At 61.9% G+C, this 57,671-nt stretch carries 43 protein-coding genes, 1 pseudogene and 1 riboswitch (1 of these 45 running past the window's edge); of the genes and pseudogenes, 11 read left to right on the top strand and 33 right to left on the bottom strand.

Translation table 11 applies throughout. From position 1 onward, the window contains the following. The 4 genes from NKI39_RS03010 to NKI39_RS02995 all read right to left on the bottom strand — a co-directional run. Positions 1-227: the 5' portion of a helix-turn-helix transcriptional regulator gene (locus tag NKI39_RS03010; RefSeq protein WP_352502580.1), read on the bottom strand. 64 nt of this gene lie to the left of the window's left edge; the window shows 227 of its 291 coding nt (coding positions 1-227); its start codon is at positions 225-227; its stop codon lies off the left edge, out of view. A 125-nt stretch (positions 228-352) separates the two neighbouring features. Next, positions 353-877, bottom strand: coding sequence for a DUF2285 domain-containing protein (locus NKI39_RS03005; RefSeq protein ID WP_352470697.1), 525 nt, complete (start codon positions 875-877; stop codon positions 353-355). A gap of 46 nt (positions 878-923) precedes the next feature. After that, a complete protein-coding gene (locus tag NKI39_RS03000; RefSeq protein WP_352452199.1) occupies positions 924-1,109 on the bottom strand; it encodes a transcriptional regulator domain-containing protein in 186 nt (61 codons plus the stop codon). Positions 1,110-1,277: 168 nt separating this feature from the next. Then, on the bottom strand, positions 1,278-1,556 hold the full coding sequence (locus NKI39_RS02995; protein ID WP_352612552.1) for a DNA -binding domain-containing protein: 279 nt from the start codon (positions 1,554-1,556) through the stop codon (positions 1,278-1,280). A 122-nt stretch (positions 1,557-1,678) separates the two neighbouring features. Between NKI39_RS02995 and NKI39_RS02990 the strand changes: the two genes are divergently transcribed. Beyond that, the gene (locus tag NKI39_RS02990) at positions 1,679-1,894 is read left to right on the top strand and encodes a helix-turn-helix domain-containing protein (RefSeq protein WP_023674290.1); all 216 of its coding nucleotides are present in this window, start codon (positions 1,679-1,681) and stop codon (positions 1,892-1,894) included. A 193-nt stretch (positions 1,895-2,087) separates the two neighbouring features. On the opposite strand, the gene NKI39_RS02985 is transcribed toward NKI39_RS02990, so the two are convergent. The 4 genes from NKI39_RS02985 to NKI39_RS02970 all read right to left on the bottom strand — a co-directional run bounded on the left by NKI39_RS02985 (position 2,088) and on the right by NKI39_RS02970 (position 5,871). Then, positions 2,088-2,417 carry a DUF736 domain-containing protein gene (locus tag NKI39_RS02985; RefSeq protein ID WP_352502581.1) on the bottom strand — a complete coding sequence of 110 codons (330 nt, stop codon included), beginning with the start codon at positions 2,415-2,417 and terminating at the stop codon, positions 2,088-2,090. An 848-nt stretch (positions 2,418-3,265) separates the two neighbouring features. After that, complete coding sequence (locus tag NKI39_RS02980; protein WP_352502582.1) at positions 3,266-4,201, bottom strand: SLOG family protein; 936 nt, start codon at positions 4,199-4,201, stop codon at positions 3,266-3,268. Positions 4,202-4,513: 312 nt separating this feature from the next. Continuing rightward, entirely contained in the window at positions 4,514-5,560 is a 1,047-nt protein-coding gene (locus NKI39_RS02975) for a DUF7146 domain-containing protein (RefSeq protein ID WP_352816902.1), read from the bottom strand. Beyond that, the gene (locus NKI39_RS02970) at positions 5,560-5,871 is read right to left on the bottom strand and encodes a hypothetical protein (RefSeq protein WP_352830635.1); all 312 of its coding nucleotides are present in this window, start codon (positions 5,869-5,871) and stop codon (positions 5,560-5,562) included. Before NKI39_RS02970 ends, NKI39_RS02975 begins: the two co-directional genes overlap by 1 nt. 763 nt (positions 5,872-6,634) lie before the next feature. On the opposite strand from NKI39_RS02970, the gene NKI39_RS02965 reads away from it, so the two are divergent. Next, entirely contained in the window at positions 6,635-7,048 is a 414-nt protein-coding gene (locus tag NKI39_RS02965; RefSeq protein ID WP_352470541.1) for an excisionase, read from the top strand. Between the two features lie 8 nt (positions 7,049-7,056). Beyond that, complete coding sequence (locus tag NKI39_RS02960) at positions 7,057-8,097, top strand: tyrosine-type recombinase/integrase (protein ID WP_352830634.1); 1,041 nt, start codon at positions 7,057-7,059, stop codon at positions 8,095-8,097. A 548-nt stretch (positions 8,098-8,645) separates the two neighbouring features. Here NKI39_RS02960 and NKI39_RS02955 read toward each other — a convergent pair. From NKI39_RS02955 to NKI39_RS02890, 14 genes are all read right to left on the bottom strand, one after another. Then, the gene (locus NKI39_RS02955; RefSeq protein ID WP_352470539.1) at positions 8,646-9,713 is read right to left on the bottom strand and encodes an ABC transporter ATP-binding protein; all 1,068 of its coding nucleotides are present in this window, start codon (positions 9,711-9,713) and stop codon (positions 8,646-8,648) included. Further along, complete coding sequence (locus NKI39_RS02950; RefSeq protein WP_352470538.1) at positions 9,713-10,501, bottom strand: ABC transporter permease; 789 nt, start codon at positions 10,499-10,501, stop codon at positions 9,713-9,715. The genes NKI39_RS02955 and NKI39_RS02950 overlap by 1 nt, the downstream gene beginning before the upstream one ends. After that, on the bottom strand, positions 10,501-11,370 hold the full coding sequence (locus tag NKI39_RS02945) for an ABC transporter permease (RefSeq protein WP_352470537.1): 870 nt from the start codon (positions 11,368-11,370) through the stop codon (positions 10,501-10,503). The genes NKI39_RS02950 and NKI39_RS02945 overlap by 1 nt, the downstream gene beginning before the upstream one ends. Before the next feature lie 68 nt (positions 11,371-11,438). Beyond that, positions 11,439-12,500, bottom strand: coding sequence for an ABC transporter substrate-binding protein (locus tag NKI39_RS02940; RefSeq protein ID WP_352470536.1), 1,062 nt, complete (start codon positions 12,498-12,500; stop codon positions 11,439-11,441). A gap of 39 nt (positions 12,501-12,539) precedes the next feature. After that, positions 12,540-13,526 (bottom strand): PfkB family carbohydrate kinase, encoded by a 987-nt coding sequence (locus NKI39_RS02935; protein ID WP_352502586.1) that lies wholly within the window; start codon positions 13,524-13,526, stop codon positions 12,540-12,542. Next, on the bottom strand, positions 13,523-14,557 hold the full coding sequence (locus tag NKI39_RS02930) for an ADP-ribosylglycohydrolase family protein (RefSeq protein WP_352502587.1): 1,035 nt from the start codon (positions 14,555-14,557) through the stop codon (positions 13,523-13,525). The genes NKI39_RS02935 and NKI39_RS02930 overlap by 4 nt, the downstream gene beginning before the upstream one ends. A 27-nt stretch (positions 14,558-14,584) precedes the next feature. Further along, positions 14,585-15,310 carry a GntR family transcriptional regulator gene (locus tag NKI39_RS02925; RefSeq protein ID WP_023679209.1) on the bottom strand — a complete coding sequence of 242 codons (726 nt, stop codon included), beginning with the start codon at positions 15,308-15,310 and terminating at the stop codon, positions 14,585-14,587. An 849-nt stretch (positions 15,311-16,159) separates the two neighbouring features. Next, positions 16,160-16,933 (bottom strand): hydroxymethylpyrimidine/phosphomethylpyrimidine kinase, encoded by a 774-nt coding sequence (locus tag NKI39_RS02920; protein WP_352502600.1) that lies wholly within the window; start codon positions 16,931-16,933, stop codon positions 16,160-16,162. Continuing rightward, entirely contained in the window at positions 16,924-17,529 is a 606-nt protein-coding gene (locus NKI39_RS02915) for a thiamine phosphate synthase (protein ID WP_352470532.1), read from the bottom strand. The genes NKI39_RS02920 and NKI39_RS02915 overlap by 10 nt, the downstream gene beginning before the upstream one ends. Further along, the gene (locus NKI39_RS02910) at positions 17,526-18,299 is read right to left on the bottom strand and encodes a thiazole synthase (RefSeq protein WP_352830632.1); all 774 of its coding nucleotides are present in this window, start codon (positions 18,297-18,299) and stop codon (positions 17,526-17,528) included. The genes NKI39_RS02915 and NKI39_RS02910 overlap by 4 nt, the downstream gene beginning before the upstream one ends. A gap of 1 nt (position 18,300) precedes the next feature. Beyond that, positions 18,301-18,498 (bottom strand): sulfur carrier protein ThiS, encoded by a 198-nt coding sequence (thiS, locus tag NKI39_RS02905; RefSeq protein WP_023679205.1) that lies wholly within the window; start codon positions 18,496-18,498, stop codon positions 18,301-18,303. Beyond that, complete coding sequence (thiO, locus tag NKI39_RS02900) at positions 18,467-19,468, bottom strand: glycine oxidase ThiO (RefSeq protein ID WP_352830631.1); 1,002 nt, start codon at positions 19,466-19,468, stop codon at positions 18,467-18,469. Before thiO ends, thiS begins: the two co-directional genes overlap by 32 nt. Beyond that, a complete protein-coding gene (thiC, locus tag NKI39_RS02895; RefSeq protein ID WP_352830630.1) occupies positions 19,465-21,300 on the bottom strand; it encodes a phosphomethylpyrimidine synthase ThiC in 1,836 nt (611 codons plus the stop codon). The genes thiO and thiC overlap by 4 nt, the downstream gene beginning before the upstream one ends. Before the next feature lie 104 nt (positions 21,301-21,404). Then, a riboswitch (TPP riboswitch) is annotated at positions 21,405-21,521 on the bottom strand. A gap of 181 nt (positions 21,522-21,702) precedes the next feature. Beyond that, positions 21,703-23,247: a Fic family protein gene (locus NKI39_RS02890; protein ID WP_352830628.1), complete on the bottom strand. Its 1,545-nt coding sequence runs from the start codon at positions 23,245-23,247 to the stop codon at positions 21,703-21,705. Positions 23,248-24,378: 1,131 nt separating this feature from the next. Here NKI39_RS02890 and NKI39_RS02885 point away from each other — a divergent pair. The 8 genes from NKI39_RS02885 (at position 24,379) to NKI39_RS02850 (ending at position 33,266) form a co-directional block, all read left to right on the top strand. Further along, positions 24,379-24,834 carry a YybH family protein gene (locus NKI39_RS02885; protein ID WP_352502912.1) on the top strand — a complete coding sequence of 152 codons (456 nt, stop codon included), beginning with the start codon at positions 24,379-24,381 and terminating at the stop codon, positions 24,832-24,834. A 527-nt stretch (positions 24,835-25,361) separates the two neighbouring features. Next, positions 25,362-27,359, top strand: a complete 1,998-nt coding sequence (locus NKI39_RS02880) for a conjugal transfer protein TraG (protein WP_352612568.1) — start codon at positions 25,362-25,364, stop codon at positions 27,357-27,359. Next, positions 27,343-27,798, top strand: coding sequence for a CopG family transcriptional regulator (locus NKI39_RS02875; RefSeq protein ID WP_352830626.1), 456 nt, complete (start codon positions 27,343-27,345; stop codon positions 27,796-27,798). The genes NKI39_RS02880 and NKI39_RS02875 overlap by 17 nt, the downstream gene beginning before the upstream one ends. 297 nt (positions 27,799-28,095) lie before the next feature. Continuing rightward, entirely contained in the window at positions 28,096-29,094 is a 999-nt protein-coding gene (locus tag NKI39_RS02870; RefSeq protein WP_352470523.1) for a LacI family DNA-binding transcriptional regulator, read from the top strand. After that, on the top strand, positions 29,091-30,608 hold the full coding sequence (locus NKI39_RS02865; protein ID WP_352502908.1) for a sugar ABC transporter ATP-binding protein: 1,518 nt from the start codon (positions 29,091-29,093) through the stop codon (positions 30,606-30,608). Before NKI39_RS02870 ends, NKI39_RS02865 begins: the two co-directional genes overlap by 4 nt. Then, the gene (locus NKI39_RS02860; RefSeq protein ID WP_352502907.1) at positions 30,608-31,663 is read left to right on the top strand and encodes an ABC transporter permease; all 1,056 of its coding nucleotides are present in this window, start codon (positions 30,608-30,610) and stop codon (positions 31,661-31,663) included. The genes NKI39_RS02865 and NKI39_RS02860 overlap by 1 nt, the downstream gene beginning before the upstream one ends. A gap of 73 nt (positions 31,664-31,736) precedes the next feature. Further along, positions 31,737-32,726 (top strand): substrate-binding domain-containing protein, encoded by a 990-nt coding sequence (locus NKI39_RS02855; protein WP_352470518.1) that lies wholly within the window; start codon positions 31,737-31,739, stop codon positions 32,724-32,726. A 366-nt stretch (positions 32,727-33,092) separates the two neighbouring features. Then, on the top strand, positions 33,093-33,266 hold the full coding sequence (locus tag NKI39_RS02850; RefSeq protein WP_352830624.1) for a hypothetical protein: 174 nt from the start codon (positions 33,093-33,095) through the stop codon (positions 33,264-33,266). 189 nt (positions 33,267-33,455) lie between these two features. Here the strand turns inward: NKI39_RS02850 and NKI39_RS02845 are convergent, their stop codons facing one another. From NKI39_RS02845 to NKI39_RS34270, 11 genes and pseudogenes are all read right to left on the bottom strand, one after another. Beyond that, on the bottom strand, positions 33,456-34,106 hold the full coding sequence (locus tag NKI39_RS02845) for a hypothetical protein (protein ID WP_352830623.1): 651 nt from the start codon (positions 34,104-34,106) through the stop codon (positions 33,456-33,458). A 32-nt stretch (positions 34,107-34,138) separates the two neighbouring features. Then, positions 34,139-40,600, bottom strand: a complete 6,462-nt coding sequence (locus NKI39_RS02840) for an RHS repeat-associated core domain-containing protein (protein WP_352830621.1) — start codon at positions 40,598-40,600, stop codon at positions 34,139-34,141. Between the two features lie 25 nt (positions 40,601-40,625). Next, the gene (locus NKI39_RS02835) at positions 40,626-43,463 is read right to left on the bottom strand and encodes a leucine-rich repeat domain-containing protein (protein ID WP_352685414.1); all 2,838 of its coding nucleotides are present in this window, start codon (positions 43,461-43,463) and stop codon (positions 40,626-40,628) included. Between the two features lie 65 nt (positions 43,464-43,528). After that, positions 43,529-45,646: an RICIN domain-containing protein gene (locus tag NKI39_RS02830; RefSeq protein ID WP_352830619.1), complete on the bottom strand. Its 2,118-nt coding sequence runs from the start codon at positions 45,644-45,646 to the stop codon at positions 43,529-43,531. Positions 45,647-45,665: 19 nt separating this feature from the next. Further along, positions 45,666-47,711 carry a hypothetical protein gene (locus NKI39_RS02825; RefSeq protein WP_352830618.1) on the bottom strand — a complete coding sequence of 682 codons (2,046 nt, stop codon included), beginning with the start codon at positions 47,709-47,711 and terminating at the stop codon, positions 45,666-45,668. Next, positions 47,708-49,048 (bottom strand): hypothetical protein, encoded by a 1,341-nt coding sequence (locus tag NKI39_RS02820; RefSeq protein WP_352830616.1) that lies wholly within the window; start codon positions 49,046-49,048, stop codon positions 47,708-47,710. The genes NKI39_RS02825 and NKI39_RS02820 overlap by 4 nt, the downstream gene beginning before the upstream one ends. Beyond that, on the bottom strand, positions 49,045-52,893 hold the full coding sequence (locus NKI39_RS02815; RefSeq protein WP_352830614.1) for a coiled-coil domain-containing protein: 3,849 nt from the start codon (positions 52,891-52,893) through the stop codon (positions 49,045-49,047). Before NKI39_RS02815 ends, NKI39_RS02820 begins: the two co-directional genes overlap by 4 nt. After that, the gene (locus NKI39_RS02810) at positions 52,890-54,218 is read right to left on the bottom strand and encodes a hypothetical protein (RefSeq protein ID WP_352502899.1); all 1,329 of its coding nucleotides are present in this window, start codon (positions 54,216-54,218) and stop codon (positions 52,890-52,892) included. Before NKI39_RS02810 ends, NKI39_RS02815 begins: the two co-directional genes overlap by 4 nt. After that, positions 54,215-55,324, bottom strand: a complete 1,110-nt coding sequence (locus NKI39_RS02805; RefSeq protein WP_352830917.1) for a hypothetical protein — start codon at positions 55,322-55,324, stop codon at positions 54,215-54,217. Before NKI39_RS02805 ends, NKI39_RS02810 begins: the two co-directional genes overlap by 4 nt. Positions 55,325-55,719: 395 nt before the next feature. Next, complete coding sequence (locus NKI39_RS02800; RefSeq protein WP_352502897.1) at positions 55,720-56,355, bottom strand: Lcl C-terminal domain-containing protein; 636 nt, start codon at positions 56,353-56,355, stop codon at positions 55,720-55,722. A 726-nt stretch (positions 56,356-57,081) separates the two neighbouring features. After that, a pseudogene (locus NKI39_RS34270) lies at positions 57,082-57,519 on the bottom strand (transposase); the annotation flags it as partial. Between the last annotated feature and the right edge of the window lie 152 nt (positions 57,520-57,671).

Below are 57,671 nucleotides of genomic sequence, written 5' to 3'. Positions count from 1 at the left end.
GGAACATAGGTCGCGTTGGCATCGCTGGTGGAGGTGCGTGCGCCCAGCTCTATCCAGGCGTGCAGGTCGTTGATGTCGTAGAGAACGCGCCCGCCGACCTTCCGGTATTTTGGGCCGGTGCCGTAGGTCCGGTGCTTTTCGAGGGTGCGGACGCAGAGCCCGACGATGGGTGCTGCCTCCTTCGTGCGCAAATACTTTTGGGGCGCGTCCGCGGGACCCTTCGACATCGCTCGATCTCCATTCGGTTCTGCTGTCGTCCTGGCCTGCCGGGACGCGCGAAGTGGACCATGATCGAAATGAGGAAAGGCGAGGGAGGGCAAAGATTGGGGGGCGCGTTTTTGCTACCCCTTTGCTATCCCGAAGAAGGACTTCGGCGGCCGGACTTTTCGCTGCGGTTGTGGGGATAGAAGAGAAGATCGCGATAGCCGCCGGCGACTAAAAAAGCTGCACGGCGTAAGATAGCTCGGACCTTGTGGCGGAGATGATGATCACGCCAATCTCGCGGCACAATCGGCTCTTGCGAAAACAGCACCTCCGCGAGCTGACGATAGGTTGCACCCATGCGGTGACCATCATGTGCGCGCAAATTGAGGATATGCCTGGTCTTGGTCTGTTGCGGCAGCGCGCCGTAAGATGAACTTCCTGCCCGGCCGTTCAGTGCGCGCCAGAACCGGCGCGCTGCATCGAGCCGCGTCTCGAATGCAGCGTCGAGCGGCAGAAGGGTAGCGTTGAATTCACCGGCGCGGTCATCAGCGACGAGATGACTTTTCCCAATTAAGGTAGACCAAATAATGTGAAGGCCTTCGTCCTGCGGCCAAACGCTGGCTCCGGCAAGGCTGGAAGGTCGAACTGTTTGATGGGATGTAGATACCCGCATGACCCGGAGCACGCGCGGCGAGGCCTGTTCCGTCCAGATGATATTGTCAGCTTTCGGAAGTCCGGCACCGGCAGTTTTGAAATCGCGCGCCCCAACGGGCGGCGAGATCGGGCTGACCGGCAGGTTCTCCAGAACCAGCGAGTTGCGATGCAAGCTGGCTGCACTCTGCCACGAATTCGTCATTCCGGATCAGATACTCGGCAGCGAATTCCGTAGCCTGGTAGCTGCACATGTGTGCATACGCCGCCGGATCGGTCCAATCGCCTTGCACTGTTCCTGTCCTCTCCGCGTACCCGGATGTGAGGCGTCGGCGTCAACATTCCCGGCGGATAAGGAAGTTGAATAGTTGGAGAGTCGGCAAACCATTATGCCGACTCAGCAAAGTGGAGCGCCGGCCGCGTCAGTGCGGAGCGCCGCCAGCGAGAAGATATCGGTAGCCGCTGGTCGTCATCCATCGCGCGCGGGCAAGATGGGTTTCCCAGGACCGGTACGCTCGTTCCGGCTCCTGCTCCGGGTCTATATGCAAGACGATCCTGGCCACCTCTCGCCAATCGGCATCTTCCGCCGCCGCGTCAAGCAGGCGAATGTAGGTGAGCAGACGCTCCTCGTCATAGCCGGTCAGGACCGAGGCATCCGGCGCAATGTCGGCGACGTCAGGATCGAGCAGCGGTTTAAGCATGGTATTTGACCATATTTCGATCGCGATCTCGAAGGAGCCGTCCTTTAGATCGAGCACCAATCATAGCGAATAGGAACGATCATTCCTAGAACGATAGTTCCCTTTCTGGTCCCTAATCCGCCATGAATCTCAAGGAGATCATGGCGGCCAACATGCGTCGCCTGCGCCATGACCAGAACGTGACGCAGGAGGAACTGGCCGCCCGCTCTGGACTGAGCATGCGTTACGTCGGATCGATCGAGCGCGCTCGGGTCTCGGCCAGCATCAGTGTTCTTGGGAGGATCGCAACTGCGCTGAATGTGGACCCATGCGAGTTGATCAGAAAATCGGCACCGTGAGTTGACGCGGGAAACACCTCGAATTTTCGATGATCGGCGAGGCGACATGCAGGAATGAAGTCTCCAGTCGCGAACACGACAGGTAGTCGCCCCAAAGTCCGACGGAGCTCGTTGGGCAGCGACTGCGCTCATCTTGCCGTGAAAAGGAGGACGGCCCCGCCCTGTTCGTCCGGGCGGAGCCTTGGTCGGGGCCTTACTCCGCGTTGCGGCGGCCGTTGGGGCGGGACCAGATAAGGCTGTAGTCTTCGCCTTGCTCATCGTTGAAGAGGTTGGCGTAGATCGGAGCCGTGAAGCTCGGATCGTCCACCTTCAGGCCGAGAAAGTCGCGGCCCTCATTGGAGCGCTTGGACCAAGCGGCGCCGATCTCGACCCGCCCGACGAAGACACGGTGACTGGGGGCGTTGTCGCCAGAGCGGTTGGCCTCGGGGACGATGCGGACGTTCTTGGCCTGGAGCGAGAGGGTGACGATTTCGCCGGTGAACTCGTTGTTGCCGGTCCTCTTGAAGCTTCCGATTATCGCCATGAGTTTTCTCCTTGAACTCTGTTTCGAGCCCGCACCATTGCGGCCTCAATGGCGATCGGCGGGCCGCAGGCGATCGACGCCGCATCGCTTGCGACCGCAGCGCCAGCGGAGGATGGCAGCCAAGCGACTTTGTTGTTTGGCGAGGAATGACGGCGCAGCTGGCAGGGGAAGAAAGTCGATTGGCGCCATTGCGGCTTAGGCGATCGAGGCGCAGCCGACCTTCGGCCAGATCAGCCCATTAGAGAGGCCGTTTGGAGCGGCCCACCAGATAGAGACATCAACGGAGAACCTGGCGATACCGTCGCTGGCGAAATCCTGGCTACGATGGTCACCGGCGTCGATGCTCCTCTGTACAGGCATCGCGAAGTCGCAAGCTGTTGTCAGCAACGCGCATAAGACACGCACGTGATGGTTCAAGTCACGGCTGACGTGCACCACCGGATATGCGCTATCTTTAGAACGGGTCGGAACCCCGTGGTGGATTCGAACTGTGCGTCGCGCGATGCCGTGTCAGCGACGACGCTAACAATGCGACGGGCAAAAAAAGCATCCTGCCCACGCCGGTTGTTCGGTGACTTCGCCCAGATCCAGGCCCTGTTCGGTTGAACGGGCGTCGTTATTCGCAGCTGTGATGCCAGCTGCGACGCAGCTGAACGTTGACGGCAAGCGTGACGGCGTCGCGCGCCTTTGCTAGGGCGCGGACTTGAGTATCGCAAAAAGACGGGCGGCGCAGGAAGCCGGAGATCGGGCATCCCGGGCCAAGCACTCCAGCGAGCTGCAAATACAGTACCCGCTGCCGGATCGCGGCCGTATCGTACAATCGAAAAAAGGGTAGCGGCGGGCAGCGCTTACGCGCCGCCTCCCTTGGGGCGGAAGTCGAGGACTGGGATGCCGAGCTTCTTTGCCTTGTCTGCAAGATTGTCCTGAATTCCGGTCCCGGGAAAGACGATGACGCCTATCGGCAGCGCCTCCAGCATTGCATCATTGCGCTTGAACGGGGCGGCTTTGGCATGCTTTGTCCATTCAGGGGCAAAGCCGATTTGGGGTACCTTGCGATGGTCTGCCCAACAGGAGGCGATCTTTTCGCCACCCTTCGGCGATTTCCCGTGCATCAATACCATGTCGGGATGCCTGGCGTGGACCTGGTCGAGCTTGGCCCAGATCAGCTGGTGGTCATTGAAGTCGAGCCCAGCGGTGAAGGCGATTTTCGGGCCAGGTGGCAGAAGGACTTCCTGCGAGGCGCGTTTCTTGGCGCTGAGAAAATCGCGGCTGTCGATCAGCGCAGAGGTCATGTTGCGATGGTTGACTATCGATCCGCTGCGCGGTCGCCAACTCGATCCGGTGTGGCGCTCGTAGTGCTCCGCGGCCTGATCACGCATCAGTTCGAAGGCGCTTTGGCGTTCGATCAGCGTCTGCCCTTCGGCCGTCAGGCGTTCCAGCTCGACGGATTTCACTTCGCTGCCGTCCTGCTCACGCTGGCTGCGGCGCTGCGCCTGCTCGTTGTGATCGAGTTCGCGCTCGATCCGATCTGCGGCGCGGTGAAAGATGTTGACGGTCGACCACAGAAGATCGTCGAGATCGGGCTCGAGGCGAGTGTCTTGCAGTGCCACGATGAGGGCGTCGAAGATGTCGGCGATCGCGCCGGCGACGCAGTGGCCCTCTGGAAGCGGTCGAGGATCAGGCTCATCCACGAAGGGACGGTAGCCATAGAGCTGGAGTTCGGTGAGGACGTGGTCGATGGGTGAAGACGAGTGCTGTGGTTCGTAGTCGTCATGCTCGCTCATTGGATGCTCCGCCGGTTGGACCGCGACCCTCACGGCCTTCATGGCGACGGAAGCCGGCGGACGGGACGGACCTGCACCCGCAGCGAAGCGAAGGGCCGGAGTGTCAGCGGAGGAGGGTGAAGGCCGGCTATTTTGCTTCGCGATGGAAAGCGCTCCCTTGAGGAGCGCGCCGGAAAATAGTCGGCCGGAGACATTGCGGGTCCGGGTCGTTTGCTGGCCGATCGCCCTCTCGAAGGCCCGCAGGCGTGGTTCTCTCCGACTTCAGGAGCATCCAGTGATGCAAGCGACAGCGGACAGGCTGTTCGTTCCGAGTTATCCCGCCACTGCCATGAAACGGGCGATGTCCTGCGGGGCGAGCTGAACACGGACTGCTGCTCGAACGGCATCCACGCCTAGCGTACAGAGATCTTCGTTGAGGTCCCCAAGTGCCGGCGAGAGCACGACCGGCTCGATCCCGGCAGCATTCGCTCTTTCGATCAAGGTGTCACGCGCGCCGTTACCGGCTGGATCGGCGTCACGCACGATGTAGAGCCGTCTCAGCGTGAGGGGAAACAGCATGGCAGCAAGATGAGCGGCCGAGAGTGCCGCTGCCATAGCCATATCGGGCAGGATGCACCGAAGCGACAAGACGGTCTCGATGCCTTCGCCGCCCGCCATGACGTCGCCCGGCAGGCCAAAACGAACCGCGTGACCGAGAAGATCGCCCATCGCGCGCCTCGGCGTATCGACCGGTGCCTTGCCCCTGCCGGAAGGATCAAGCCATGTGCGATGTGCGCCAGTCAAATGGCCGTCGAGATCGGTGACGGAAGCGATCATCGCCGGCCAGGTCTCAGTCGGCGCTTGTTCGTCGGGCCGGTAGTAGCAGCGCGGGTGAAAACGCAGGCTTCCGGTCCCGTGCAAAGCGGTAATACTGCGGTTGTGCAGATACGCCTCTACGACCGTACCCGCAATCGGCTGCGACATCGCAAACAGCCGACGCGCTTTCTCCGACATTTCCGACGGCGCGGCCAGCAACTTCGACCGCATTGATGTCTGCTCTGGTCCGGGATGCGGTAGGCCGAGAAACGTTATTGCCTCATGGGCAACGTCCCTGAAGTCGCTCAAACCGCGGCTTTCGCGGATGATATCGAGAAGATCGCCATGATCCCCGGTCGCCGCGTCAGTCCATTTGCCGGCTGCGCCCTTTCCGCACTGCGAGCCGACGAGCCGCACGAACATAGAGCGACCCGGCGTGTTTCGGACATCGCCAACAAGCCAGTAGCGTCCCTCGCGATGTCCGTTCGAAAGATAGTGGCGACAAACCGCTTCGGCCTGTCGGCCCAGGCGGTGGGCCAGTTCGGACGCGTCGTGTCGGGGCATCATGCATCCTCCCGCGAGTCGATGCGCTGATAGCGCTCCAGCAGCTTGCCCAGAATTGCGGGTTCGGGCGCCTGTGGCTCAGTGGGACTGGCCGACCCTGCGCGAATCTCGACGGCAAGGCGCTCGATGCAACCACTGGTCGTCTTGCGCACGAGGAGGTGCGAGTGGGTCGTCACTTCAGCTACGAGGTCAGGTAGGTCCTCGATCCAGATGTCAGCCTTGACGCGGACCTGGGACATGGAGAGCTCCACGTTCTTGAAGGCAATGTCTCGCGAGGACAGAAGGGTAATTTTCTGAGGGGTAGTCGCCATCGGGATGTACTCCGAGACGGGCAGTCGAGAGCCTCTCTCTCGACCTTCAAACTCGTCATGGAGATCCCGGCACTCCTCGTCCTCTTGTGCTTGGCAGCCAACCGAGGTTGTTGCGGGGTAGCAACTCAGTGACGGTGTTCCTGTTTCCAAACGCGGCTGCATACAAACGTGCAGCAGTAGCGATTAAGGACCACAGCGCGGCGATGAACGACGAGCGGGGCCGGTCGCCCCATTGGAAGTATCTAGGTTCTTCATCACGCCTTCGGCGCTGTGGCGTGCGACACCGAGGGCATGCGGCTGAGTTCGAGAGCGAACAGAGCGCTTTTTGCGACGGGAAATCGATTTGGACGTGGTTGGTCATCACGGGCGGCCTGCCGCTAATCGTCGCCAGCAATGACGCTGCCAGCCAAGAAGCGAAGGAGGTACTCCGCTGCCCTGCTCGCCTGAAGGCGGCGCGGCGCGCGCGGGCGTTGCGACGCAATAGGCCCTTCGGCCGCATCGATACTGAAACGATGGTCGGATCCCTTTAGGAGTGTGTCTGGCCGGACTGGAAGCAGAGGCCAGCCATAGATTTGTTGCGCAACCACTCCGATTGACAGGTCGAAGGCGCCTCTTCGCCGCAGCACCTCCGGCGGGCGGTTTTCGCAGCCGGTTTTTTGGAGAAGAGTTCTCCGGCAGGACCGTGTCCAGAACGGCGAGACAGGACGGAGTGCTCAACGAGGTCGGCGAACAGCTCAGACCTAAGAACTGCTGAGGACTTCTTATGAAAATCCCCGACCAATTCGACGAGACCACACCACTGCGCGTCGAAATCGCTGCGCGAATTGCCTTTCCCGACGGCTCGATGAGCGCAGCAGGCCTACGCAAGGAACGTGACGCCGGTCGACTTGAAACGGAGCTAATCGCCGGAAAGGAATACGTCAGCTTGATGGCAATCGCGAGGATGAGGGAACTATGCCGCGGACTTCGAAAGGGCCACGCCTGGTATGGCGTGACGAAAGCTGGAAAAAAGATGGAACGCGCCGAAACAAAGCTGGATGGTTTATCCGCGATGGAACCAGCTTCATCAGCGCTGGCGGCGGCGAAAAAGGCCGTCCAGGAACTGAAGCTGAAAAGGCGCTCGCCGCCTACATTGGAAGCAAATACCACCGAGCGCGGGGAGCCGAGGACGTCTTAATTGCCGATGTGGTCAACCTCTACCTTAAAGAGGTTGCACCGAAGCACGCGACACCAGAAGAGACGGCGGCTCGGCTGGATAAGGTCCTTGATTACTTCGGGGAAAAAACTCTCGCCGCCATCAATGGCAAACTCTGCCGCGAGTACGTTGCGTCGCGCCCCACCGAAGCCGCGGCGCGCCGCCAACTCGAGGATCTTCGTGCCGCCATCAACTACTACCGCAAGGAGGGTTATACAACCGCCGCACCGGTCATCACCCTGCCAGACAGGGCCGCCGCCCGCGAACGCTGGTTGACCCGCAGTGAGGCGGCCGCACTGATCTGGGCAGCTTGGCGAATGAAGCAGACATGGAAGGGCCAAGAGAGTGGCCGGCGCACTGGGCGACATCTCGCGCGCTTCATCCTCGTCGCACTTTATACAGGAACGCGCTCGGCCGCAATCTGCGGTGCCGCCATACGCCCAACGAAAGGGCGCGGTCATGTGGACCTAGACCGCGGTATCTTCTATCGCGGTGCCACCGGCGCAAGGAAGACCAAGAAGCGCCAACCCCCTGTACCGTTGCCCGAGCGGCTGCTGGCGCACCTCCGGCGCTGGGCGCGCACTGATCTTCACATCGAGACCAAATCGCGCGGCAAAAGTGCGAACATCGGTCGCAAGATATCGCAGGATTTTGTCGTGGAATGGAATGGAAAGCCGGTGCGGTCGATAGACAAGAGCTTCAAGACGGCGCGCGAAATCGCCGGCCTAGGGCCCGACGTTACTCCGCACGTGTTCCGCCACACCGCGGCGACTTGGATGATGCAAGCCGGCACCGATATGTGGCAGGCTGCGGGCTTTCTTGGCATTACAGTGGATGTCCTGATCGAAACTTACGGCCATCATCATCCTAATTTCTTGGCAGACGCCGCCGAGAAGATCACGAAGAAGCCAGTTTTCTCCAAGTCGCCGCAAACCGTTCCGAGTATAACTCAAATCGCAAGACACGAACGCGGTGTGCTCATCCCACAGGTTTCCCACAGAAACGGCCAAAGGAAACGCGACCAGTCGTGAGCGAACGTGGCGAAGGAGCCCAGGAACAATAACGACTTGCTGGTAAACCCACATCGTTCGGGACGATGGGATCGCACGTTCAAAACTGCCATCCGCACCCCGCTCAAAGGTCTACTCCGGCTCCCCAGGGCGCGTGCTCGCAGCCGTGCCTTGGATCGGTTTGCCGGGTCCCGAAAGCGACATTGAATGTGGGAGGATTAGAGGCAAAGATCGTGATGCCTGGCTTGACGGAGGCTTGTCTTCGAGGCCAATGAATACGCGCCTGGCCAAATCTCAAAACAGCAGCAAACGGCGCACTAGCCGCAAGCCCGGCGCACCGCTTCTGAGTGAAACTGTCAATCGGCAAGACCTTGGCCATGCCAACCATGTCGTTGTCCATCATCATTGCCGGGATCGGTTGCTCCGGGCCGCAAGACCACCAAAAAACTGGCATGGTCTCGTAGGCGGGACGTATCGGCGTTTCTGGCGCGGACCTCAACCAGGAGGTCGCAATCTTTTGCCATCACAAAAGCCCCATCTGAGTCGGTCAGTGGTCCATCTCTGGCCTGCTACCCCGCGACGATCAAGACTGTGCTTTCCGGCGACCAATGCAGCACGACATCCTGACCTTCCGCCAGCCTGACAGCGCCGGTATTCTGCACAATCACCTTGAGCGTCTGGCCAGCACGCTCGACAAAGTAGGTGCTGCTATTTCCGGCGAAGATGCGCTTCGATACCTGGCCTCGCAGCAGATTCGCGTTGGCCGCATCCGGAGCCTCGGCATCGGTGAAGATGCGGATGCGTTCGGGCCGCACGGCGCAGCTTGCCTTGGCCCCAGCGGCAAGCTTGGTACCCGAGCCGACGGCAATCGCTGTGCCGTCCGGCAGCCGGATGCCGTTGCCCGTGCTGTCGCCGCGAAGGATGTTGGCGTCGCCCAGGAAGGTGGCGGCAAACTCACTCGTCGGCCGATCGTAGATCTCCTCGGGCGAGCCTTCCTGCACCAGCTTGCCATCGCGCAGAATGCCGATGCGGTCGCTCATCGTCAGCGCTTCTTCCTGGTCGTGGGTGACGAAGATGGTGGTGATGCCGATCTCGCGCTGGATGCGCTTGAGCTCGATCTGCATGTCGACGCGCAGCGCCTTGTCCAGCGCGCCGAGTGGCTCGTCAAGCAATAGCACGCGCGGCCGGATGACGATCGCGCGAGCGAGCGCAACCCGTTGGCGCTGGCCGCCGGACAGCTGATGCGGCCGGCGGCCGCCGAGCCTGCCGAGTTGCACAAGGTCGAGTGCGCGCTGTACCTCGCTGGCAATCACCGCCTTGGGCTCGCCGCGCACCGACAGGCCAAAGGCGACATTGCCAGCAACGCTCATGTTGGGAAATAGGGCGTAGTTCTGGAACACCATGCCGATGCGCCGTTTTTCGACTGGCACCCGTTCGACGCTCTCACCACCTATGGTGATGCGGCCGGAATCGGGAAAGTCGAAGCCCGCGATTTGTCGCAGCAGCGTGGTCTTGCCGCTGCCTGACGGCCCGAGCAGGGCATAGAAGCCGCCATCGGCGAAATCGATAGACACATCGTCCAGCGCCTTGTGCGTGCCAAAACTGCGCGATACATTCGATACCTGCACGCCCGCCATTATTTCTCTCCGCCGAATTTGAAGAAGCGCGCTGTCAGCAGCATCAGCGCCATCGACACGACAATGATGATCGTCGAGACAGCATTGATCTCGGGCGTGAAACCTTTGCGGATCGCGGCGTAGATTTCGACCGGCAGCGTCGTCTGGCCGGGCGTCGACAAGAAGTAGGATACGACGAACTGGTCGAAGGACACGGCGAAGGCGAACAGCCCACCGGCAATGACGCCCGGCATGATCCAGGGCAGCGTGACGCGGTTCGTCAACTGCCATTGATTGGCGCCGAGCGAGCGCGCCGCCTCTTCCAGCTCGTGCGCGAAGGTCTGCAGTCGGGCCGACACGACGACAATGACGTAGGGAAGCGCAAGCGCGACGTGGCCAAGCAGGATGGCGAACAGGCCGCGCCCAATGCCGACGCCGAAGAAGAAGATCAACATCGCCGTGCCGGTTATCAGCCACGGAATGGCGATTGGCGGAAACAGCAGCGCCTGCAGGAATTTCTTGCCGCGAAACTCATAGCGGTAGAGCGCAAGTGACGCCGCCGAGCCAAGCACGACGCAGATGATGGTAGTGATGACTGCGATTTCGACACTGTTCCAGGTGGCTGAGATAAGCTGGTCGTTCTGCCACAGCGAGACATACCATTCCGCCGTCCATTCGAACGGCAGCTGGTAGAAGGGCGAAACGTTGAAAGACATTAGCGCCATGATGATGATTGGCACATAGAGGAAGGCGAGCAATAGCCAGATGTAAAGGCGGCCGAGCCATTCGAGAACACGTGTCGTCGCCATCACGTAGCCCTCCGCAGCACCGGCGAGGCAACCGCCAGGATGACCAGCACGACGGCCAACAGGATAAAGGAGAGCGCAGCACCCAGCGGCCAGTTGAACACGGCGACGAACTGGTCCTCGATGACAGTGCCGTAAAAGGTGCCGGTACGGCCGCCGAGGATGCGCGGTTCCATGAACGAACCAACAACCGGGACGAAGACGAGCGCTGCGCCCGCCACCAGCCCCGGCATCGACAGCGGAATGATGACTCGATTCAGCACCTGCAGCCGCGAGGCGCCGAGCGAGCGCCCGGCTTCGATTAGCGAGTCATCGATGGCCTGCAGGGTCAGATAGCAGGTCAGCACCATGTAAGGCACGTAGGAGTGCACCAGCCCGATGATTACGGCCGGATAGGAATACATTAGGTCGATGTTGATCTTGAACGGCAGGACGGCGTTGAGCGCAGTGTCGAGAATGCCGCCTTCACGCAACACCATCGCCCAGGAGAAGATACGCACCAGCCCGTTCGACCAGAACGGCAGGATGACGAGCAGGAAAATCGCCTCTCGGGTGCGGCCTTTCAGCACCTTGGCCAGCACATAAGCGGCGGGATAACCGATGACGATGCACCACAGCGTCACCTCGAGGCCGAGGCGCAGCGAGGCCAAAAGCAATGTCAGATAAAGGCTTTGTGAAAAGAAGGCGGCATAGTTTTCGAGCGTGAACGCCCACGGCTTTCCCGACAGCGGCAGGTCGGTCATGAAGGAGAAGAAGACCATGGCTGAGAGCGGCAGGAAGATCGCAACCGTCAGCCAGAGATAGGCAGGCGCCAGCAGTGGCAAGGCCGATCTCAATCCGCTGCGCGACGCGGCCGCAACCTGTGCTGCCATGACATCCACCTCCCAGGATGGGGAAGCATCAGCCGACATGGATGGTCGGCTGATCCCGGCTTCTGCTGTTACTTCACGTCGACCTTGAGCTGCTGCCAGAGCGACAGATAGGTTTCGCGCTGGGCGTCTGTGATCGGCGCCTGGAACTGAATGCGCTTGGCGACTGCCGGGTCACCCATCACCTTGCGGTTGAACGCATCCCCGGGAAGTGCTTCTACAGCCTTGGTGTTGGCGGATACCGGGGCTCCGACCTTGGTGACCCATTCGACATAGAACTTCGGGTCGATCATGTAGTTGATGAAGGCCTCGGCGCCGGCGACATTCTTGGAACCGACCGGAATTGAGAAGGCGTCGAGCCAGGCGACAGCGCCCTCCTGCGGGATCACGAGCGAGACCGGCAGCTTGAAATGGGTCTTGGCGCGATCGGCCGAGCCGCTCCAATAGGTGCCGATGTCGATCTGGTTAGAGGCAGCCATCTGGTTCCAGTCGTTCTCCGAGCTCCAGAACGTCTTGATCTGCGGCATCAGCGAGGTGAGCTTCGCCTTGACCGCCTCGATATCCTTGATGTCGTTGATGTTCTGGCCGGTGGCAATGGCGCCGAACTGAACCGCCTCGACGGCATCATCACGGATGGTGACGCGGCCCTTGTGAGCGGGATCCCACATTTCGGCGATGCTCGTCGGCGGCTTATCGAAGGATTTTTCATTGATGGCGAGCGCCGTCAGCCCCCAGACCCACGGCACGCCATAGACCTTGCCGTCATGGACGAGCATCGGCGATCCGGCCTTGTCCTTGCTGATGTCGGGAAAGTTCGGCAGCTTGGACGTGTCGATCGGCTGGATCAGCTTTTCCGCCATCGCCTGGTCGTTGAAAGCGGCGTTGATCATGACCACGTCGTAAAGGCCGGGATTGGTCCTGAGCTTGGTCAGCATCTCCTGTTCGGAATTGAAAAAATCGTTGACGACCTTGTGGCCGGTCGCCTTCTCGAAGGCTTCGATGGCCCACGGCTCGTCGGCGCCGTAGCCCTTCCAGTTGAGTACGTGCACCTCGTCGGCCTTGGCGGCAAATGCGAGTGCGGAGGTGAAGACGGCGGTCGCCGTCAGCAGGGCAGTCAAGTCGGGCATGCGCATGTTCGTTCCTCTCTGTGTTTGCCCGCTTCCCGGGCTTTGTCAGGCTGTCGGGCGTTTGGCCTCTTGCTTCCGGCCATGGAGGCCGATCGGCGGACCGCCGGCATGGCTTAGGAATGTCTGGATTTCGTGGTCGGTCGGCGCTGATGAACCACCGTGGCGGGTGACGGAAATGGCCGCCGCCGCATTGGCGTAGCGCGCTGCTTCAAAAGGCGGCGCGCCGCGCGCCAGCGCACTGACGAAAGCGCCGATATGGGTGTCGCCGGCGCCATTGGTGTCGATGGCGTCGACCTCGAAGCCGGCACTCGTTTGCGCCGAGCCATCGGCCAGCCGTATGTGGCAGCCTTTCGCTCCGGCGCGAATAACGACGCCGACGGCCTTCGGGGAGTGGTCGCTAAGAAGCCGTGACGCGAGTGCCTCGACGTCGCCCGGACCGGCAATCGCGGCCGCTTCCATCCTGTTGCAGCTCAACCAGGTGGTGCGGGCGAGTATCCGAGGCAGGATAGGGCGGGGAATGTCGACGACGACAGGTGTCGGGTCGAGGACAAGCGGTGTGTCGGCCGGAAGTGCCTCGATCCAGTCGACAAGCGCGTCTCGGCTTCCCGGATAGCTAAGCGTATAGCCGGAGGTGAACACCCAATCCCCCGGGGCGACCGAGACGGGCGCCATCATGTCAAGGCTGAGCAAGCTCTCCGCACCAGGCCACGAGACGAAGGTGCGCTCGGCATCGCTGCTGATCATGGCGACGCAATTGCCGCTGTCCATGACGGGCGATGGCGTCGTCAGCGTCTCGATCCCCTCATTGGCTAAGGCCGTGCGCAGGAAGTCGCCATTGGGTCCGCTGCCGAGCTGGCCGCCGAACACCACCTTCATGCCGGTGCGGCTGGCCGCGACCATCATGTTGAAGCCGCCGCCGGCGACTTGCGTGTAGCTCGACGCCGTCTTCTCCGTACCCGGCGCCGGCAAGGCGTCGATGCGGTAGACATAGTCGACCACCGCGCTGCCGACATGGACGAGACGCCCACTCATGCCGCCGCATCCTTGCCGGGACCCGTCCTGTCGGCACGGCGCTTGGATATACGGGCCGCAACAAGGTCGGCGGTGAGCGCGCCAACCGCCGCAATGTCGATGCCCTTGAGGTCTGCAATGCGGTTCTGAGGCAGTCGGGAAAAGCCGGTGCAGGCGCCGGCCATGCCGGTCGCGATGGCGCCGATCGTATCGGTGTCGCCACCGAGATTGGCGCTGATGACCGCCGCTTGCCAGGGATCACCGCCGGCGACTTCCAGCACGGCGAATGCAGCCGGAACGGACTCCTGACTGGCGACGCCGGTGCCGACCAGATCGGTGATCAGCCGGATCGCGTCCTTCGTCGCCTTGCCGCGCACAAGCTCCTGCGCCCACCCAATGCGCGCAGCAATGTCACCGCCGGTCACCCAATGGCCGAGCGTTGCTCCGCACCTCGCCGCGGCGATGGCGCTGTCGGAAGCGGCGCGCCAGTCGCCGCCTGCGACGCCGCGGCTGACGGCCGCCGCAACGGCGGCTGCGGCCGCAATGGCAACCGAGGTGTTGTGCGTGGCCCGGCAGGTCTCGGCAACTTTGGCGACCAGCGCGTCCAGCGGCTCTGGCGGCATCATGATGCCGACCGGCGCAATGCGCATGGCCGCACCATTTGTGTCGCCGCTGCGCCCCGCTTCCTCGGCCGGCACGCCATTGTTGATGGCGTCGATGGCGCGTTTGGTCGATGGTCCCAGCAGATCGTAGCTGCCGCGCGCTTTGACGTCGCGCTCCCAGTCGAGTAGCGCGTTGACCCACCGCGCATGATCGAAGCGGTTACCGGATTCAACCAGGATACGGCCAAGCAGAAGCGCCTGTTCGGTGTCGTCGGTGATCGTTCCAGCGGGAAGCCCCTTCGACACCGGATGGTCGGCGAAAGGAGCAATGAAGCCCTCTACATGGGCGTAGAGTTCGGCAATCCGGGCCGGCGACAAAAGCTGCGTCGGCATGCCCAGCGCATCCCCCAGTGCCCCGCCGACAAGCGCCCCCATGGCCCGATCAGTCATATTCCCGGTGTTGTCGTCCGGCATCACTCAGAACCTCATATGCAGCGCAAAATGCGCCGGGTTGAGCAGGCTGGTCACATATTCGATCGGCCGGTCATCGGCGGCGCGGGTCAACCGGCGACCGCGAAGGAACGGCGTGCCTTGCGGGCAACCGAGGATTGCAGAGTCCTCGGCGTTGAGCATTTCGATGCCGACCCATTCCTCGCCATGGTCGGGAATGAGGCCCGCGCCGCGCAGCGTCTGGTGCAGCGAGCCTTCGCGCAGGCCGCGCAACGGCACGTCCTCCAGTTCCGGCGACAATGGCAGGCGGCTGCGCTCGATGGAGATGGCGTGGCCGTCGCTGGCATTGGTGCGCACCCGGTCGACAGCGATGAAAAAGGGGTTTTCTATACCAAGCAGTGCGGCAAGACCGGGGTCCTCGATCACCTCGAGCCGCAGCGTCCGCGTCTCGGCGTTGGCGCCGGCGTTGGCGAGCGCCCGCGACCAACCGATGGAGTCATCAACGGGCTTGCCATCGAAGGTGACGAAAGAGCCGATGCCGACTTTGGTCGTGATCAGCCCGCGGTTGGACAGTTCCTCGAGGCCTTTGCGGACGGTGTTGCGGCTGACGGAGAAACGCTGGACGAGCTTGTTCTCGCTTTGCAGCCGGTCGCCGAAGCCGAGAACACCGGAGCGGATTTCATGTTCGAGAACGGTGGCGATCTGTTCGGGCTTGCCCGTGCCGGGAGACAGTTGAACCGAGCGCCGCTTCATATGGGTACCTGTTCAGTGAGCCTGTATAATCCTGTTCATATCACGGCAGGCTTGTCAACGAGTGCCGGATGGAGCTGCCATCGGGCTTGATTAGGCGTCGCGACGAGCATAGTTGCCGGTTCCGTCGCCGTGGGACGTGGCGTCCAGCGCCAGCTCCGCATCATCGGCAACATAGCGGGCATTGCGGTAGTCGCGAATGAAGCTGATCCGACCTTCACACCACTCGAGCCACATAAAGTGGTTGGGTTTCGCGTCGGCTCGGTCTCGAACACCGCGATCACCTCCCGGCCCTCGTGCCAAGCCGGCTTGAGCCACACGCCCTCGCTCTTAACCTGGTGAAGAACCTGCTGACGTCTGCTGAGCCTGAGCGAAGCGGATGCAAGGACGGATGAAGCTTCACTGTTTTTCGAAGCCGATAATCCCTTGAATGACAGGAATGGCCTGCATCGCTTGAGCACATCGGCGGTGACGATGAAATGGCCGTAAGACGGACAATGTTCATTCATTGTCGGAGGCAGTTCGTGATCCCGAGTCCGATTCAACAGGACGGCCTAGGGAGCGTCAGCCTAGCGCCGCCGCAGCCGAGACGCGGGATCGACCGCTCCCGTCGAGGGGCGTCGTTTAGCAGGAGCTCGCGACCAAGGTGAATTCCAGGATCGCAGTCGGATGTGGGGAAAGGATGCCAACGCACTAGATACGGCGCACGACGGCCGCCTCGCCATCGTTGATCTCGCGGTCGCCGCCTGGCGAGGCCGTCAAACTACTCCTCTCGAGTGAGGTGAATTACGAGGCGAAATTACCAGCCCGGACCCGCGAGAGGCAGGCGTGTCTTTCGAGAGTTGGAAAATTTTACAAGTTTCGTCGGTCTGCTGCATTCTTCTTAAACATGGCCAAGACAAGCCGCTTGCCTTCGCGCACACTGTCTTCGAGCGGCTTCGCCTTCGCCAGATGCGCCGCAATCGCGCTAGCCAGCATGCAACCCGTCCCGCGGATTGATGCGACAAGACGAGGTGCGTCGAAGCGAATTGGTTCTTGATCGGAACGCAACAGAATATCGGTTGATCGAGGTCCTGATGCGTGGCCCCCTTTGATCAGCAGGCCCGGCACGCCGGCTGCCAGCAATTTCCGTCCCAGTCTCACCGCGTCGCTCTCGTCGGCTGGCGGTTCCGCACCAACAAGGAGCGCCAGCTCGAGGAGATTGGGGGTCACAAGGCAGCAAAGCGGCATCAGGTCGCGCCTCATGGCAGCGATGGCACCTGCTTCCAGAAGCCCCCGGCCGGAGCTCGAGGCCAGCACCGGATCGAGCACTGCCGGCACCTGCGGATTTTCGCGCAGCACGCCGGCAATGGCAACGACGATCTCGGCCGTTGCGAGCATGCCGATCTTAATTGCCGCCACCTTGTTGGCCTGCAGCGCGGCGCACATCTGATCGGCCACAAGATCGGGCTTCGAAGGATGGATTTCCATTACGGCTTCGTGCGTCTGCACCGTCAGCGCTGTGACAGCCAGGCAGGTGCGCATACCAATGGAAGAGATCGTCTCGATATCACGTGCAATTCCAGCCCCACCGCTGGAGTCTGATCCGCCAACCACGAGCACACGCGGTTCTCGCCTCAGCGCCATGGCTTTGTCTTTTCGATCCATTCTCGCGTGCGCGCTTCGGGATCGGCATTCAACGTGATGTCGGTGACCACCGCCGCGCTGTCCGCACCAGCCTCGAAGACACCGTCGAGCCGGTCGGGGTTGAGGCCGCCGATGGAGACCAATGGGATCGGCGCCACCCGATGCTTCCACTCGCTGATCCGCTCGAGCCCTTGCGGCGCCCATTTCATCTGCTTCAGGATGGTGGGATAGATGGGGCCGAGCGCGATATAGTCGGGCTCGGCAGCGATGGCCGTTTCCAGTTCGAGATGATCGTGCGTGCTGAGCCCGAGCTTCAATCCGGCGTACTTAATCGCCAGCAGGTCAGCCGCAGCCAAATCCTCTTGGCCGAGATGGACGAAGTCGCAGCCTTCCTCAATGGCGAGCCGCCAATAGTCGTTGACGATCAGTTGGCAACCATGGACCGCGCAGACGCCGTTCGCGCGGCGGATTTCCGTCCGCAGCGTGGCCTCGTCCCTATCCTTGATGCGCAACTGAACCAGCTTGACGCCAAGTGGCACCAGCCGTTCGATCCAGGCGGCGCTGTCGACGATCAGGTAGAAGGGATCGAGCTTCATGAGAAAACCGCCCTGCCGAATGTTGGTGTCGATGGCACCGCGACGTCGCGGGGTTCGAGCATCCCCGAGCTGAAAGCTTCTCGACCGGCGTCGACCGCCTTGCCGAACGCACGCGCCATGCCGACCGGATCGGCCGCCTTGGCGACCGCTGTGTTCAGGAGCACGGCATCAAAGCCGAACTCCATGACTGTTGCCGCGTGCGATGGCCGTCCGAGACCAGCATCCACGATAAGCGGGACATCAGGGAAATGTCCGCGCATCGAGCGCAGCGCCGTGATGTTGACCGGCCCGAGGGCGGAACCGATCGGTGCGCACCAGGGCATCAAGACCTTGCAGCCCGCCGCAAGCAGCCGCTCGGCGACGACAAGGTCGTCGGTAGTATACGGGAACACCGCAAAACCGTCCTCGCACAGGATGCGGGCGGCTTCGAGCAGACCGAACACGTCCGGCTGCAGCGTGTCGTGATTGCCGATCACTTCGAGCTTGATCCAGGGCGTGCCGAAGACTTCGCGCGCCATTTGTGCGGTCGTGACCGCTTCCTTGACGGAGTGGCAGCCAGCAGTGTTGGGCAGGATTCTGACACCAAGCGACCGGATCAACGACCAGAATTTTTCGCCAGCCCTGCCGCCTGCCATTTCACGGCGCAACGAGACGGTCACCACCGAGGTGCCCGATGCCCTGACTGCATCGGCAAGGATGGCCGGCGAAGGATATTGAGCGGTGCCGAGAAGCAGGCGGGAGGGAAGCGTCGTCCCGAGAAGATCGAACATGCTAGCCTCCCTGCATGGGCGAGAGGATTTCGATCCGGTCGCCGTCGTTCAATTGGAATTCCGCCCGGCTGGCTTTGTGCACGAGGTCGTTGTTGACGGCGGTCGCGAGCCAATCGCCCTCATAGTCAAGCGCGGCAAGCAGCTCGGCCAGCGTGGTGGCGGCAACCTCATGCACTTTGCCGTTGACCATCAGTTTCATGAGCAAGCTCCACGGGTTTGTCGTGATTGAAGACAATTTCGCCCGCCAGGCGCGCCATGGCGGGGGCGAGAAGAAAGCCATGGCGATAGAGCCCGTTGATCGCGACGGTGTCTCCGCTCATTTCGACGCGCGGCAGATTGTCGGGAAAGGCTGGACGGACGCCGACACCGGTTTCAACGATCCCGGCCTCGCCAAAGGCCGGATGGAGGGCATAGGCGGTACCCAGAAGCTCCATCATGGAGCGCGCCGTGACCGGTCCGTCGGACCGGCTTTCAATCATCGTCGCACCGATCATGAACTGAGCGTCGGCACGCGGTACCGCATAGAGCGGAAAGCGCGGATGCAGCAACCGGACCGGGCGCGACAGCGAGAAGTCTGGCGTGTTTAGGATCAGCATTTCGCCGCGAACGCCGCGAAGCCTGTCATCGGCGGCTGCCATTCCCGTGCAATCGATCTGACGATCGAAACCGGAAACATGCCGGGCGTCGGTGCCGAAGTGGAATTTGACACCCATGGCTGCGAGCTTGTCATGAAGTGCTGCCATCGCCTGGCGCGGATCGAGATGGCCCTCATCGGGAAAGAGCAATCCGCGGCGAAAGCGGCCGGCTAAGTCGGGTTCCAGGAGCGCAATTTCGTCTTCGTCGACACGCCGATGGCCCGACGTGCGGCTGGCGAGGCGGTCGAGCTCGCCGGCATCACGCGGGGCGGCCACGACAAGTGTTCCGCCCCGTGTCACCTGACCCGGCAGCACCGCATCCCACCAGTCGGCAGCGTCACGTCCAAGGTCCAGCACCGGCTGCTCGGCGCTTTCACGCTCGCACCATGTCGCCAGCATGCCGCCGGCGAACCACGACGCATTGCCTCCAAGGCCATGCCGGATCTCGGCGACCGTGACCGTCGCGCCGCGGGCGGCGAGTTCGAAGGCGGCGGTGAGGCCGGCGACGCCGGCCCCCTTTATCAGCACCTTCATGATGGCTTACCTGGCTGAGGCGTGAGCGGTGCGCCGGTCTCGTCCGCTGGCACGTAGAGATCGCCGCCCTCGCGGTATTTCGCCGCCATCGCCGCCATGCCCTCTTTCTGTGCCTCGGCGCGGATGTCGTGAGAGATACGCATCGAGCAGAATTTCGGTCCGCACATCGAGCAGAAATGCGCCAGCTTGTGCGCCTCCTTGGGCAAGGTCTGGTCGTGGAAGGACCGTGCGGTTTCGGGGTCGAGCGACAGGTTGAACTGGTCCTCCCAGCGGAACTCGAAGCGCGCGCGGGATAGGGCGTCATCCCTGACTTTCGCCGCCGGGTGGCCCTTCGCCAGATCGGCCGCGTGCGCTGCGATCTTGTAGGTGATCACGCCGGTCTTGACGTCATCGCGGTCGGGAAGGCCGAGATGCTCCTTGGGCGTGACGTAGCAGAGCATGGCCGTTCCGAACCAGCCGATCATCGCCGCGCCGATGCCGGAAGTGATGTGGTCGTAGCCCGGCGCGATGTCGGTCGTCAGCGGTCCAAGCGTATAGAACGGCGCCTCGCCACAGACGGCGAGCTGCTTGTCCATGTTCGCCTTGATCTTGTGCATCGGCACGTGGCCGGGCCCCTCGATCATCACCTGGCAATCTTTCGCCCAGGCGATCTGCGTCAGCTCGCCGAGCGTTTCCAGCTCGGCGAATTGCGCCGCGTCGTTGGCATCGGCAATCGAGCCGGGACGAAGGCCGTCGCCGAGCGAGAAGGAGACGTCATAGGTGCGGCAGATGTCGCAGATCTCGGCGAAGTGCTCATAGAGGAAGCTTTCCCGGTGATGGTGCAGGCACCATTTGGCCATGATGGAGCCGCCGCGCGAGACGATACCCGTGACCCGGTCAACGGTCAGCGGGATGTAGTGCAGCCGCACGCCGGCATGGATGGTGAAATAGTCGACGCCCTGTTCGGCCTGTTCGATCAGCGTGTCGCGGTAAACCTCCCAGGTAAGATCCTCGGCAATGCCGCCGACTTTCTCGAGCGCCTGGTAGAGCGGCACCGTGCCGATCGGCACCGGCGAGTTGCGGACGATCCATTCGCGGATGTTGTGGATGTTGCGGCCGGTCGACAGATCCATCACCGTGTCGGCGCCCCAGCGGATCGCCCACACCATCTTTTCGACCTCTTCAGCCATCGACGATGTGACGGCGGAGTTACCGATATTGGCGTTGATCTTGACCAGGAAATTGCGGCCGATGATCATCGGTTCGCTCTCGGGATGATTGATGTTGGCGGGAATGATCGCGCGTCCGCGCGCCACCTCGTGGCGGACGAATTCAGGCGTGACGAAGTCGGGGATCGCCGCGCCGAAGGCCTCGCCGTCGCGCTCAAGCTTGCCGTGCAGGATCTCGCGACCAAGGTTCTCGCGGATGGCGACGAACTCCATTTCGGGCGTGATGATGCCAGCGCGCGCATAGGCAAGCTGTGTCACCGCCTTGCCGGTCTGGGCCCGGAGTGGCCGGTTGCGGACTGGAAATTCCGGTGTTAGGCGCTCGCCTGCCGCAAACCCATTGTCTTCTGGCCGGACGTGGCGGCCGTCATAGGCTTCGACATCGCCGCGCGCGGTGACCCATTCATGGCGAAGCCGTGCAAGGCCGTTTTCGATGCTGGTTTCGACAGTCGGGTCGGTATAGGGGCCGGACGGATCGTAAGCGGTCACCGGCGGCTCGCCTGCCGTCGGATGGACGGAGATTTCGCGCATCGGCACCCTGAGCTGCGGGTGGATGGTACCGGATTTGTGGATTTTGCGTGAGGCAGGCAGCGGTCCCGTCGAGACGGCGGGGGTGAGGGCATTCATCTTGAGGCTCCTTTGCTCGTTGCATTGGAGACCCAGTTCTGTGCCGGAAGGATGAAAAGACGCTTCTGTCGACCTGCCGAAACAGGACCTCGGGCGTAAACTCCCGCAAAGCGCTTGCACCGTCCCTACGCCAGTATGAACTGGATCAGGTTCAACGGGTCACTGCGCCGCGAAAGCCAGCAGTATCTCAGCCCCTTGCCGGGACTCCCCTGGTGAATGCGTGAGGTTGGACGGGACCGCTCCGGTTTGTCAAGCGCGTTCTGGCCGCGGCTGATCGGCGGCCGGTCAGACCGTGCGGAAAAAATCGTGCATGTCTCGGCGACAAGTCAAGCGTCGGAGATGAAGGCAGGGACAAGGGAATCGCAAACCGTCGGACTAAAATCGATCCTGATGATCACACCTTCAATGGGCACCAAAGGTTTGCGCGTAGATCGCCTCGATTCTTCCTGCCTCGTCACTGGTCAGCGCGGCGAATTCCTTCTCGCGCGCGCGGTTCGATAGATGGCCATCATTCTGGTGAAGAAAACGGAAGAGCAGATCGGTCAACCGCTCGGGCATGTCGATAAAGGCGTCCACCTGCTGCCGGAACTGATCGTAGCGCTGCAGAAATGCGGTTTCCTCGGGAAGGTCCCGTTCGATCGTCCGCTGAACGCAAGCATAGAGGAATTCGGCGTGCGGGGTTGCATCGAAGAACCGGTAGAAATCACCGGTGTCATTCAGCACCCGGACGTTGAATTGCGGCGTCGGTTCCCATTCCACCAACGGCAGAAGGCGCTGCGAATAGCTCTCGAGCACGCCCCTGTACTCGTTGATCTGGTCCAGGATCGCGGCCGAGACGGGAAAGACCACTCCCGGCGGATTGAAGCCGCGCATGGCAAGGACGTGGTGGATTAGGTAGCGGTGAATGCGGCCGTTTCCGTCCTCGAACGGGTGAATATAGACAAAGCCGAAGGCGAGGATTGCGGCGGCTACGACTGCATCAAGCTTTTGCGCGGGGCCCTGATCGAACGCCGCCATTCCACCGATTAGCCGCGGCAGGTCCTCGGGCCGAGCGCTGATGTGATGGGGCAAGGGCGTGCCGTTGTCTCGGTCATGCTCACCGACGAAACCTCCTTCTTTTCGGAAGCCAAGTCTTACGAAACGAGCGTCGCCAAGTACAATTCTTTGCAGACGCAGCAGCTCATCGCGATCGATCGGCCAGCGGCCGGCTTCGCCGATGGCGCGGCCCCAGCGCTGGATGCGATCTTGCGGCGGGTGCTCGCCCTCGATCGCATAGCTTGATCGCGAGTCTTTGAGCAAAAGAAAGGCGGCGGTCCGAGCAAGGAGGTCGCGCGGCACGTCCGCTACGATTGCCTCCGCGCGCCGCGGTAGTTCAAGGCCGATGAATTTTTCGAGAATCTTGGTGCGGAACACCAGAGGGCAGAACTCACGCGTGCCGGGGAGATTGTCCCTTACGCGATAGCGCGAAGCGGTCTTGTCGGGTCCGGGCCACTGCAGCTCGGGATCGACAACCGGAATGTATCGTCCGGCCTCCGCGTCCGGCAGATCGATACGCGCGCCCCTCAGCCATTCATATAAAAACCAGATGCGGCGGGCATAACTGCCGGTCGGGCTTTCACGGACCAGCGCCTCGATCGGCGCGGGACCGGTCACTTGGAACAGCCGCTTGAGGACGGCAAGGTCCAGTCCCTCGTACTTGAGCGCAAAGGTCAGGTGGCCTTCGAGGGTAGGATTTGGGGCATGGCGGGGGGTCATGATCCGCCAGCCATCCCGTTCGGTAATGCGATGATGCTCGCCAGTGGCGAACAATCTACGGGGCAAGGGCGCGACGAGCCTGTAGGCTCCGATCAGGGCGCTGTACCCGGCCGGGGTCGCCGTTTCAGGAAGGCGGATTTCCTGAAAAACGGTAACGGGACCTGAAAATTGGTGCTGTTGCACCGCAGGCATGAAACGCGAATCCTTCCATTGAATTTTGGTTTAGTCGGCAAAACCTATGAAAAATGATCCTATCCCATGAAAATTGATGCCACAAGACAAATTTTCCGAAAACCGATTCTAAAACAGTGCTGAGGTCGATCAAGCAAGAACTCCGCCACCGGCTCAAGGAAGCGACTTCAGAACAAAAAGGTGAGTCCAGGAACCGCCATTCGCCCGTCTTAGTCACGAGGCCGGCACGGATGGCCCGCCTTACGTCGAGCCGGATTGCTCGAGCGCGCCGTTCGGGGCTCACTCATAGAGCACTCCGGTGCGCGATCCCGATTTGATAGCCGCGATCACGCTCGCGACTGATCTTGGTGACTGGCGGCGTCGGAGTAGAAAAGTGATGCAGGATCTCGGTGGCGTCGTGTGTGTGTGACCTGAAGTGAGTTCTCTGCGGTATGGGGGGCGGCACGCAGCGCGCGTCTTCTCGGCAAACAGATCGACGAAGCGGCACCGAAGGGAAGTTCCTGGCATTCATTCTCGCCATCGCTGCCCCAATTTGCCGATCGGACTGCCGATCGATCTCGCCCAATACTTTGCGCGCGCAAGGGCCGAAGCCGAACTGGGCGGCACCTGCTCATTCGGGAGCTGACTCATGCTTGGTGCCCGAGAGAGCTGTGCCTGATCGAATGCGTGAAATCGTAGCTCGGAGTGGAGAGGCTGACGCGGTCATCTGTCACCCGCCTTCGGGCTGTAACGGAAAGCGCGACATCGTCTCCAATGCTCGTTCCCCACGTCGAGGGGCCCAGCGGCTTGGCTACGGGGGGGACTGTCAGCTAGTGGCCGCTGGGCCTTGACGACCAGCGACCGTAAGAGGAGGCCCTGTGCTGGCTGACGAAAACTTGCGAGCAAAGCCACGGAAAAGCATCATTCGAACGAACTCTTTCGTCGAGACGAGGAGGGCAGTGAGGCGGTAGCCGCCGCTTTGAAGCTCTCCGGCAGCTGCTACGCTGGTCATTCAGAGGGTCGCAGTTGCGCTTGCGCCGTCATATCAGATAAGTCTAATAAAATAGGCGCCTGGCCATCGAACGCGCCGCGGCGCCCTTGGGTCGGCGCTATTCATCGGGTGGGCATGTCGGGCACGCAAGGGAGGACGAAATGAGACTGGTTCAGTCATTTGCATTTGCTGCTGTGCTGCTTGTTTCGTCTGCATTGTCTGCGGCCGCCCACTCGGCTCGTGAGGACATCGAAGCGGCGTTGGTAAAATTCATGGACGCCTTCAACAGCGGAAACGCAGCAGCGGTAGGTCAAATGTATACCGACGATGCCGCCCTGCTGCCACCCGACGGCAAACGCGTCGATGACCGCAAGGGCGTGGAAGAATTCTGGCAGGGCGCAATCAAGGCCGGGATGAAGAATCTCACCCTGAAGGCGCTGGAAGTGGAAGAGAGCGGGAATCTCGCCTACGAAGTTGGCGCATTTACGCTCGGTGTGCCGAGCAAAGGCGGTGCCCCTTCCACCGTTGCGGGCAAGTACATTGTCGTTTGGAAAAAAGGGGACGACGGGACGTGGCGCCTGCATCGGGACATCTGGAACTTTGGTGCGGCCCAATAGATTCCGCGACCCGTGAGGCCGGCGCGGCTTGCAACAGTTCCAACGAAAGTCCATGGCAATAGTTGATGTGACTGAATTGATTAACAAAATTGAACAGACTTGATGGGTCTGCTCATCGAGTCGGCTCTGGATCTATCGCGCTACCGATCAGGGAGGCGGTAAGATTCGAGCTCAGCAGAACGTCAATTCCGGCTGACCACCACTTGCCGGGACTAGAGCGTTCTCCGGCTCGGCGCGCCGCCGAGGGCTCTTGTTCATTTGGTCGTGGGCAATCCGCGGTTCTCCAAGAACCCGTCCATCTCGTCAAATGCATCTGAGCCGAGACAACTAATTATCATTGGGCAAAGTAGCGGCTCAACGGCTCCAGAAGAAAGCAGCCCCCCGATGCTCGTTCAACATTCGAGCCCGCATCGGGCAAGTCTTTCCACGTCCGGGTACGCGATGCTGCTTCGACCGCCCCTTTCTTCTTGCGGATTTAGGAATTCGAGCTTTTCGGTTGTTCCGATCATCCATTTGGGAAACGACCGATGCCGGCAAGCAAGGTTTTATGGGGCCAGATACTCACCGCCTTTCTGATCGTCGTCGCGACGACATGGGGAGCAACACAGTGGACGGCAGGGCGGCTCGGCTTTCAAAGCCAACTCGGTCCGCCGTGGTTCGAATTGGCTGGACAGCCCGTTTATCCGCCGCCAGCCTTTTTCTGGTGGTGGTTTTTCTACGACGCCTACGCGCCGAAGGTCTTCCTGGAGGGCGCGGCGATTGCGGCGAGCGGAAGCCTCATGGCTATCGTCGCAGCGATCGGGATGTCGCTGTGGCGGGGGCGCGAGGCAAAGGACACCACGACTTACGGCTCGGCGCGCTGGGCGACGCGAGACGAAATCAAGGCCGCTGGGATGATCGGTCAGGATGGGGTGATCCTGGGTATGTTGGGCCGACACTATCTGCGCCACGACGGTCCGGAACACGTGCTATGTTTCGCACCGACCCGAAGCGGCAAAGGCGTCGGCCTGGTGGTGCCGTCACTACTGACCTGGCCGGGTTCGGCAATCGTCCACGACATCAAAGGCGAAAACTGGGAACTGACGGCCGGATGGCGGGCCCGTTTCGGCCAGGTGCTTCTGTTCGACCCGACCAATGCTGGATCAGCAGCCTACAATCCTCTGCTGGAGGTGCGACGGGGCGAGTGGGAAGTTCGAGATGTGCAGAACGTGGCGGATGTCCTGGTCGACCCAGAAGGCACATTGGAACGCCGCAACCACTGGGAGAAGACCAGCCATGCGTTGCTGGTCGGCGCAATACTGCACGTGCTCTATGCGGAGAAAGACAAGACCCTCGCAAGCGTGGCGAACTTCCTTTCCGATCCAGAGCGGCCAATCGAGGCAACGCTGCGCGCCATGATGCTGACGCGGCATTTGGGTGATGCAGGCCCGCATCCCGTCGTTGCGTCGGCTGCTCGGGAACTGCTTAACAAGTCCGAGAACGAGCGTTCCGGCGTGCTCTCGACGGCCATGAGTTTTCTGGGCCTCTACCGCGATCCAGTTGTGGCCAAGGTGACGTCATGCTGTGACTGGCGGATCGCAGACCTTGTCGAGGAGGCACGGCCGACGACGCTTTATCTGGTCGTGCCGCCATCGGACATCAGTCGCACAAAGCCGCTGATCCGACTCGTGCTTAACCAGATCGGCCGCAGGCTCGCCGAAGATCTTCACGCGAAGGATCACCGGCAGCGTCTTTTGATGCTGCTGGACGAGTTTCCCGCGCTTGGCAGGCTCGATTTCTTCGAAAGCGCGCTGGCCTTCATGGCCGGGTATGGCATCAAGTCGTTCCTGATTGCACAATCGCTCAATCAGATCGAGAAGGCCTACGGACCGAACAATTCCATCCTCGACAATTGTCATGTGCGGGTGAGCTTCGCCACGAATGACGAGAGGACGGCCAAGCGCGTCTCAGACTCTCTGGGGACCGCGACCGAGTTGCGCGCCATGAAGAACTATGCGGGGCACAGATTGTCGCCCTGGCTCGGGCATCTGATGGTGTCGCGGCAGGAAACGGCGCGTGCACTGATGACGCCGGGCGAGATCATGCAGCTGCCGCCGACCGAGGCGATCATTATGATCTCGGGCCAGTTCCCAGTCCGTGCGAAGAAGGCACGCTACTTTGCCGACCCGCGTCTTGCCGAGCGCGTCTTGCCGCCACCAAGGACCGGAGGGACAACGCAGAACGCTCGCCCTGACGACTGGACCGACACGACACTTCTTGCTGAGCCGGAAGGCAAATCTCGCAAGCTGAGGCTTGCCAGGGATCAGCAGGACGAGGATCCGGCCAATGGCGGCATTCGCCGCCAGCCCGAGCTTCCCGAACACGAAGACATCGCGCCGGAACGAACGGCACGCTGCGACGATGAGTTCGACCTCGACAGGGACGAGCCCGATGATGACGCCGTTCGTCGCCGCAGTGTCGATCAAGCCATGAGACGCGCAGCTCGTCAGGCCGCCCTTGACCCCAATGATGGCATTGAGCTTTGAGCGCATGAAGAACGCCAAGAAAAGACGTCTGTCTGCCTATCTCGACCCTGACATAATGAGGGCACTGGCGGATTACGCTGGGCGGCGCGAGGTCTCGCTGTCACTGGTCGCCGAGGCTGCGCTCGCGTCGTCCCTGTCGCCGGACGCCGAAGAACGAAAGCAAGCGGCGATCACTCGCCGCCTCGACCAGATCGATCGACGCGTGCAGCGGGTCGAGCGTGACGTCGGAATTGCTATTGAGACGCTAGCATTGTTCGTCCGGTTTTGGCTCAACTCGACTCCAGCCTTGCCGGAATCGGCGCAAGCGGAGGCGCGCGCCAAGGGCTTGCAGCGCTACGACAATTTCGTCGATGCGCTCGGTCGCCGGCTCAGCAAAGGACCAAGGCTCAGGCAGGAAATAGCCGACGATGTCCCGCCAGTGCCGCCAGCGAGCCGATAAGGTGCGTGACGCCAGATTGAAGCGTCTCTCGGGACCGTGATCTTTCCGACGGGTTGGTATCTGCTCGCGCACCGTTCCTAAACGTGCCCACAAAGTTCGGGTGGTGAGCGAGCGGACGTCGTATGTCTGCTTTGCTTCATTCGAGACAACATTAGTCTAATCAGATCAAAACGACTATCGAATCGATTGCGCAAACGTTTCGATGGCACTAGGGTTATTGTATCCGCCAGGACAGAGCGGGTTTAAAGCGCAACATCAGGGAGGAGCGCTTGCGAGTAGCACTCCGTTTGAGCCGCAATGGCAACGATGGTTGAGGTAGCCCTTCGTGCCGGGGTGTCGGTCTCAACGGTGTCACATGTGATCAACCGCACGCGCTTTGTCTCGCCTGCGAAATCGAGAGCCATTAACGAAGCGATTGCTTTGCTTGGATATCAGCCCAATGGGCTGGCGCGTTCCCTCAAGGTCGCTTCAACCAACAGCGTCGGCTTGGCGATTTCGGCGATCTCGAACCCGTATTTCACTGACATCATCTGTGCCGTGGAAGCGGAATGCGCGCGTCTTGGCCTCATGGTTTTCCTTTCCGACACGCAGGACGATCCTGATCGGGAGCTTGCGGTCGTTCGCGCCTTCCATCAACGACGTGTTGACGGCGTTATTTTGGCGCCCTCGGGTGCCCCAGAGCGAGCCACCAATTACCTTGCCGAGAAAATGGTTCCCTGCGTTCTGATCGACCGGTTTGCCGACGAACGATTTGACCAGATCGGCGTTGAGAACCAATCTGCGATGCGCGCTCTTATCGATCACGTCGCATCCTTCGGCCATCAGCGGATTGGGTTCATTGCAGGGCAGCCGGGCCTTGCTACGACTCGCGAACGTATCGATGCGTTCAAGTCAGCTTTGATGGCTAACGGACTTGCCTACGTGTCGGAATATCTGCAGCCAGGGAACGTCGACACGGCGAGCGCTACGGCATCGACCCGCGCGATGTTGTCGTTGCCTTCGCCGCCTACGGCCTTGGTCACCGGCAACAATATGGCGACGATCGGAGCGGTCCGAGCGGTTCGCGAAAAAGGTCTCGAAATACCTCGGGATCTTTCACTTGTCGGCTTTGACGACTTCGAATGGGCGGATTGTTTTGAGCCGCAACTGACCCTTATTGCGCAGCCTTGCGCCGAAATCGGGCGGCAGGCCGCATCGCTGCTTAGCGCCCGAATTGCATCAACGGATACAGAGCCCCGCTCGGTGCGGCTTCAGGCGACGCTGCATGCCCGTCAATCCTGCGGGAGGCCGGCATGAGCGCGCCGCTTCTATCGGTGACAGGGGCCGTGAAACGCTTCGGCGGCGTTCAGGCACTACGCGGTGTCGATTTCGATCTCAAGCCAGGCGAGATCCACGCCCTGCTGGGCGAGAACGGCGCCGGCAAATCGACATTGATGAATCTGCTGTCGGGAGTTTACGCACCCGACGAAGGTACAATCCAGATTGACGGCAAGCCGGTGCGGTTCAACAACCCGCGCGAGGCGCAGACGGCCGGAATTGCGACCATTTTTCAGGAGCTTGATCTCGTTCCAACGCTCGATGTGGCGTCAAACCTCTTCCTTGGCCGCGAATTGATGCGCTCGGGCGGACTGCTCGATGTGGCGGGGATGCGCCGCGAAGCTCGCAAGCGTCTGGAAGCTATCGAACTGGCTATCGATCCCGCTGGGCTAGTCGGCGACCTCTCGATAGGGCAACGCCAGGTCGTTGCGATCGTCAAAGCGTTGTCCTATGCGACGCGGGTCTTGATCATGGACGAGCCGACGGCGGCCTTAACGGTGGGCGAGGTCGAGAGGCTGTTCGACATCATGCGCAAGCTCGCCGCCAGTGGCGTCGGCATCGTCTATATCTCCCACCGTCTGGAGGAAGTGCCGCAGATCGCGGACCGGGTGACGGTGATGCGGGACGGACGTGTAGCCGGCATCACCGATCCGCACACACCGCAGGCCGAACTGGTGCGGCTGCTCGTCGGGCGCCCACTGGACGAACTCTATCCCCAGCGCACCACGGCCGTCGGCCGGGCTCTGCTCAGCCTGCGCAATGCCAGCTTCCGGCTAGCGCGCGAAAGCGCCGGCTGGCAGGCCCCGACAGGGCTTTCACTCGAGGTGCATGAAGGCGAGATCGTCGGGCTGGCCGGCATCATGGGGGCAGGGCGCACCGAGCTCCTGAGCGCGCTTTACGGCACCGGCCTTTCCGGCCAATGGGAGGGCGGCGTGGTCATTTCCGGCCGTCCGATCAAGCTTGATTCGATCAGAGCCGCGCGCCTTGCCGGCATCGCCTTCGTCACCGACGACCGCCGTGGCAGTGGCCTAATGCTGAGGATGGCGGTTGGCCTCAACCTCGTCATGTCGGTGATCCGGCGAATATCGCCGGGCGGACTGATGTCGCCGGGCCGCCAGGCCGAGGCGGTGAAACAATCGTTCGGCCAGTTCGACATTCGGCCGAAGAATCCCGACATCGCGGTCGGCGCGCTGTCCGGCGGCAACCAGCAGAAGGTGGTGCTGGCCAAGGAGATACTTGGCAATCCCCGGCTCTTGCTGCTCGACGAGCCGACGCGCGGCGTCGATGTCGGCGCCAAGGGCGAGATCTATCAGCGGCTGCGGCAGTTGGCTGCACAAGGCCTGGGCATCCTAGTTGCCTCCAGCGAAATGCCGGAGCTGATTGGCCTGTGCGACCGCATCGTGGTGCTGCGCCAGGGGCGCAATGTAGCGGAATTCACCGGTGGCGTTGACGAGCACACCGTGATGGCAGCGGCAAATGGCAGGGAGGCGTGATGTCCGAACAGAAGATTTCGGTTGCGAGCGGTCCGGTGCTAGCCGCACCGGCCGCAAAGCATCGCGATCCACTCGCGCTGATCGTGCGCTTCCAAAGCTTGATCGGCCTGGTGCTGGTGGCGATCGGCGGCGTCATCTTCTCGCCCAGGCGCCATGGCGAGATACTGTTCCTTGCGCCCGACAACATGGCCAACATCGTGCGCGCCGTGTCGGAGACCGGCATTATCGCCATCGGCATGACCTTCGTCATTATCACCGCCGGCATCGACCTTTCGGTGGGGGCAGTGCTTGGTCTCTCCAGCGTCGTCACCGCGACGATGATGATCTCCGGCGGCTTCGGGCTTATCCCGACCATTCTCGCGGTGCTGGTAATGGGCACCGTCTTCGGCGTGATCCAGGGCACCATTTCCAGCCGCTTTCGGCTTGAGCCGTTCATCGTCACGCTCGCCGGCCTGCAGGCGGCGCGGGGTCTCGCGCTGGTCGTTTCCGGCAACCAGTACATTAATATTTCCTATGGCGAGGGGCCCGGCCTGGCGCCACCTGTCTTCGCGGTACTGGGCGAGCGCCTGTTCAACAACACAGTGCCGGTGGCGACCATCGTCTTCATCGTCTTCGCCGCTATTGCTACCCTGGTACTGAATACCACGCGCTTCGGCCGCTATGTCTTTGCCGTCGGCGGCAACGAGCGAGCGGCGCGCATTTCGGGCGTTCCTGTCTCTATGGTCAAGATCTCGGTCTATGCCATTACCGGATTTGCCGCCGCCCTTGCCGGCGTCGTGCATGCGGGTCAGTTCAACTTCGGCAGCGCCAATGACGGTATGGGCTATGAGCTCACGGCCATCGCGGCCGTGGTCATCGGCGGCACCAGCCTGTTCGGCGGCGCCGGCTCGATGGTCGGCACCGTTGCCGGCACCATCATGCTCGGCGCGCTCGCCAACATCCTTCAGCTCAACAACATTACCCCCGCCATGCAGCTGCTCGCGACCGCCGCGATCATCGTTGTGGCGGCAGTGCTTCAATCCCTCGTTCGCCGCCGCGAGGGTTTGGGACGATAGGAGGCCGGCGGCAGCATTTGGAAGACCATGAAACCAAGGTCTGGCCATAGGCCCGACGAGGAGGAGAGCAAGCATGACAACGATGGAAAAAGGATCGAGGCGCGCCCTGCAGGTCGCCTTTCTGGCAGGCTCTTGCCTGTGCATGGCGGGTGCTGCCCAAGCGGCCGACCCGATGGTCAAGGCCTGCGCCAAGGACGGCCAGTTCATCATCGGCTTTTCGCAGGCGAACAATGCCGAGCCCTACCGCCAGCATGTCAATGACGAGCTGACCGCGGCGGTCAAGGATGTGCCGCAGTTCACGCTGCAGATCGCCGACGGCGCCGGCAACGTCAACACGCAGACCTCGCAGGTGGACAACTTCATAACCCAGAAAGTTGATCTGCTGTTGATCTCGCCCTTCGAGGCAGCACCCATAACCCCGGCGGTGAAGCGCGCGATGGATGCCGGCATTCCCGTCATCGAACTAGACCGCAAAACGGTAGGCGACCCCGGCAAGGACTACACCGCCTTCATCGGCGGCGACAATTACAAGATCGCGCTCGAAGCGGGCAAATACACCGCAAAGACCCTGCTCCCGGAAGGCGGCGAGGCGGCGGTGCTTGAAGGGCTGCCGAGTTCGACGCCAGCGGTGGAGCGGCTCAACGGCTTCAAGGACGGTGTGAAGGAGAATGCCAAAATCCAAGTGGTGGCCGAGCAGGCCGCCGACTGGGTGCCCGACAAAGCTCAGACCGCCTTTTCCGCCATGCTGCAAGCGCACCCGGACATCAAGGTGCTCTATGCCTCGAACGACATGATGGCGGCGGGTGCGCTGCTCGCAGCCAAGGGCGCGGGCAAGCAGGTCAAGATCATCGGCACTGATGGCCTGCCGGGTCCGGCCGGCGGCATCGAGGCCGTGGCCAAGGGCGACTGGGCGGCAACCTTCACCTACCCGACCGGCGCCAAGGAAGCGATCGAGATGTCGAAAAAGATCCTGCTTGAGTGTGCTTCGTCGGTGGAGCCGACGGTGACGGTGGACACGACCGCGATCACGCCGGAAAATGCCAAGCAGATGACGGGAAACTGAGGGCAGGGCCGACAGCAGAGTTGATACGACAAGGCCCGGGAGTGGGCCTTGTTGTTTTTGTGAGCGAGCCGGCGTGGTCGTCGTCGGTCAAAACTCCGGCTAGAAAAATCCCGGCGGTCGAAGGACGGCACGCAGTTGAGCGCGTAGGCGGCATCAGCCCGTCTCGCCGCGATTTCAGCTGGATCTTGCAAGCAGCCTTGCCACGGGCTCGTTTCCATTGGTTGGCGCCAGGCACTCGCGGAGAGCGCGAAAAGCGCCTCTATTCCGGAATAAAGCAGTCACGCCGATGACCGCCACCGTCACCGCCGCCGCCCTCTCGAGAAAGACTTCGGCGCTTATGAGGATACCTCGGTCCGCAATCCGGTCTTGATCACCAAAACGGCGGGACGCGCCGTACTGCTGGCCTACGAGGTTTTTGTCCGGCTGTTGAAGCGCGACAGGCGGGTCGAGCTGATAGCGGAGCTCAGCAAGGACGATATCCCTGCGGTCGAAGCCTCCGCATGGAGCCGAGTCTCGACGATCTCACGACGAGCTCTCTGAGCCAAAACCAAAGTCGCACAGGTCTTCCGATATTCCTATCTCTGGCATTGGCACACCGGGAAGGCGCGGAGAAGGCGACAAGGACCGGCCCGCTTGGTGCTGGCGCTGGTCGGCCCCCACAAAGCACGTGGACAATACCAGTCTAGCCCTTCGTCGGCGCCAGATGTTGCTTGCTACCTCGCGGCTAGCCTACCGCAGGTCCAGCTGCAACAGGCCGCTATAATCCTCCGTCGCCAGGAAGAAGCCCTCGTCGATCGCCTTGGCTCTGAAAGCGGGATCGTCGCCGAGGTTGCGAAATTCCGGCTTCAATGTGCCTGATGCATCGAAGTAGCGATCTCGAAAGGTCGCCCGGTCAAGCCCGGCATAGTCTTTACCCTGACCTGCGACCGTGCAGGATTTCAGTTCGGTTTGGTCGGCAGCGTCCGCCGGGAAACTCTTCCTTGCAAAATCCATGGGACCGATGCCTGGAGCAATGCTGCGGGGGAATTGCGTGACGCACCGCTTCGTCGCGTCACCCGCAGCGATCGTCAGATCGAAATAGGGAGGCCTCAGCCCCTTGGTCGCGAGGTAGGCAAAGGCACGAATGCGATTGGCTGCCTTCAACGTATCAAGGTCGGTCGTCTCCAGAATGCCGCCATCGATGGTGAGCTTTCCCGACCCGCCAAGTGCGGCAATTTGCTTCTGCAGCCAGTCTGCGTCACGATCGATCCAGGTCAGGAAATCGAGTGGCATCGCTTGCGGCTCCTTCATCTGCGGGTTGATGGATTGAGCGAGGGCCGCCGCAGTGATGAGCATCGCCAGCCCGGCCAGCGCTGCCGTAGAGAGAGGGAAGTTACGCATGTCATGCCTCCGTCCTTCTGCGTTGCCGCGAATCAGTTGTAGTGGTTGCGCGGCTTGATACCGAGCATGTCGCGCAATTGGTTCTCCGTTATGTCGTCAGGCCGCGGTGTTCCGCCGACACCGACTGTCCGCGCTTCCTCGTCCATGGAGGTATGTGGCTTTCCATCAAGCCCGTTGTAGGTGGCTGGACCCATGCCGGAAATCTGTCCCGCCTGGATGTGGGAGGCGTGGATCTGCTCATGGGCGAGCACGATGCCAGGATCGGCCGGGTTTGTCGCGACCGTGCCGGTCGATTTGTCGAACTCGCTCGACGTGCGGATACGGGCTGCCGCCGGATCGTAAGAGATGACCGCCCCTCCCGGTGTCGTCGTCGGATCCTTCGTGTGATCGGCGAGATCGGTTCCGGTGCGGCCGGCCACGTTCTGGATCGTCACCGTTTCTGGGCTGTCGACAATCCTCTTGGTGAGTTCGCGCCCTGTATCCATCCCGGTACCGGGTACGAAGAAGTCCTTGACGTCGAGCCAGGCCCCGTGGAGCCAGCTTTGCGAAACCTCGCCGGTCTTGCTGTCGACTCGGGCAGTCGGGTCTGTGCGTTGGATATCCTCCTCAACTTGCCGCCGATAGGCGGCATCGCCGGCCACGATCTCCTTGAGACCTGTCGGGTCGATATAGGCCATCGGATTATTGTTGGCATAGGCGAAGAGATTGCATGATGTGGGGTTGCCGGTGCAGCGCTCAGGATCGCCGACATACAGCGGGTCGGGTGAGACGAAGCGGCCAAGGGCCGGATCGTAGTAGCGGGCACCGAAGTAGTAGAGCCCGGTATCATCGTCGAGATATTTGCCGGTGAACCGATGGTGGGTTTTTTCGCGCGGCAACTCGCCCGAAATGTCTGTCAAGTGATCGGCCCAGGCAGGAGCCAGTACTTCTGGCTTGTGCTCGGTTCCGTATGCCCGATAGAGCATTTGCTCGACCGGGGCGCCGCCCGAGGCGATCACATAGTCGCTGCTCTCGATATGATCCTTGAGGTAATAGAACCATTTACCGGTGCCGTGCTCGAGCCGCACCAACTTGGTCGAGGCAATGTTGACATAGCTCTCTTCGCCCTTTGGGCCGACCTCGAATGTCTCCACTGGATAGAGATAAAGCTGGTCTGGCTTCGATCCGTCCGGAGCGACAATCTTCTTGTATAGGCGTCGACCGGTCTGGTCGTAGCCGTAGAAGACGTCGTTGGTCGCGGTTTGCGCTCGGATGAGCCGGCCGTTGATGTCAAAGACAGTGCCGGTAAGGTTCGGCGACGTCGCCAGCTGGCCGAAGCCATCGAAACCATATGGCTTGGACGCGCTGCCGGTCGGAATGAGGCCGGTCGCGCTGGCTGCCGCCGGGAAAATCCGTGCTCCGGGATCGAGCTCGTCATTGCGGGCGAAGGTGCCGGCAGGCGAATAGCCGAATTCGGCATGCTTGCCATAGCGATCGATACTCACGAGCTCGTTCTTGAAGTCATAGTGAAAGGTGCCGGAACGGTCGACATGGGTCGCGTCGCCGGCGCCACTGCCCAGCGCATCGACGATCTGTGTGATGGAGCCGTTCGAGTTGAAAGCCATGGTCAAGTCCTGCAGCGGAACGCCTCCCGCTTGCGAGACGATATGCGTCAGGAACAGCGTCGTCGGATCGTAGGTCATCTGCGTGAAGGCGCCGAGCCGGTAGTTGACGCGCTCGACCCGTCCTTCCGGATTGTACGTGATGTTCTCGATCACTTTCTGCGGGCCGGCGAAGTCCGGATGGGATACCGTCACGGAGCGGAGATTCTTGTCCGGTCCAAGCGCGAATTTCGACGTCAGGCCGCGTGGGCCGATCGATGAATCGATCCGGCCATCAAGCGTGTGATGGAAGCGATCGGCATACTTTGCGTGGTTGATCTCCACCTCGTTGGCGGTCATGCGGCCGTTCGCGTTGTAGGCGTAGCGTTCGGCCGCATCGAACAGGCCGTTGGGATCGTGGATGATGACCTCGGTTATTTTATCGAGCGGCAACGCGATCGGCACTTCGAACCCGGCCGCAGAGGCTATCTCGACGCCCCGGTCGTAGCGGTATTCGAGATGGAGGACACCGTCGTCAACCTCTGTGAGCTTGCGGTTAAGGAAGTCGTAGGTGGACGTCTGCACGGAAGCTTCGCCGTTCACGCCGACGCGCGCGATCGCTGATTGCCGCCCGCGCGCGTCGTAGAAGGCGTACCGGTCGCCCATTCCGGGGATCGACTGGAATTCGATGTCGCCGACCGAATTGTAGATCAACCGTCGAGGCGCAGTTTCGCCCGGGAGCCAAATCTCGCTCAAATAGCCGAAGGAATCGCGCACGAAGCGGGAAATTTGCATCACGCCGTCGCCATTGGCGGCGATGAAGCCGGTCACCCCGTTCTCGTTGCTGAGCGAATATTCCTCGCTCCGCACCGTACCGTCGAACTGATCGGCATAGGTCGTTATTGTGTGCGTGCCCCAAGGCCCGAAGGTCATCTCGGAAACCTTGCCCGACGGGTAAGACTCACGCACCATGCGGCCCGTTGCGTCGTAGGTATATGTGTTGCCGATTTCGTGATCCGGACGCGGAACGTCGCCCAGCTCGAAGACCTTCTGCAGGTTCAGATCGTCGATACCGCCGAAGCTCCTGACGACGAATGGGGTCCAGCGGAAGACCAGTTTCTCGTTGCGATTGTAGAGCGCGAAGTTGCGGACCCGCACGCCCCCCTCGGCAACGCTTTCCAGGTCGGCGATCTGGTTGCCGCGGGCGTTGTAGGCGGCGAGCTCGGCAATGAATTCGCTTTCGCTTTCCGGAGTTTGGGCAGCGCTTGCGTAACGGCGCTTCGATGTCAAGATCAGTGAGGGCAGGCCGCTCTCGCCGATCTTGTAGCTGTAGAATTTCTCCGCACCGTCGGCTGCCAGCTCATGGATCCTGCGGCCGAGCGCGTCATAGTCGTTGGTGACGACCATGCCGAGGGGAGTCGTCATCGTTCGCACAGCTCCGGCCCGTGGCCCATCGTAGGTCATTGACGTGATCTGGTTGAGCTCAGGCGCACCACCCGCCATCTTGGTGTGGCTCATCGGCGAGGTGCCGGTTTCTTCGTAGAGAACGGCCTCTGTCTGCCCAAGGTCGTCCGACAGCGCGGTGGTGTTGCCGAAGACGTCATAGCCCATTCTCTTGGTGAGGGTGCGGGTGGCGTTGCGGAACTGCTCGAGCGACGCCGGCAAGTTGCTGAGGCCGGAAAAGACTTCGAGTGTCCGGGTGCCCATGCGACCGCCCGCGTCGGCTAGATAGGTGAAGCTTTCACGGCTGAGCAGTCGCGTTCCGGTTAGGATACGGCGCTCGGATGCGGCGTTGACAATGCCGAGCGCGGCGAGATCGGCACGCGACTGCGCATACCCGGTCTGGGTGGTGCGGCTAAAGCCCTGAACGGTCAAATCCGCGGGTCCCGGGATATCGCGAACCTGCACAGTTTCCGAGGCGGGCATATTGAATTCGTCGAAATCGGCATACGTCTGGACCTTCACCGGGTCCTTACATTCGGGATCGGCCGGGTCCTGCTGTTCGGCGTCGCCGGCGGAACCGGTCAGCGTCTCCTTGACCTTTCTGAGATAGGACGAGCCGTCGCCACGCGAAAACGTCTCCCACACCGACGACTCGCACTTCAACATCATCCCGGTCGTCGGCAGCTTCTGGGTGCGCGTGGCGGTCGACAGCGAGTGCAGCGCCGCCGCCGACGGATCGAGCGTCTCGGTCGTCTCCGCGCTCGCGACGAGCGTCGCCTCGGGCTTCACTTCATAGGTCTTGCGGATCTTCAGTTTGCCGGCGAGGTTCAGGTCAGCCGCCGTTTCCGCGAAGGTGTAATACTGTTCGCGATCGAGGCTTGAGCGCTGCGTGACCCGCTGGCCGGCCGCGTTTTCGTCGCCGTACGCGATCCTCTCGACGTCCGAGAAGCCGATAAAGCGGCGATTGATCACATCGTAAAATGGATTGTGGTAGAAATATTCGTCGGTCTGCACTTGGGCGCGAACCTGGCCGGGTATGCCCTGCGACGTGACGAGTTGCTTGGCAACGACAACGGGAAAATGCAGGTTGCGCGTCGGCTGGCCGTTGGCGCGGTCGCGCAGCATCTCGTCGATCGAAGTCGCATAGCGAATGTCGTGCCGGCGGCCGGAATCGAAGTCGACGACCGTGAGCAGGTTGGCCTTGACCAACTGCACCGTGTCGGTGCGGTTGAAGTCAATCACGACGACGGGCTTCACCTCGTCGCCGGACGGCTTCTGGAACACGATGATTTCGCTCTGGCCGTCGCCGTCGATGTCTGCGACGCGCGAAGCGAAGGTCTGCGTCGACGCGCCCAGTTGAACCCGCAGATTGAGCGCGATGCTGAGCGGATCCTTCAGGTAGGTCCCGTCGCCGAAGCCGAGCCAGACGCGCATCTGGTCAGTGCGCTCGCCCATCGACGCGAAATCGATGATGCCGTCGCCGTTGGCGTCGATGTACCACATTGTGGCGAGGTTATCGCCGGGCTGCATGCCGCCAATCTTCGAGAAGCTGCCGTGACCGCAGACCGGATCGTTGATCGCGACGTCGCCAAACAGCAGCGCATTCGGGTCCTTCGAGAACATGTTGCCCTGGTTCTCATAGAGGCAGAAGCCCTGATCAGCCGGACGGATGACGACGAGATCGGGCAGCCGGTCGCCATTGATGTCAACCATCCGCACATTGTTGCGGCCGAGTATCTGGCCGTCCTGACTGTTGAATGGGAACGCTTTGGTAAGCGCTCCGAAATTGACGCTGTAACCCCCGTCGGCCTGGCGCCGGGTGAGATTGAGAAATATCCGCCATTCCGTGCGGCCATCAGCATTGAGGCGCGTCGTGACGATGTCGGACAGGCTGTCCATATTAACGTCGGCGAAGCGGCCGTTGCCGCCCGCGAATGTCGTCGGCGAGACGCCGGGCAGCGGGATCGAGCGGCCGAGATAAGGGAAGGTCCCGTCGGCCTTGCCGTCATAGACGTGCATCAGCCCGTCTTCGATTTCGACGATATCGACGAAGCTGTCGCCCAGGATGTCGGCAAAAGCGAAGCGATTGTCGGTGAGCCGGGGGGCGATCTGGCGCATTAGTCCAGCCTCGGTCGGACGCGACAGCACGAGTTGGCTGGTGTCGCCGAAGGCGCTGTTCAGGTCGCCGCTTCCGAGATGCACCGTCGCGCCGTCATCCTTGGTCTGCACGATGTCGACCAGTGCATCCATGTTGAGGTCGGCCAATTCGAAATTCTGCGGCGGGATGTCGCCGGCGAACGCCATTTTCGGCGCTTCGAACACGACGGGGCGCGACGCCAGTTCGGCGCTTGTCCACGACGAATAGCCGAAATGGATGTCCGGGAACTTCAGCGTCGATTGCGCCAGCGCCTCGCCGCCGGTGTCACCATACCGGTAGAGCACGCGCAGCTGGTCGAGCACATTGACCGACTGCGCGTCGATGAGCGGCGTGAGGTCGGCCTGAGCCTTCGCCAGGCAGTCCGGATGCGCCCGGACGACGAACTTCGACGTGTCACTGGTATCACGGCCGACATATCCCATGCACCATTGGGCGTAGACGGTGTCTTTGAACTTGGCCGTCACCTTGCCGTAGAGCCGGGCGTTCTCCTGTTTGCTGCCATTGGTGTGGCTTACGAGCGTCGATTGCGTCTCGATCAGCTCGAACTGATAGCTGCTCTGACCGCCGGCGAAGCTGGCCTTTGTCAGGTAGCTGCGTCCACCGAAACGCTGGTACTCGTAGCGGATGGCTTCGCGGTTGGCATTGAGCTGCAGCACCAGGGGCCATTTCGTGACATAGGGCGCGGCTACATCGAAATTGCCCTCTGCCACGGAGGAATCGCCGCTGAAGATCAGCCGTGTTCCGTTGGCGTTGATCACCTCGAAACCGGAGGAGATGGTGTCGGTGTGTAGGCCGCCCGTCAGGTCGAGCGAAAGGACGTCGAACGCGCCAGTGTGGTAGAGGATCTTGACGAAATCCTCGGCATATTCGGGCTTGTACTCCCAGACGCCGTTCTGGTTGCCGAGGAAGATGAGCCGCGCGCCCATATACGACAGGCGGGAGAAGAAATCGCCGCCTGGCTTGGTGCCGGGCACGGCCGTGCCGAGATCGTCATTGACGGCGATCGCCTGGGTATTGAACTGCCAGCCGATACCGAGCCCGTTGCCGGTATCGCCCGCGAACTGGCTGTAGGTGAGGCTCAGTTGCGGCCCGAACTGGCCGCGCGTCGGCAGGGTGGGTAGCGGCACGGTGAAGTTCGCCGATCCCGTATTGTTGTTCAGCGTGAAGCTGCCTTCCTCCTGCGTGACAGTGCCGCCCGCAGCGGGCAACTGCACAATCGACGTCGCAGATTTGTCTTCGGCGCGGGCCGGTGAGCCGAGTACTGCGGCGCCAGCGGCCAGGGCTGCGAGGGCGGTAAGGGTCTTTATGAACATGGGACTACCTCTCCGGATGCAGGCACTACTGATGAATTTGCGGACCCACGATGATGAGCTGTAAGCAGTTCGGGCGCGGACAGATGACCGAGGGCTGGACGGCGATCGCGTCGTGCAAGTGAATGTTTCCATCGAAGATGCGCCACGGCTCGCGGTTGCAGGCTTCGGCGACTTGAGGGAGGAGCGGCTGCGGGAAGGAGCAGACCGGATTGTTGCCCAGATAGGTCTTTCCGATCACCGGATGGACGCTAGCGAAGTTCTCGATCCGATTGCCTCTCAGATCGACGACTGACAGCGCCGGAAGCGAGCCAAGCGGCAGCGCATCGAAGACCCGGTTGTTGCGCAGATCGATATCCGACAACGCCGGCATGTTCGATAGATTGCCGACATTGGTGATCTGGTTGTCGTTCAGGTAGATGTATTTGAGCCCGCTCGATCCGAAGCGCGGGATCGCGGATAGCCGGTTGGTGGCGAGGTTCAGTTTCTGAAGTCCTGTCAGCGAAGCGATCGGCGACGCGTCGGTGATCACATTGTCGAAGAGGTTAAGTTCGCCCAGCGCCCGGAAATGGACCACCGGGTTGACGGCGATGATCGATTTCTTGTTCAGAGTCAGGCTGGTCAGTGACTGCGCCCAGTTCTGCGCTGCACTGCAATCTGCGCTGTCGACGTGGTCGGCCTGCATGCGGCTGTCGAGCGCCGCCATGAAGCCGCGGGCGTCGCCGAGCGCAATAGAATCGAACCGGTAGACGATGCAGTATTCAGCGAAGCTGGCGTATTGCAGTGGCAGATTGCGCATGCCGGCATCCTCGAGCAGCGGCAGGTCTGCCAACGGCGTCACGGATTGTACGTGTGTGTTCGAGAAATAGAGCTTTGTCAGCTTGTTGAGCATTCCGATGCCGATCAGGTTCGACAGGGGATTGCCGTCGATGTTCAGTTGTTCGAGGCGGCGCAGCTGGAGGATGCCCTGGATCGAGGGGATCTGGTTGTTGCGGATCCAAAGCTTCGTCAGCCCCGGTACCGCCGACAGCGCCGAGACGTCGGACAACTGGTTGTCGGACAGGTCGATGGAGGTCAGATTTCCCATCACCGGGAAGAGCGAGACGCTGGTCAACCCGCGGTTCTTCGCATCGGCGAACTGGCGCGAACTGAGATCGTCATAGGCTCTGCCGCAAACAGTCTTGCCCGAGATCGATAGCAGCGCGTTCACTTCCGCGGTTTGCGCGGGCGTTAGAAAGTCGGTCTGGTTCCGCATCAGGCATGCCGACAGGAAGTCGCTCGCCTGCACGGGATTGTCGGAAAGATCGAGACTGATCAGGCCCGACAGCGCTGCCAGCGGTCTGACATTGGCGATCGAATTCTTCGACAGGTTGAGTGTGCCGAGATTGGTCAGGCCGGCAAGCGGCGAGACGTCCGTGATGGCATTGTTGGACAGGTTGAGCGAGGTGAGTTGCGGTAAGGTGGCGAGCGGACGCAGATCGCTGACGATCTTCGACGACAAATCGAGTGCGGTGGTCGCCAGCAGCTTGTTGCCGACCACCAAGCACGTCCCGCCACCCTCCAGTTCGACCATGGCTCGTATGGTTTGCCCAAGCGGGGTCGCCGCGTCGCGGTGCAGCACGCACAGGTCAACGAAGCTCTGCCCGCCATTCGCCACGATTGGATTGCCGCTGAGATTGATGGCCAGCGTCGAGGGGAAGCTGCCGAGATTGGCGAAGGTTTCGATCTTGTTGTTGGCGAGGTTGAGACTGGTCAGGCCGCCGAGCGCGCTGAGCGGATCGAGCATGTCGCCCGTGAGGCCATTGTTGGCGATGGACAGGATCGAGAGCGCCTGCAGGAATTGCAGCGGCTCAAGGCTGGCGATCTTGTTGTCGTCGAGTGTGAGGTTCGTCAGCAACGCCAGCGCCGACAGCGCGCGGATGTCGGTGATGTCGTTGTCGGAGACGTCGGCCCGCGTCAGCGCGATCAGTGGCGCCAGGGCGTTGATGTTGCTGACGTGATTGCCGGAAATATCAAGAAAGGTCAGTGTCTTGAGCTTGGCCAGCGGCCCGAGTTCGGCGATCGAGTTGTTGCCGGCGATCGACAGGCTGGTGAGGTTCGTCAGCACCGCAATCGGCTCGAGTGATTGCACGCCCTTGCCGCTCAGGTTCAGCGTCGTGATCGATTCCAGGAAGGTCTGTGCGGTGGCGCAGGCGGCCGGGTTGCCGAGCGCGGAGACTCCGCCGGGCGTTGAATCGAGCACCGCCATCACGGTCGCCGTTTCAGCCGGCGTGCGGTCGCCCTTGATGCACCATTTCGCGAAGGTGGTCGGCTTGTTGACCAGCGGCGCGCCCGAGAGGCACGTGATGGTGTGGATCTTGCCGGCGAAGAACGGCGTGGGGTCGGCGTTCAGCGCCTGGTCGAGATTGAGCTTCAACTCGGTGACCAGCGGTGCGCAGGATGGAATGTAGAGCCGGTCGGAAAATGTCGTCGCGCCGAAGTCTGAGGGAAATTGCAAGTAGTAGATGAGGCCGCCGCCATTATCGTACGCGAACACCTTTATTGGGTATGTCTCGCCCGAGGGGCACAGCAGCGGATTGGCGGCCGGATCCGCGGCGACGATCGCGCTGTCGACGGCGGTCAACACCTCCGAGGGAACCGTCGCGAAGCCAAGTCCGCGGATCACTGCTTCCTCGTCCGCCTGGTCCTTGCAGCGGATGCGGTAGCCGCGCCCGTCGGAGATAAGCAACGGATAATGCAGCCGGTTCGCCTCCAGCGCCGGATCCTCGAACAGCACAACCTTCGGCTCGTCCGCGCGGGCCGGGCCGGCGGCGGCGGCCACGAGCATGACCAGAACAAGGAGCAGCGATTGGCCGATGCGGTTCATCTGGTTTCTCCTTTCGAGGCTCAGGCTGATCGATGCGGCTCAATCAGCCCGAACCAATGGCAGCGCTACATCTCGTCCGCGGTCTTGATGGTCCAAAAGCTCGACGGCTCGCGATCGCAAGTGAACTGAAGGGCCGGGATGTTGTTCAAGTTGCTAACCCCGCCGGCAATGATCAGGCACTTGCCTGTCTGGACGTTTTCCGCCTGAACTCCGTCGCGCGTCTCGACAAGGTTCCAACGACGCGAAGGATCGCTGTCACAGTTGAACTGCAAGGCCGGGATGTTGTCTTCGGTACTGACTCCGCCGGCAATCGTCAGGCACTTGCTTGTCCGGACGTTGGCCACCTGGAAGCCATCGCCCGTCTCGACCAGCCTCCAGCGCTGCCATTGACTGCCGTCGCAGTCGAATTGCACCGTCGGTGCATTGTTGTCGGTTCGTCCTTCCGCGACCGAAAGGCACCTTTCGGTTTGCCGGTTCACCAGCAACACTTCCGGGTCGGCCGCCCGGATGCTCCAGAACCGCGACGGATCGCGGTCGCAGTTGAATTGGAGGGCAGGGACGTTGTCATCGGTGCTCACCCCGCCGGCAATGGTCAGGCATTTGCTCGTCTGCATGTTTTCAGCCTGGAAGCCGTCGCCGGTTGCGGTCAGCTTCCAGCGCCGCGACGGATCTCGGTCGCAGTCGAATTGAAGGGCCGGGATGTTGTTGTCGGTGCTGACACCGCCGGCAATCGTCAGGCATTTTCCGGTCCGCACGTTCTGTAACTGAAAACCGTCATTCGTCTCGACCAGCTTCCAGCGGCGCCACTGGTCGCCGTCGCAGTTGAACTGTACGGCCGGCGCGTTGTTGTCGAGGCGCCCCTCGGAAACTGCCAGGCATTTGCCGGTCTGCATGTTTGCCAGCACCACGTCTCCCTCCTTGATCGCCGTGATGCAGGCTTCGAAAATTTTCCCGGTGGCCGCGGTCGATTGCTCCGGTCGACTGATGCAGACCGGATTGCCGTCCAGCGAAGGCTTGAATGGCAGGATGGCGCTGACGGACTGCACCGTGGCCAGACGGTTCGCGCGCAGGTTAAGAGAGGTGAGTTCGGTAAGGCCCATCAAGGCGCGCGCATCCGTGACGCGGTTTTTCGACAGGTCGAGCGCCGTGAGCTCTTGCAGAAACCGCAACGGCGACACGTCGGCGATCTTGTTGCTGGCCAGAACCAGTCGCGTCAGCGCCCGCGCCGAGGCGAGCGGCCGCAGGTCGGCGATCTGGTTGGAACTGAGGTCGGCGTCGGCCAAATCCTTCATCACGCCAGTCACGTTGATGTTGCTGATCCTGTTTCGCGACAGATCGAGAAAGGTAAGCTTGGTCAGCTTTTCCAGATCGCGCGTGTCGGCTATTTCATTGCCGGACAAGGTCAGGCGCGTCAGATGGGTAAGTGTCGCCAGCGGCTCGAGATTTGTCAGCCGTCGCCCGGCAAGGTCGAGCGTCGTGCTCGACGCGAGAAAGTCCTGCGCGCTTGCGCACGCCGCCGGATTGCCCAACGCGGAGGCACCGCCGGGTGTCAGCTCGAGCAGCTCCTCGACCGTCGTCTGCTGGGCAGGATCAAGGTCGTTCTTGATGCACCAACTGGCAAAGGTCGTCGGCCGTCCGACAAGCGGCGGGCCCGCCAGGCATGCGATGGTATGGACCTTTCCGGCAAAGAAAGGGGTGGGGTCGGCCTCGATCGCCTGATTGAGGTTGAGCTTTAACCCTTCGACCAACGGCGCGCAGCCGGGAATGTAGAGTTGGTCGGAAAAGGACGTTGACCCGAAATCGGTCGGGAACTGCAGGTAGTAGACGAGCCCGCTGCCGCTATCATGCGCAAAGACCTTGATCGGGTAGTGCTCGTCGGATGGGCACAACAGCGGATTGGCGGCTGGGTCGGCCGCGATGACCGCATTGTCGACGGCGCTCAGCATTTGCGACGGGAAAGTTACTAAGCCCAGTCCGCGGATCACTGCTTCCTCGTCCGCCTGAACACTGCAGCGAATGCGGTAGCCGCGTCCTTCGGAGATGAGCAGGGGATAGTGCAAGCGAGTGGCGTTCAGCGTCGGGTCCTCCAACAGAACGAGCTTCGGTTCCTCGGCTCGGGCCCGACCGGCGCCGATCACCGCAAGCAGCGCCAGCAGGAGCAGCGATCGGGCTATGCGGGTCATCTGGTTTCTCCTTTCCGCTCTATTCGACCAGGCTGAAGCGGCCTGGCCCGCAGGCCCGGCTGGTATTGTCGTGTGCAATGTCGTTGCCCGGCAGCAGGAAACTGGCGCTGGAGGCGCTGTCGGCGAAACTGACCGCGCAGCGGAAGCCGGACACCGTCGAGGTGGTGAAATTCGCCGACGAACCGCGCTCGAGCTGGATGGCGGAGCCGACCGTAAGGCCAGCGGCCATGGGCGCGAGCCCGTCCGAGCGACCCGCCACGACCGCGCCGCGCAGAACTAGCGGATTGGCGGCGGCGATGTCCGTGAAGGCCATCCGCATCAGGCTGTCGGAGGTGAGCACCGCGCCGAAGCGTGCGCGCACAATGCTGGAGCGGGCAGGCGCTTGGGCCGAGATCAGCAGCCGTGCCCGAACGCCTTGGATCGCCAGCATGTCTGCTTCGACCCTGAGCCCGCGCGCATAAAGGTCCGCCAGGCACAGCGACGCGCCCCGCGCGATCGGCGACAGTCCGTCCGCCACGGTGCCGATAGTCACATCGTCGAGCGCGACCGCGCCATTCTGCGCGATCACGGCGACGACCTCGTCGGTCGTTTGAGCGGCTGCCCGCGCCAGATCGATCCGCTCGAGTTCGAGCCGCGGCAATCCATCGGCGACGATGATCACGCCTGTGGCTGACAGAATGCATGACGACGTGCCGGCAGGCACTCGGTTGGCGGTGCCGACGAGCCGCGTGCGGGCAACGCCGGGGGCCGGCGCCATGTGCACGGTCTTGAACGGCAATCCCTTCAGGATTAGCGTCTGCGGCATCTGGACCGATGCGGGCAGTTCGAGCCTGAGATTCGCCCGCCCGGCGCAATCGCCCTCGGCAGAGAATTGCGCCAGCGTCAGCGTGCCGCCATCATTGATGCGGCGAAGGCACGTATCGCCGGCCGAACCCCGACAGTCGAACCCGGTACCCGGCGCCGGAGCGGCTGTCAGCGCGCGATCCGTCTCGCCCATCCAGTCGCCAATGCCGGGGGCGGAGAGGCCGAGCGCCAACGTCAGACGCGGGCAACCCGTAAATGACAGGCTTCGCCCCTCCGCGAAGATCCAATCCAGCCGCGCATTGCCGAGGGAGTCAAGCGAGGTGATGGACAGGCCGGCTGACAGCGGCGTCAGGCCGAGGTCGATACCCGGCTGCGCGAAGGTCGAGTGCTCGCGCTGATAGCCATCGCAATTCGACAGACACAGGTCGACGAAGGGCGCCGAACGAAGCGCCGCCACCGCGTCGGCGCCGAGCAGGGTTACGGCCTCGGCCTCAGCGATGCCGAAGAATGATCGCAGCTTCTTCTCCGCCGCTTCCGCTCCGGCTGCATCGGCAATGATGTCGCGCGTCGCCTTGCCGTCAAGGCGCACAATCGGCAGGTAGGAGGGCTGCGCACCGTCGCCCGGCGGCGCGTAGCGCACGACATAGATCGTGTCGCCAATGCTTTCGGCGCTGAGGAAGGTTTCAAACCGGTGCAGACTCCAGCGCGCCGCACTCGCCACCGCTACATTCGATGTGCCGCCAAGATCGGCGCGCCCGCAATCGAACACGAAGGGTGTCCCGACATCGGGCGGCGCGACGAAGCCCTGCAGTACGCCAGGGAGTTGCAACCGCTCGCGGATAGCGAGCGCTGCCTTGATCTCCGCGCAGGCGGCGGGGACGGCGAAATAACCGCTGCCCGAGACGGCGGGGAGATAGTAGTTGCCCGATGCCTCGACATCGGCCCAGATGGCGGTCGTCGCCGGCCAGTCGATATCGAAGGCCGTGCCGGGGCATGGCAAGCGCGGCTGCGCGCCGAAGCCGTTTTCGGTCTGAAGCTTGGCGAACGTTGCCTCCGAGACGATAGCGGTGTCAGGCAGGTGCAGCAGCCGCTTCGCCTGGCCGGCGCTGGCGCAGCCGGCAAGCTCCACCGCCTTGCCGTCGAAAAGCGCGACATAGACGTCCTTGTTCTGATCGGTGACGAAAGCGTCAAGCTGCGGCTCGGCGGGGGCCACCGAAGTGCTGGCGAGAAACAGGGTGAGCAATGCGGCCGCCTGTCTCATCTCAGTTCGCTCAGGCAGCTTGCCGCACGGGTGGGCTCCGTATTGACTTCGGTCATCAACGGATCGAGGCCGGCCGACTGGCACAGCTCCTTGACCGAGATCGAGTGCGGCCCCTGGAAATCGACCTTGAGAGTTCCATTGCTCATCTGCCCGTTCTGGCCGATGCACAGCGGATTGTTGGCGAGCGCCGGCCGACGGCAGGTGCGGATGACGTCGGCCATTGCCCGGCGGTTGGTCAGTTCGCAGAAGTAGATGCGGCAAAGCGCGGCGACTGCGGCGCGGTTCTCGGCGTCGGCATTGATGATGCGCTTGATGTCGGTGATCAGGCCGCTCGCCTTGGCTGCGAATGCTAGGCCTTCGACGCGAGTTTTCTCGCCCGCGATCTCGCCCGACCGTTCGGTGATCTTCGGCATCAGGTTGATGTTTTCCGAGGTTATGAACAGGCCGCCTTTCCAGCGGTCGAACTCGTCGAGGATCGAGGTCGCCCTCAGGATCGCTTCGCGGTAGGCGTTGTAGATCGGCCCCATCTTGGTGTCGCGCGCCGCCTCGTAAACCTGGTTTAGCGCAGCGTATTCCTTGTTCACCGCGTCGGCGCCCGCCTTGATACCGTCGATGCCGGCGCGCGAACTCTGCACCAGACCCTCGGCACGCTTCAGCTTGCGGGAAAACATCGCCGTAATCGGGCTCTCGACGCTGGCGAAGTAGTTTTCGATCACCTTGCCGGCCGCTCCGTCGGCGAAGGCATTGATCTCGGTGTCAGACAGATTGGAGATCAGGCCGCACTGGGCGTCGAAATCGGCGCTCAATGGCCCGGCCTGGCAGGCGCTCATCTCCGCCAGTCTCTGATCGAGCGTCCGGTTCGAAGCAAGCCCGTCGGCATACTCGAACAGCGCATGGTTCCATTCGATTGCATTCAAGTCAGCCTGGCTGTGCCGCCGGTCGCGGCAGAACAGCGTCTGCTCCATCCGGCTCTGGTTCCCCGAAGCGCGGTAGGCGTCGAGGTGACGCGTCGCCTCGGCGCAGGTCGCCAGACCTGAAATCAGCCCGGCAAGCTGCTGGTGGACGGGCGGCAGTCCGCGTGTCTGCGCCTCCCGCATTAGATTGGCGGCGCGTTGGCTGTCTTCGGGACTGCGGGCCGGGCGGTGGAAGACGCAGAGGCCTTGCTCGAAGGTTTTCAGCGTGCCGTCCGGAATGGCCGGCCCCTCGCAGTTTGGAGCGTCGAGAACACGCGATTCGATCCTATAGCCGGCAAGATTGTCGACGAAGAGGTCGCGCGCGGCCGCTCCCGTCGCGCCAAGCGCCATGCCGAGCGCCGCTGTGGCGATGATCGCTCTCATGGCGCGCTCGCGAAGATGAAATAGAGGGTGAACACAGCGCCGTCGAAGGGGCAGTCGCTCGGCTGCAGCGACAGCCGGTATGAGCCGATCAGCGGCGCGCCGAGATAGGGCAGGATCAGGCTGGTGTCGTTCGACGGTCCGGGTGCGCGGGGGAACTTGCGCGCCTGGTAGCGATCCTGAACCCAATAGCGGATGATCCGGCTGATCTCGTCGCCGCTGTCGGCTTGGTTGAAAAAGGTCTGCAAGGCGACCCGCTCCGGCCCGACCGAAATGTCGGCGCGGACCTCGTTCGACCCCTTGGTCAGCGGCTTGAACACGAAGCCGCTGCCGCGGTGTTGCAAGGCGAAGCGGTTCCACTGCGCGCCAGTGCACTGGTAGTCGGTGCCGATGAAGACATCGATCAGTGTCAGATTCTTGCGCTCGCGGAATTTGTTGGGCGCCCATAGCGCGAAATAGCCGTTCGCTTTCATCAGCCCGTCGGTCGATGCGAAGGGCGAAACCTCGAACTCGACATTCTCGTCGAGCGCCAGCTTGCGGGCGAAACCGGAATTGGCGGGCACTACGATCTGGGCGACATCGATATTGATCTGCCGCTCGTCGAAAAAGCGCTTGGCGACAATGTCGTCGATCATTGCCTGCAGCTGGGTTGCGTTGCGCACATAGACCTCGGGCACAGTCGCGGCCTCGCCGGTGAAGGCCTGCACCACTTCAAAGCGGCGGCGCATCAGGTGCATCAGCCGGTTGGCGGTCTCAAGCACGCGCCGCTTGGTCACCAGATATTCGGGAATGCCCTTCATCAGGTCGGCTACGGTGTCCTGGGTCGCGATGAACAGATTCTTGCCCGTCGCCGGATCGTCGATTTGGGTAACGAGCTTGGTCATGTCTTCTTGCTGCTTTGTCACCTCCGCCTGAATGTCGCCCTGGAACTTCAGGATGCTGTCCTGGAGCGCACGGCTCTTGAGACCGAGATCCTTGGCCTGGTTCAGGCCCGCGACGAGTTCCTCGGTGTTGCCGCGCGACTGCGTGATGCGCTGCTCGACGAAAGCGAGTTCGGCATCGTTCAGCGCCAGCATCTTGTCCCTCTGCCTGTCGCGTAGTTCGTTGATCAGGTTGGTCGAGGCATTTGATTTCTCGGCGAGGCCGGTAACGGTCGTCTGCGCAGCGCGGACGCGCTCGATGCGGCCGTTGGTTGCCGCGACCAGTTCGGCAACACGTGCATTGTCCTCGTTGAGCTGAGCTTCCGACAAGGACAGCTTGTCGAGTTCGAGATTGAGGATCGCGATCTCGTTGGTCAGCCGGTCGATCGTGCGCTGCTGGTCGGTGATCTGGAAACTGAGCATGTCGTTTTCGCGCGCCTGAAGATCGAGTCCGGCAAGTATTCGTTCATGGTCGGACGTGAGCCGCGCCACCTGTTCGTCGATGCCGAGATCCTGGCTCTGGCAGTCGACCGCCGCCATCGAGCCCTGCAGTGTCAGCTCCTTGATCTCTTCGGCCCCTTGCGCCAGCCGGCCGGCGAGTTGGAAATGCGTGTCGATCAGCGCCCGGGCCTTGAGCGCCTTGTCGAGGTCGAGTTCCTCATTCGCTTGGCGCAGCTGCGTGATCCTCTGCTGCAGGCCGTTGATCTGGTTGATGTTCTCCTGCGTCACCCGCCCGGTCGCGATGATCGTCGACAAGATCGACTGTGCCGCTTCGAGCGACGCCTTGACGACCTTGGAGGTATCGATCTTGGTCGCCGCGCCGCTGGCGAGCCCGCAGGCGCAGACGTTGACCTCGGGTATCGCCGCGGAGATCGCGTAGGCGGCCTGGATGGCGGTGAGCGTGATCTGCGCGGCCTGCGTCGTGCCGTTGAACGCAGCGAACCAGGCGATCACTTCGGTCAACTGGCCGTCGACCTGGTCGCGGGCTTCCTCAAGGTCCGCCTTTTTCTTGGCATAGGCGTCACGCTCGGCTTCATAGAGCTTCTTGGCGAAGTCGGTTTCCGTCTGTGTGAACGAGCCGCAACTGACGTTCGCCAGTTCCTGCGGCAGCGAGACGTTCGACGTGATCATCTGCTGGTCGGACATCAGCGGCTCGACGTCGGCGAAATCGGCGTCACCGATGACGCACTTCATCAGGAAAGCCCTGGCCTGGGTCTGTGTGGCCAAGAGCTGAGCCCTGAGGCCCGACTGTCCATCAGGGCCGCACATCTGGGCGACATACTGGTTGCGCGTGAAGGCCGGCGTCACTGTCTGGCACGGCTGTTCGCCCGCAAGCAGCGGGGTGAATGGATGAGCCGGCGCCTCTCCGATCAGGGCGAGCTGGTTCTCGATGCCGCAAAGCTGTTCGCGGTCGACGGCCCGGCGGCGCTGATAGAGATCGGTCTGGCGCAGTTGCAGTTCGGTGATTGCGTCGTTGGCGCGGGCGATCGCACCCTGGTTGTTGGTGATCTGGGTTTGGAGGATCTGCCGCTGGCGAACTGCCTGTTCGAGCTGGTTGGCGTTGCGCTCGGTCTGGCGGGCATATTCGGTGATCTGGCTCTCGAGCGAGGAAATCTGCAGATCGAGGTTCATCTGAGTCATTTCCCAATTCAGCAGCCAGCGCAGTTCGTTGCGCCGCTCGACTTCGGCCTCCTTGGAGAGGACGATGAGATCGAGTTCCTGCCTGTCATTGATCTGACGGCGCTGGTTCTCGAACTCGGCGATCTTGGTGCCGAGCTCGATCTCCAGCGACCTGATCTGCTGGCGATAGCCGAACGTGTCCTTCTCGGCGTCGACCGCGTTGATCTCTTGCTGGACGGTGGTGGCGAAGGTCTGCGCCTCGTGCTCCAGCTTGCCGATTTTGTGGGCGATCAGGTTGACTTCCTGGCTGCGGATCGTCCGCTCCTCATCGATCGCGCGGGTCGCTTGGCCTTCCTTGTTCGCGTACCACCGCTCAACCAACGCCTCGACATTGCGCTCGACCTCGGTCAGTCGCTGTTCGCTTTCGGCCAGGGCCTGCTGCAGTTCTTCGAACGGGATCGTGGTGAACTGCATGGGGTCGATGTTGAGGAACAGGAAACCTTTGTGCACGCTGTCCATGCGGGCATCGAGGTCGCTGTGCTGCAGCAGCAGGTCGGCGCGCAAGTCGTCGTAGGTGGACTCGCCCGGAATATCCATCTGCGTCTCGACCAGCACCCACATTGCGGCCTCGTAATTGGTGTAGGCCTTGGAGAGGTTGGGTTGGCTGTCGAGGCCGGCGCCTCCGACAGCGCCCAACGTATCGTAGACCAGGAAGTCGAGCGCCTTGACGCGCGCCTCCGAGAGGGTCTGGTACCAGACGTCGCCGGTGTTCATAAGCAACTGGATCTTCAGCGAGGACAGCGCCGTCAACTGCCGCACGAAGCTGCGGTAACTCGCATCCGCTCCCGCCGCGGCTCCCTGGTCGTTGCCTTGTTGCCGCGCGAGAATGCGAAGACCCCTGTCGACGATCTCGATGCCTTGCCGGCCGAATTCCTGCGCCGCCTGCGGCGAAACCGGCGTATCGTTTCGGCTGACACCGCTCGCCGACGACAGGAAGGGCATGTCGGCCGCGAGGAACAGGCGGTAGCGCCCGAGTTGCAGATGGCAGTCGAAATCGCACACGATCGCCAGCCGTCCGGTCGCCTCGTCGCCGCAGGTCGTCAGGAACTGTTCGAGTTCGGTGGCGACTTCACCCATATATTTTACGTCGGCGCGGAAATTAGCGATCTTCAGCAGGGTCGTCAGCTCGCCGGCATGGCCGGCCGCCGCGTCGACGTCGAGCGCCATGCAGTCCTGCGCGCGCGCCATTCCCGCAGCGCCGAAGACGACGCCGGCAACCAGTCCGCAAAGCAGGAAAAACCGTCTCATGGCTGCCCCGTCGTCAGAAGAACCTCGGAAATCTGGCGCACGTGCCGGGCAAGTTCGGCCATCTGCGCCTTGGAAAGCGAAGGATTCTGGAACCGCCCGACCACCGCCCGGGCATGATTGATGCAGTCTTCGTAGGGCCCATTGATCTTCGCAGTCAGCGCGCCGGTGTCCAGCGTGAGGTCGAGCGTCGAATACGCGCCGGCCAGTCCTGCGCAGGAAGAAAGCTCTGACGTGATCGTCGGATCGTCGACGACATGCGCGAGGCCGGACAGAGCCGTCATCACCCCTTCGATTTGTCCGACGATCTGTGCCATCCTTGCCTTACCGTCCTCGAACTCCTTCAGCGAATCCGGCTGGTTGAGGCTGGAGAGATCGACGGCCTGCAGCGTGGCGATCGTCTCGGCTGCTTTCAGCTGGTCCTCCTTGACAAGCACCATGTTGGCCTGAGCGTTGCCGAGTACTCGCTCCAACTCCATCACCTCGGCCGACTTGATCGTCACGTCCATCTCGTTGACCAGCGACTGATATTGGGTCGAAGCGGCGTTCATCAGGTTGAGCGTGTCGTCGACCTTCGTCCTGACCGCCTTGACGATCTGTTCGCGCACCCGCGTCTCGATGAGGCCGGTCGTCTCGGCCCGCCCACGCACTGGCTTGGCCGAACAGACCAGCTTTGCCAGCGCGTCCGAGCCGAGCCGTGCACGCACCGCCCCAACGATCGGGAATAGCGGGCGCCAGGCAGCAGGCAGCGCATCCGCGCTTGCGCCCGACAAAGGTCCAGCATCGATCTCGTTCATACGCGTCAGATGCCGGCATTTCTCCTGCAAGTCGGCCCCGGAAAAGTAAAGCCGCCCGGTGATCAGGTAAGCCTCGATCGCGGCTGCGTATTGTCGCCCGACGAGGGCGGCGAGTTCTTCAGCGTTATCGGTCGAGACCGGGGCGAAGAAGCGGTAGCGGCTGAGATAGATCTCCGCCCAGGCGAGGCGGCGCATCAGCACCGAGGCGTCGTCGGCCGAAAGCGGGATGACCGGAAAGCCGACGCTGCGGCTGCCGCCCGAGGGGGCAGATGCCTCGCCGATCACCTCGCCGGCGAAGGGCAGGCCGAAATTGGGCTGCGTCGCCTCGTGACTCGGTTCGACGGCGACGGGGCCGGGGGCGAGCAAGCTGAACCGGGTCGTTTCGGGCGTCGCGTTCGAGAGCGTGGCGTTCCAGAAGCCGTCAAGTTTTTCCGATGTGTAAGCGCGCTCCAGAATCGATGCGCCGCCGGCTTCGCTGGCCAACACGCAACTGACGATGACGGATAACGCGATGTCTCGGAAGCTTGTCATCGGCAGTACCACACCCTGTCGGCTGCGCCTGCCTGGGCGCAGATGCCGGTCGCAGCGCCGTGCGCCTTCCAGTCCGCCTTAATCTTGGTGAGATCATTGAATGCGCCCTGTGCCGCGTTGTCGGCATGAACCTCGGCATCCAGTCGCCAGAAGGGCTTTGCCGGATCGGTCGGGAGCAGCACCCCGATCATATTGATGTGGAAGGCGGAGACTTTGAGAAAGTCCTCAGCGCTAGCGACGGTCTTGCGATTAAGATTGGCGTATTGCTCAGGCGTTACGTTGCCGAGCGCCCGCTTGAACTCTTCCTCCGAAACTTCGACGGAGCGCAGCATCTGCGTCGTCTTCGCTGCCAACCCGTCGAGGATTGAGGTGTTGGCGACCAGCGTCGCGCCCGCACCGCTCACCGGTCCGAAGATCTCCGCGAAAATGGCGCGGATCGCCTTCAAGTGCGTGTCGGCCGACTTAATCTCGACGCGGCGCAGCGCGATGCCCGTTTCGAGGTCTGACGCCCGACTGACGAAGCCACTCAGCGCGCCTTGCAGCGTTTCGAACGAGGAACGGGCTTCCGGCGGCGGCTGCAGGAACACCGAGCGCGCATAGCGTACGGCCTCACTGCGGGCGATGTCCTCGACGGCGGCGCGTGTGAGTGCCGATTCCGGGCAACCGGTTACGCTGCCGAGGTCGGTCAGCATCTGCGCGGCATGATAGATTTGATCCATCTGTCGCACCGTGCCGAAGGAGCCGCTGGTGGTGAACTCGGTCTCGACGCCGGACAGATAGTCGGTCAGGTATTCGCGCGCGAACTTCACCATCTCGCACTGCACGCCGGCGGCACGTTCGCGAATGTGGCGGCCGTAGAATGAGGCGCCGACGAAGTATTTCTGGTCGGGCGTCGGTTCGAACCGCTCGACGAAGAGCGACTGGATAACGGTATCGTATTCACCGCACGCATAGGTGCGTTCAAGGCATGCGGGGTCGGTCTGCAGGTCGCACTGCGATAGCGCGGGGCCGCAGATTTGCTGGGCTGCAGCGGGGTCAATTCCTTCGCCGTGCACAAGAAACGCCGCGACGATGATCGCTCGATTGAAGATGTACCTCTTCAACATAACGACCAAAGGAAAATGCACAAAAGCCTCCCCCACCGTCGAAACGGCGGCCTCATTGCTCTTTACTGGCAATATGCTAGCAGGCTACTTTTGGTATTTGTTCGCTACAGCGGAAATTGGCCGCCGAAGGCGTGGCCAATTCAAATTCAGCTTCGCTTTAAAATGCACTGCTAAAGTAAGATAGAACGGTTTGTCTGTCGATACACGTGGCTTTTTGCATTCCGTTACGGAAATGCGTGCCTAAGTGTTGATGCAGTTAACGCATCGTAAAGAGTTGTCTTTTCCGCTCTCTTGGCCCCGTCCAAGCATCGTTCGGCGCCCACGGTTCGAATGCGGGAGGTCACGATCTGGCCTTGGGCCCTAACCTCAACCAATCTGCGCGGGCTGCCAGGCAGCTAGTCCAAGCCTGTGGCGGGCGCCCCAAAAACGCACCATACGCCTGCCTTCTTGGACGCTTCAAGCGGACGCACCAGAGTGGTGGGGGCACTGAAGGCAACGACCGCAAAGGACCCTGCCAGGCCCGGCCATTCAGTGCGGGTCCAGTATTCGGTTTCGCTACGTGCGAGCGGCGGCAGCTTGTATTGCGCGAACGCCTCGCGCTGACTTGGCCAGTCTGCCGAATCGAGGCTCGTCAGTTCCGCCATCGTCGGAAGCTCCCAGCCCATGTCGCCGTGCGGCCCGCCTTGCCCGAGCGTGGCGCAGTACCCCATCGCATCGCTCAGCGTTGCGGGTTGATCAAGCCTGTCTAGCCGGGCAACAAGGCAAGTGCGTTGGTCGACGAAAGCTTTGCCGTCATGTTCAGCGAGCAACCAGAAATTTTGATCACTCAGCGGCTGGCGGGCTTGCTTGTGCACGATACCGCAAGGTGCAGCTTGGGATTGTGACGCTGATATGGTTGCAAAAAAGGCAAGCCCTATGCTGAAAGTCGCAAGAGTGGCGATCCGATGCATGCCTTCCTCCTCCTTGGCCGCGCGTTCGACATGGCAATCGGAAGCGTACTTGAACCGGCGAACAATTGAAAGTTCCTGCACTTCCCTGGTTGCCTTGTAGATGATCGAGGGTCCGACGAAGTGTATGCGTGCAGCAATCCTCGAGCCGAACACCGATCGCTTACCCCTTCATCGAGCAACCGGGAGTATTGGCTTGTGCTCATATGCGCCGAACGATCAATTCTGGTCTGGAAGTAATCCTCGGCCGTTCTGCGCCGTCGAGCCAGAGAACAAGCTCAACCGCACTCGTCCGTATCTTCGGACCGAGGACCGAGCTTTCGATGTCGGTCTTCACAAGGTCACATCCGCGCAACATGCTAACGATGGCGAGATTCAACAAAGCTCGATGACGCGAGCCACCATACCGATCGAGGAAGCGCGGCATGAGGGGTGAGATCAAGCAGGGCCAGTCAGCGATGCGGTAGAGGGAAATGGCCTTCCAACGCAGAGGGCGCGTGTCTCAAGTCCACAGGGGTAGGGTTGGCATAGTTGAACGACAATGGTGGCCACGCCCAACCGATCACAGACCAGGTGCTAGAGTCTGCGCCTTATGCCCACCTCCGAACCTGCGCCATTTTACCGACATCAGCTCTTGTCGAAGTGCGTCAACGAGGTGAGCCCTAACGACTGCAAGATGTTTGAAGGTTTCCAGAGGCGGGGTGCGCCTCGCCCGCCGTCACAGCAATGAGAACCCCAAAACGGGGGGCATGCATTCCATATCATCGTCATGACGGAGCGGCCGCCGCAGATCGGAGCGTCTGAACGTCGTCATTCCGTCCTGTCGTCAGGAGCAGTGTGTTCGGGCCAACCCACCCGTTCGGGTTTCCCCCACATCGCAGGCTGGTCGCGAATATCGGCCCAGGCTGCCTCCTGCGCGGCAGCGCAAGTTGCGACAGCACCGCAAACCGGTTTGTCGCTGGGTTTGGAAGAAGGGATACTCTCGCGAACCAAATGGCCGCCTGGCGCAAAAGCGGGCGAGAAATATCCGCCTGCGCTTGAAGGTAAGCTGTTGCTAAATGCCGGTGAGATCTTCGCGACATTGACCTTGTGGCCTGCTGCGGCCGGCAGGCCGTAATGGCGGATGCGGTGGAATCCGTCGGGTAGCACGTGGATCAGGAAACGGCGGATGAACTCGTCGGTGGCCAGCCGCATGAGCTTGTGACGGTCACGGTTCTTGATCCGGTAATCCTTCCAGCGGAAGGTGACCGTCGAACGAAGCGACCACACATCTTTTCATCTCCTCCCTCACAGCCGCCAAATTCGTCGCGGTGTGCTAGAAGCCGTCGGGCAAGTGGCGTGACGAGCTCGAAAAATAGTTCGCGGCTTCGGACGGTGCGCAGATGCTTTTGTGCGCCGGG

The organism is Mesorhizobium sp. M0664 (genome assembly GCF_040320565.1).
Classification (GTDB): Bacteria; Pseudomonadota; Alphaproteobacteria; order Rhizobiales; family Rhizobiaceae; genus Mesorhizobium.
The sequence above is the reverse complement of the archived record's forward strand: the minus strand, read 5'-3'. Positions and strand labels throughout refer to the sequence as shown.

Excerpts from the sequence above, each read along its gene's own strand:
- NKI39_RS02880 (WP_352612568.1), top strand. The coding sequence starts at position 25,362 with ATGCCGGCAAGCAAGGTTTTATGGGGCCAGATACTCACCGCCTTTCTG.
- thiS (WP_023679205.1), bottom strand. The coding sequence starts at position 18,498 with ATGAAACTGATGGTCAACGGCAAAGTGCATGAGGTTGCCGCCACCACG.
- NKI39_RS02955 (WP_352470539.1), bottom strand. The coding sequence starts at position 9,713 with ATGGCGGGCGTGCAGGTATCGAATGTATCGCGCAGTTTTGGCACGCAC.
- NKI39_RS02860 (WP_352502907.1), top strand. The coding sequence starts at position 30,608 with ATGTCCGAACAGAAGATTTCGGTTGCGAGCGGTCCGGTGCTAGCCGCA.
- NKI39_RS02820 (WP_352830616.1), bottom strand. The coding sequence starts at position 49,048 with ATGAGAGCGATCATCGCCACAGCGGCGCTCGGCATGGCGCTTGGCGCG.
- NKI39_RS02925 (WP_023679209.1), bottom strand. The coding sequence starts at position 15,310 with ATGAAGCGGCGCTCGGTTCAACTGTCTCCCGGCACGGGCAAGCCCGAA.
- NKI39_RS02940 (WP_352470536.1), bottom strand. The coding sequence starts at position 12,500 with ATGCGCATGCCCGACTTGACTGCCCTGCTGACGGCGACCGCCGTCTTC.
- NKI39_RS02970 (WP_352830635.1), bottom strand. The coding sequence starts at position 5,871 with ATGGCGACTACCCCTCAGAAAATTACCCTTCTGTCCTCGCGAGACATT.
- NKI39_RS02995 (WP_352612552.1), bottom strand. The coding sequence starts at position 1,556 with ATGCTTAAACCGCTGCTCGATCCTGACGTCGCCGACATTGCGCCGGAT.
- NKI39_RS02975 (WP_352816902.1), bottom strand. The coding sequence starts at position 5,560 with ATGCCCCGACACGACGCGTCCGAACTGGCCCACCGCCTGGGCCGACAG.
- thiO (WP_352830631.1), bottom strand. The coding sequence starts at position 19,468 with ATGAAGGTGCTGATAAAGGGGGCCGGCGTCGCCGGCCTCACCGCCGCC.
- NKI39_RS03000 (WP_352452199.1), bottom strand. The coding sequence starts at position 1,109 with ATGTGCAGCTACCAGGCTACGGAATTCGCTGCCGAGTATCTGATCCGG.
- NKI39_RS02830 (WP_352830619.1), bottom strand. The coding sequence starts at position 45,646 with ATGACCCGCATAGCCCGATCGCTGCTCCTGCTGGCGCTGCTTGCGGTG.
- NKI39_RS02920 (WP_352502600.1), bottom strand. The coding sequence starts at position 16,933 with ATGGCGCTGAGGCGAGAACCGCGTGTGCTCGTGGTTGGCGGATCAGAC.
- NKI39_RS02865 (WP_352502908.1), top strand. The coding sequence starts at position 29,091 with ATGAGCGCGCCGCTTCTATCGGTGACAGGGGCCGTGAAACGCTTCGGC.
- NKI39_RS02980 (WP_352502582.1), bottom strand. The coding sequence starts at position 4,201 with ATGAGCGAGCATGACGACTACGAACCACAGCACTCGTCTTCACCCATC.
- NKI39_RS02890 (WP_352830628.1), bottom strand. The coding sequence starts at position 23,247 with ATGCCTGCGGTGCAACAGCACCAATTTTCAGGTCCCGTTACCGTTTTT.
- NKI39_RS02815 (WP_352830614.1), bottom strand. The coding sequence starts at position 52,893 with ATGAGACGGTTTTTCCTGCTTTGCGGACTGGTTGCCGGCGTCGTCTTC.
- thiC (WP_352830630.1), bottom strand. The coding sequence starts at position 21,300 with ATGAATGCCCTCACCCCCGCCGTCTCGACGGGACCGCTGCCTGCCTCA.
- NKI39_RS02825 (WP_352830618.1), bottom strand. The coding sequence starts at position 47,711 with ATGAGACAGGCGGCCGCATTGCTCACCCTGTTTCTCGCCAGCACTTCG.
- NKI39_RS02835 (WP_352685414.1), bottom strand. The coding sequence starts at position 43,463 with ATGAACCGCATCGGCCAATCGCTGCTCCTTGTTCTGGTCATGCTCGTG.
- NKI39_RS02930 (WP_352502587.1), bottom strand. The coding sequence starts at position 14,557 with ATGACTGATCGGGCCATGGGGGCGCTTGTCGGCGGGGCACTGGGGGAT.
- NKI39_RS02810 (WP_352502899.1), bottom strand. The coding sequence starts at position 54,218 with ATGACAAGCTTCCGAGACATCGCGTTATCCGTCATCGTCAGTTGCGTG.
- NKI39_RS02990 (WP_023674290.1), top strand. The coding sequence starts at position 1,679 with ATGAATCTCAAGGAGATCATGGCGGCCAACATGCGTCGCCTGCGCCAT.
- NKI39_RS02910 (WP_352830632.1), bottom strand. The coding sequence starts at position 18,299 with ATGTTCGATCTTCTCGGGACGACGCTTCCCTCCCGCCTGCTTCTCGGC.
- NKI39_RS02950 (WP_352470538.1), bottom strand. The coding sequence starts at position 10,501 with ATGGCGACGACACGTGTTCTCGAATGGCTCGGCCGCCTTTACATCTGG.
- NKI39_RS02855 (WP_352470518.1), top strand. The coding sequence starts at position 31,737 with ATGACAACGATGGAAAAAGGATCGAGGCGCGCCCTGCAGGTCGCCTTT.
- NKI39_RS02965 (WP_352470541.1), top strand. The coding sequence starts at position 6,635 with ATGAAAATCCCCGACCAATTCGACGAGACCACACCACTGCGCGTCGAA.
- NKI39_RS02805 (WP_352830917.1), bottom strand. The coding sequence starts at position 55,324 with ATGTTGAAGAGGTACATCTTCAATCGAGCGATCATCGTCGCGGCGTTT.
- NKI39_RS02870 (WP_352470523.1), top strand. The coding sequence starts at position 28,096 with ATGGCAACGATGGTTGAGGTAGCCCTTCGTGCCGGGGTGTCGGTCTCA.
- NKI39_RS02875 (WP_352830626.1), top strand. The coding sequence starts at position 27,343 with ATGGCATTGAGCTTTGAGCGCATGAAGAACGCCAAGAAAAGACGTCTG.
- NKI39_RS02985 (WP_352502581.1), bottom strand. The coding sequence starts at position 2,417 with ATGGCGATAATCGGAAGCTTCAAGAGGACCGGCAACAACGAGTTCACC.
- NKI39_RS02915 (WP_352470532.1), bottom strand. The coding sequence starts at position 17,529 with ATGAAGCTCGATCCCTTCTACCTGATCGTCGACAGCGCCGCCTGGATC.
- NKI39_RS02935 (WP_352502586.1), bottom strand. The coding sequence starts at position 13,526 with ATGAGTGGGCGTCTCGTCCATGTCGGCAGCGCGGTGGTCGACTATGTC.
- NKI39_RS02840 (WP_352830621.1), bottom strand. The coding sequence starts at position 40,600 with ATGTTCATAAAGACCCTTACCGCCCTCGCAGCCCTGGCCGCTGGCGCC.
- NKI39_RS02885 (WP_352502912.1), top strand. The coding sequence starts at position 24,379 with ATGAGACTGGTTCAGTCATTTGCATTTGCTGCTGTGCTGCTTGTTTCG.
- NKI39_RS02945 (WP_352470537.1), bottom strand. The coding sequence starts at position 11,370 with ATGGCAGCACAGGTTGCGGCCGCGTCGCGCAGCGGATTGAGATCGGCC.
- NKI39_RS02845 (WP_352830623.1), bottom strand. The coding sequence starts at position 34,106 with ATGCGTAACTTCCCTCTCTCTACGGCAGCGCTGGCCGGGCTGGCGATG.
- NKI39_RS03005 (WP_352470697.1), bottom strand. The coding sequence starts at position 877 with ATGCGGGTATCTACATCCCATCAAACAGTTCGACCTTCCAGCCTTGCC.